The sequence below is a fragment of the Mesorhizobium sp. RCC_202 genome (genome assembly GCF_041355295.1).
In the GTDB taxonomy this organism is placed as follows: domain Bacteria; phylum Pseudomonadota; class Alphaproteobacteria; order Rhizobiales; family Rhizobiaceae; genus Mesorhizobium.
Genome location: NZ_JBFUPO010000001.1, coordinates 1 through 57,671 on the forward strand (window position 1 = coordinate 1; position 57,671 = coordinate 57,671).

General features: G+C 63.3%; 49 protein-coding genes, 1 tRNA gene and 1 riboswitch (1 of these 51 running past the window's edge). Of the genes, 21 read left to right on the forward strand and 29 right to left on the reverse strand.

Annotation, left to right across the window (positions count from 1 at the left end):
- Positions 1–75: 75 nt before the first annotated feature.
- The 3 genes from AB6802_RS00005 to AB6802_RS00015 all read right to left on the reverse strand — a co-directional run bounded on the left by AB6802_RS00005 (position 76) and on the right by AB6802_RS00015 (position 2,197).
- Positions 76–345, reverse strand: coding sequence for a DUF6460 domain-containing protein (locus AB6802_RS00005; protein WP_371007942.1), 270 nt, complete (start codon positions 343–345; stop codon positions 76–78).
- Positions 346–449: 104 nt separating this feature from the next.
- Positions 450–1,247, reverse strand: coding sequence for a hypothetical protein (locus tag AB6802_RS00010; protein WP_371007943.1), 798 nt, complete (start codon positions 1,245–1,247; stop codon positions 450–452).
- Complete coding sequence (locus tag AB6802_RS00015; RefSeq protein WP_371007944.1) at positions 1,244–2,197, reverse strand: hypothetical protein; 954 nt, start codon at positions 2,195–2,197, stop codon at positions 1,244–1,246. The genes AB6802_RS00010 and AB6802_RS00015 overlap by 4 nt, the downstream gene beginning before the upstream one ends.
- Positions 2,198–2,666: 469 nt before the next feature.
- Between AB6802_RS00015 and AB6802_RS00020 the strand changes: the two genes are divergently transcribed.
- From AB6802_RS00020 to AB6802_RS00030, 3 genes are all read left to right on the forward strand, one after another.
- On the forward strand, positions 2,667–3,278 hold the full coding sequence (locus tag AB6802_RS00020) for an outer membrane protein (RefSeq protein WP_371007945.1): 612 nt from the start codon (positions 2,667–2,669) through the stop codon (positions 3,276–3,278).
- 215 nt (positions 3,279–3,493) lie between these two features.
- On the forward strand, positions 3,494–4,171 hold the full coding sequence (locus tag AB6802_RS00025) for a sensor histidine kinase (protein WP_371007946.1): 678 nt from the start codon (positions 3,494–3,496) through the stop codon (positions 4,169–4,171).
- Between the two features lie 58 nt (positions 4,172–4,229).
- A tRNA-Gly gene (locus tag AB6802_RS00030) sits at positions 4,230–4,303 on the forward strand.
- 130 nt (positions 4,304–4,433) lie between these two features.
- Here the strand turns inward: AB6802_RS00030 and AB6802_RS00035 are convergent.
- Positions 4,434–4,760: a protamine-2 (modular protein) gene (locus AB6802_RS00035; protein ID WP_371007947.1), complete on the reverse strand. Its 327-nt coding sequence runs from the start codon at positions 4,758–4,760 to the stop codon at positions 4,434–4,436.
- A 103-nt stretch (positions 4,761–4,863) separates the two neighbouring features.
- Positions 4,864–5,853 (reverse strand): LysR family transcriptional regulator, encoded by a 990-nt coding sequence (locus AB6802_RS00040; protein ID WP_371007948.1) that lies wholly within the window; start codon positions 5,851–5,853, stop codon positions 4,864–4,866.
- A 292-nt stretch (positions 5,854–6,145) separates the two neighbouring features.
- On the opposite strand from AB6802_RS00040, the gene chvE reads away from it, so the two are divergent.
- The 4 genes from chvE to araD1 all read left to right on the forward strand — a co-directional run bounded on the left by chvE (position 6,146) and on the right by araD1 (position 11,473).
- The gene (chvE, locus tag AB6802_RS00045) at positions 6,146–7,216 is read left to right on the forward strand and encodes a multiple monosaccharide ABC transporter substrate-binding protein (protein WP_371007949.1); all 1,071 of its coding nucleotides are present in this window, start codon (positions 6,146–6,148) and stop codon (positions 7,214–7,216) included.
- 186 nt (positions 7,217–7,402) lie between these two features.
- The gene (gene mmsA, locus AB6802_RS00050) at positions 7,403–8,935 is read left to right on the forward strand and encodes a multiple monosaccharide ABC transporter ATP-binding protein (protein ID WP_371008753.1); all 1,533 of its coding nucleotides are present in this window, start codon (positions 7,403–7,405) and stop codon (positions 8,933–8,935) included.
- Positions 8,932–10,218: a multiple monosaccharide ABC transporter permease gene (mmsB, locus tag AB6802_RS00055; RefSeq protein ID WP_371007950.1), complete on the forward strand. Its 1,287-nt coding sequence runs from the start codon at positions 8,932–8,934 to the stop codon at positions 10,216–10,218. The genes mmsA and mmsB overlap by 4 nt, the downstream gene beginning before the upstream one ends.
- A gap of 259 nt (positions 10,219–10,477) precedes the next feature.
- The gene (gene araD1, locus AB6802_RS00060) at positions 10,478–11,473 is read left to right on the forward strand and encodes an AraD1 family protein (RefSeq protein ID WP_371007951.1); all 996 of its coding nucleotides are present in this window, start codon (positions 10,478–10,480) and stop codon (positions 11,471–11,473) included.
- 196 nt (positions 11,474–11,669) lie between these two features.
- Here araD1 and AB6802_RS00065 read toward each other — a convergent pair whose 3' ends face one another.
- Positions 11,670–12,764, reverse strand: coding sequence for a 2'-deoxycytidine 5'-triphosphate deaminase (locus AB6802_RS00065; RefSeq protein ID WP_371007952.1), 1,095 nt, complete (start codon positions 12,762–12,764; stop codon positions 11,670–11,672).
- A 137-nt stretch (positions 12,765–12,901) separates the two neighbouring features.
- Positions 12,902–12,979, forward strand: a riboswitch (SAM riboswitch).
- A 56-nt stretch (positions 12,980–13,035) separates the two neighbouring features.
- Between AB6802_RS00065 and AB6802_RS00070 the strand changes: the two genes are divergently transcribed.
- Positions 13,036–14,226 (forward strand): O-succinylhomoserine sulfhydrylase, encoded by a 1,191-nt coding sequence (locus AB6802_RS00070; protein ID WP_371007953.1) that lies wholly within the window; start codon positions 13,036–13,038, stop codon positions 14,224–14,226.
- Positions 14,227–14,262: 36 nt separating this feature from the next.
- Here the strand turns inward: AB6802_RS00070 and AB6802_RS00075 are convergent, their stop codons facing one another.
- A complete protein-coding gene (locus tag AB6802_RS00075; RefSeq protein ID WP_371007954.1) occupies positions 14,263–15,408 on the reverse strand; it encodes a ceramide glucosyltransferase in 1,146 nt (381 codons plus the stop codon).
- Between the two features lie 213 nt (positions 15,409–15,621).
- Here AB6802_RS00075 and apaG point away from each other — a divergent pair, with 213 nt between their 5' ends.
- Positions 15,622–16,014: a Co2+/Mg2+ efflux protein ApaG gene (gene apaG / locus AB6802_RS00080; protein ID WP_371007955.1), complete on the forward strand. Its 393-nt coding sequence runs from the start codon at positions 15,622–15,624 to the stop codon at positions 16,012–16,014.
- 188 nt (positions 16,015–16,202) lie between these two features.
- Here apaG and AB6802_RS00085 read toward each other — a convergent pair whose 3' ends face one another.
- The 3 genes from AB6802_RS00085 to AB6802_RS00095 form a co-directional block, all read right to left on the reverse strand.
- A complete protein-coding gene (locus AB6802_RS00085) occupies positions 16,203–17,210 on the reverse strand; it encodes an Hsp33 family molecular chaperone (RefSeq protein ID WP_371007956.1) in 1,008 nt (335 codons plus the stop codon).
- A 240-nt stretch (positions 17,211–17,450) separates the two neighbouring features.
- Complete coding sequence (gene argF / locus AB6802_RS00090) at positions 17,451–18,362, reverse strand: ornithine carbamoyltransferase (RefSeq protein WP_371007957.1); 912 nt, start codon at positions 18,360–18,362, stop codon at positions 17,451–17,453.
- Positions 18,363–18,380: 18 nt separating this feature from the next.
- Positions 18,381–19,580, reverse strand: a complete 1,200-nt coding sequence (locus AB6802_RS00095; protein ID WP_371007958.1) for an aspartate aminotransferase family protein — start codon at positions 19,578–19,580, stop codon at positions 18,381–18,383.
- 356 nt (positions 19,581–19,936) lie between these two features.
- Here AB6802_RS00095 and AB6802_RS00100 point away from each other — a divergent pair, with 356 nt between their 5' ends.
- Positions 19,937–20,461 (forward strand): GcrA family cell cycle regulator, encoded by a 525-nt coding sequence (locus tag AB6802_RS00100; RefSeq protein ID WP_371007959.1) that lies wholly within the window; start codon positions 19,937–19,939, stop codon positions 20,459–20,461.
- Between the two features lie 137 nt (positions 20,462–20,598).
- On the opposite strand, the gene AB6802_RS00105 is transcribed toward AB6802_RS00100, so the two are convergent.
- From AB6802_RS00105 to AB6802_RS00115, 3 genes are all read right to left on the reverse strand, one after another.
- Complete coding sequence (locus AB6802_RS00105; protein WP_371007960.1) at positions 20,599–21,609, reverse strand: magnesium and cobalt transport protein CorA; 1,011 nt, start codon at positions 21,607–21,609, stop codon at positions 20,599–20,601.
- Between the two features lie 138 nt (positions 21,610–21,747).
- Complete coding sequence (gene phoU, locus AB6802_RS00110) at positions 21,748–22,473, reverse strand: phosphate signaling complex protein PhoU (protein ID WP_371007961.1); 726 nt, start codon at positions 22,471–22,473, stop codon at positions 21,748–21,750.
- A gap of 210 nt (positions 22,474–22,683) precedes the next feature.
- Complete coding sequence (locus AB6802_RS00115; protein ID WP_371007962.1) at positions 22,684–23,940, reverse strand: ATP-binding protein; 1,257 nt, start codon at positions 23,938–23,940, stop codon at positions 22,684–22,686.
- 198 nt (positions 23,941–24,138) lie between these two features.
- On the opposite strand from AB6802_RS00115, the gene ppk2 reads away from it, so the two are divergent.
- The gene (ppk2, locus tag AB6802_RS00120; protein ID WP_371007963.1) at positions 24,139–25,044 is read left to right on the forward strand and encodes a polyphosphate kinase 2; all 906 of its coding nucleotides are present in this window, start codon (positions 24,139–24,141) and stop codon (positions 25,042–25,044) included.
- 56 nt (positions 25,045–25,100) lie between these two features.
- Here the strand turns inward: ppk2 and AB6802_RS00125 are convergent, their stop codons facing one another.
- The 3 genes from AB6802_RS00125 to AB6802_RS00135 form a co-directional block, all read right to left on the reverse strand.
- On the reverse strand, positions 25,101–25,850 hold the full coding sequence (locus AB6802_RS00125) for an enoyl-CoA hydratase-related protein (RefSeq protein WP_371007964.1): 750 nt from the start codon (positions 25,848–25,850) through the stop codon (positions 25,101–25,103).
- A 14-nt stretch (positions 25,851–25,864) separates the two neighbouring features.
- Entirely contained in the window at positions 25,865–26,503 is a 639-nt protein-coding gene (locus tag AB6802_RS00130) for an acyl-homoserine-lactone synthase (RefSeq protein ID WP_371007965.1), read from the reverse strand.
- A 98-nt stretch (positions 26,504–26,601) separates the two neighbouring features.
- Positions 26,602–27,333 (reverse strand): LuxR family transcriptional regulator, encoded by a 732-nt coding sequence (locus AB6802_RS00135; RefSeq protein WP_371007967.1) that lies wholly within the window; start codon positions 27,331–27,333, stop codon positions 26,602–26,604.
- A 274-nt stretch (positions 27,334–27,607) separates the two neighbouring features.
- On the opposite strand from AB6802_RS00135, the gene AB6802_RS00140 reads away from it, so the two are divergent.
- Complete coding sequence (locus tag AB6802_RS00140; RefSeq protein WP_371007968.1) at positions 27,608–28,432, forward strand: transporter substrate-binding domain-containing protein; 825 nt, start codon at positions 27,608–27,610, stop codon at positions 28,430–28,432.
- A 51-nt stretch (positions 28,433–28,483) separates the two neighbouring features.
- Here AB6802_RS00140 and AB6802_RS00145 read toward each other — a convergent pair whose 3' ends face one another.
- Positions 28,484–28,897: a tellurite resistance TerB family protein gene (locus tag AB6802_RS00145; protein ID WP_371007969.1), complete on the reverse strand. Its 414-nt coding sequence runs from the start codon at positions 28,895–28,897 to the stop codon at positions 28,484–28,486.
- Positions 28,898–29,109: 212 nt separating this feature from the next.
- On the opposite strand from AB6802_RS00145, the gene AB6802_RS00150 reads away from it, so the two are divergent.
- Positions 29,110–30,759, forward strand: coding sequence for a lysine--tRNA ligase (locus AB6802_RS00150; protein WP_371007970.1), 1,650 nt, complete (start codon positions 29,110–29,112; stop codon positions 30,757–30,759).
- Here the strand turns inward: AB6802_RS00150 and AB6802_RS00155 are convergent.
- The 9 genes from AB6802_RS00155 to AB6802_RS00195 form a co-directional block, all read right to left on the reverse strand.
- A complete protein-coding gene (locus tag AB6802_RS00155; RefSeq protein ID WP_371007971.1) occupies positions 30,722–31,621 on the reverse strand; it encodes a thermonuclease family protein in 900 nt (299 codons plus the stop codon). The genes AB6802_RS00150 and AB6802_RS00155 overlap by 38 nt on opposite strands.
- A 10-nt stretch (positions 31,622–31,631) precedes the next feature.
- Entirely contained in the window at positions 31,632–32,273 is a 642-nt protein-coding gene (locus tag AB6802_RS00160) for a helix-turn-helix transcriptional regulator (protein ID WP_371007972.1), read from the reverse strand.
- Positions 32,274–32,397: 124 nt separating this feature from the next.
- Positions 32,398–32,700: a hypothetical protein gene (locus AB6802_RS00165; RefSeq protein ID WP_371007973.1), complete on the reverse strand. Its 303-nt coding sequence runs from the start codon at positions 32,698–32,700 to the stop codon at positions 32,398–32,400.
- A gap of 289 nt (positions 32,701–32,989) precedes the next feature.
- Entirely contained in the window at positions 32,990–33,532 is a 543-nt protein-coding gene (locus AB6802_RS00170; RefSeq protein WP_371007974.1) for a thioesterase family protein, read from the reverse strand.
- A 10-nt stretch (positions 33,533–33,542) separates the two neighbouring features.
- Entirely contained in the window at positions 33,543–35,762 is a 2,220-nt protein-coding gene (locus AB6802_RS00175) for a 3-hydroxyacyl-CoA dehydrogenase NAD-binding domain-containing protein (RefSeq protein ID WP_371007975.1), read from the reverse strand.
- Between the two features lie 22 nt (positions 35,763–35,784).
- A complete protein-coding gene (locus AB6802_RS00180) occupies positions 35,785–36,993 on the reverse strand; it encodes an acetyl-CoA C-acetyltransferase (protein WP_371007976.1) in 1,209 nt (402 codons plus the stop codon).
- A 32-nt stretch (positions 36,994–37,025) separates the two neighbouring features.
- Entirely contained in the window at positions 37,026–38,198 is a 1,173-nt protein-coding gene (locus tag AB6802_RS00185; RefSeq protein WP_371007977.1) for an acyl-CoA dehydrogenase family protein, read from the reverse strand.
- Positions 38,199–38,247: 49 nt separating this feature from the next.
- The gene (locus tag AB6802_RS00190; RefSeq protein WP_371007978.1) at positions 38,248–40,044 is read right to left on the reverse strand and encodes an acyl-CoA dehydrogenase; all 1,797 of its coding nucleotides are present in this window, start codon (positions 40,042–40,044) and stop codon (positions 38,248–38,250) included.
- Positions 40,045–40,280: 236 nt separating this feature from the next.
- Positions 40,281–40,745, reverse strand: a complete 465-nt coding sequence (locus tag AB6802_RS00195; RefSeq protein WP_371008754.1) for a MerR family DNA-binding transcriptional regulator — start codon at positions 40,743–40,745, stop codon at positions 40,281–40,283.
- A gap of 453 nt (positions 40,746–41,198) precedes the next feature.
- Between AB6802_RS00195 and AB6802_RS00200 the strand changes: the two genes are divergently transcribed.
- The 4 genes from AB6802_RS00200 (at position 41,199) to AB6802_RS00215 (ending at position 48,613) form a co-directional block, all read left to right on the forward strand.
- A complete protein-coding gene (locus tag AB6802_RS00200; RefSeq protein WP_371007979.1) occupies positions 41,199–45,266 on the forward strand; it encodes a peptidoglycan-binding protein in 4,068 nt (1,355 codons plus the stop codon).
- Positions 45,267–45,455: 189 nt separating this feature from the next.
- Complete coding sequence (locus tag AB6802_RS00205; protein ID WP_371007980.1) at positions 45,456–46,379, forward strand: sulfite exporter TauE/SafE family protein; 924 nt, start codon at positions 45,456–45,458, stop codon at positions 46,377–46,379.
- Positions 46,379–47,170, forward strand: a complete 792-nt coding sequence (locus tag AB6802_RS00210; protein WP_371007981.1) for a TIGR02186 family protein — start codon at positions 46,379–46,381, stop codon at positions 47,168–47,170. Before AB6802_RS00205 ends, AB6802_RS00210 begins: the two co-directional genes overlap by 1 nt.
- 186 nt (positions 47,171–47,356) lie before the next feature.
- Positions 47,357–48,613, forward strand: coding sequence for an Hsp70 family protein (locus tag AB6802_RS00215; RefSeq protein WP_371007982.1), 1,257 nt, complete (start codon positions 47,357–47,359; stop codon positions 48,611–48,613).
- A gap of 346 nt (positions 48,614–48,959) precedes the next feature.
- Here the strand turns inward: AB6802_RS00215 and AB6802_RS00220 are convergent, their stop codons facing one another.
- Positions 48,960–49,847, reverse strand: coding sequence for a LysR substrate-binding domain-containing protein (locus AB6802_RS00220; protein WP_371007983.1), 888 nt, complete (start codon positions 49,845–49,847; stop codon positions 48,960–48,962).
- Between AB6802_RS00220 and AB6802_RS00225 the strand changes: the two genes are divergently transcribed.
- Genes AB6802_RS00225 through AB6802_RS00240 form a run of 4 tightly spaced genes read left to right on the forward strand, consistent with a single transcriptional unit; the run spans position 49,797 to position 54,728 of the window.
- Positions 49,797–50,129, forward strand: coding sequence for a hypothetical protein (locus AB6802_RS00225; RefSeq protein ID WP_371008786.1), 333 nt, complete (start codon positions 49,797–49,799; stop codon positions 50,127–50,129). The genes AB6802_RS00220 and AB6802_RS00225 overlap by 51 nt on opposite strands.
- Positions 50,126–53,056, forward strand: coding sequence for a molybdopterin oxidoreductase family protein (locus tag AB6802_RS00230; protein ID WP_371007984.1), 2,931 nt, complete (start codon positions 50,126–50,128; stop codon positions 53,054–53,056). Before AB6802_RS00225 ends, AB6802_RS00230 begins: the two co-directional genes overlap by 4 nt.
- Positions 53,053–53,787: a 4Fe-4S dicluster domain-containing protein gene (locus AB6802_RS00235; protein WP_371007985.1), complete on the forward strand. Its 735-nt coding sequence runs from the start codon at positions 53,053–53,055 to the stop codon at positions 53,785–53,787. The genes AB6802_RS00230 and AB6802_RS00235 overlap by 4 nt, the downstream gene beginning before the upstream one ends.
- A 5-nt stretch (positions 53,788–53,792) precedes the next feature.
- Complete coding sequence (locus tag AB6802_RS00240; RefSeq protein WP_371007986.1) at positions 53,793–54,728, forward strand: dimethyl sulfoxide reductase anchor subunit family protein; 936 nt, start codon at positions 53,793–53,795, stop codon at positions 54,726–54,728.
- Between the two features lie 7 nt (positions 54,729–54,735).
- Here AB6802_RS00240 and pdeM read toward each other — a convergent pair whose 3' ends face one another.
- Both pdeM and AB6802_RS00250 read right to left on the reverse strand, forming a co-directional pair.
- Positions 54,736–55,452 carry a ligase-associated DNA damage response endonuclease PdeM gene (pdeM, locus tag AB6802_RS00245; protein WP_371007987.1) on the reverse strand — a complete coding sequence of 239 codons (717 nt, stop codon included), beginning with the start codon at positions 55,450–55,452 and terminating at the stop codon, positions 54,736–54,738.
- Positions 55,449–57,671 carry the 3' portion of a ligase-associated DNA damage response DEXH box helicase gene (locus tag AB6802_RS00250; RefSeq protein ID WP_371008755.1) on the reverse strand. The gene runs 312 nt beyond the window's last position, so 2,223 of the gene's 2,535 nt are visible here — the last part of the coding sequence; the start codon falls outside the window, past its right edge; it ends in the stop codon at positions 55,449–55,451. The genes pdeM and AB6802_RS00250 overlap by 4 nt, the downstream gene beginning before the upstream one ends.

Sequence of the window (57,671 nt, forward strand, 5' to 3'; positions counted from 1 at the left end):
GCCTACTGCCTACTGCCTACTGCCTACTGCCTACTGCCTACTGCCTACTGCCTACTGCCTACTGCCTACTGCCTACTACTTCCTGTAGCTGGCGACCCGGAGCAAGACGAACACCGGCACCACGATCGCCGCACCGAGCAGGATATAGCCCAGGAAACGGTCGACGGCGTGGAAGCCGAGATTCCACAGGTCGAGGAAGAACTGGCGGATGCCATCGAAGATATCCATCGGCGTCCAGCCGAAGGCATGCATGACGAGGCCGACAAGGAAGGAGACCACCAGCAGCTTCAGGAACACCCTGAGCGGCGAGTCGCCGAGAAAACGCGTCAGTGCGGACAAGTCCATTCTCCCGTGCAAGCGGCCCGATTCGGGCGCAGGCCCAGAAATATGCGCTCAACTGCCCAGCATCAAGCGCCGCCGCAACCCGCGTCCGTCGAGGCGCCGGTGGTTCAGGACCTGACAGGCAATCCGCAACGCTCCAGCATCTGGCCAAGCGGAGACCCGGCCGGGATCGCGCGACCTTTCATCTGCTGCTTCAGCATCTTGTCGAACAGATGGATGCAGAGCGTGCGAGGCGTCACGATATCGTCCAGTGACAGGCCAGGATCGAGCAACATCGAGACTTGCTCATGATGGACGGGATAGAAGACATCGATCGGCGCCGCATGATGCATGACGTTGGCCTTGCCGGCGAAGTAAGTAATGGCCTCCGGCCCGAGCTTGCCCCAGGCATAGTGCGAAATATGGACCGGCAGTCCGATCGCCTTGCGCAGCCGGTACCGTCGCAGCTTCTTCTCGCCGAGCCAGGGAGCGATGTAAAAAGGATCCTCGGTCATCGCCAGCGCCTCGCGCAGCACACTGCTGTCGGCGGGCAGCTTCAGCACCGCATTGTTGAGCACCGTGTCGGTCTGGTATCCGAAAATGTAATCTGCTTGCGGAATCGGCTTCAGGCAGAAGACATCGCAATCGACATAAACGCCCAGGCCCGCCTCCAGTATCTTCAGCCGATAGAGGTTGGCGAATAGGGAAGGGCTGCCGTTCTCCTTGTAATAGACGATCCGATCCTTCGGCATCAGCGCCGATGCGTCGAAGACCTCAACATCCGACGGTACATTGCGCGGAGCGCCGTAGCAGTGAAGGAGCACACGGTGACCCGCCAGCGCAAAGGAGCGCAGGCAGGCGGCGTTGGTGTCGTCAAGCGCATCACCGATCCAAAGCGCGTTGACGACAGACTCTATGGCCGTCATGCGGCTGGCCTCCCGCCGGTGCCGATCGCGTTGGCCTGCGTGATGAAATCATTGGTTATCCTGGCTGGAGACCGCAATTCGCGCATGGCAGTGCGATAGGCCGCAGCCCGTTCCGCAAGCTTGCCAATCGGTTGGCGAAGATCGCCGATGAGATCGAATGTGCGCGCCGTATAAGGGCGAAAGCATTTCTTCGCAGCAATGCTGAGCGAATTCGCCGGCACGCCGACGGGCACGGAGCCGGCATAAGCACACTCGACATACTTCATCAGCTCGACATTGAAACGGGCGCCGCACAGGAAGAAATGCGTGAAGCGCGCCGCAAGGGCGACGAAACGGTCATGAGTGATGTCGTGCCTCGGCGCCTCGCCGTGCTCGGGATAGCCGGGATGCTTCAGATTATGGACAAGGTATCTCAGCAACGGCGACCAGCGCCGCTTGCGGCGCAAGCCGTGGCGGGCCGGATAGAGGGTTCTGGAATTGCTGCCCGACAGGAAGAGCCGGCGGCTGCGGCCTGACAAGGGGAAGTCGACCTCTCGCGAAGAATCGTAAGCATATGGAAGGCGGATGATGCGGGATGCCTTAAGCCGCCTGGTGAATGCCAGGAACGCGCCTTCCGGATCGTAGGTCGTGGCGTAATGGACGCCGCCAACATCCGCGCAGTCGAAGATGAACCTCGTGTTGGGGTTGGTCGAGTCCGGCATGTCGGGGTCGCTGACCCGAAAGAAGATCGCCGACCGGCCCTCCGCGGGAAGGGCGAGATAACGCTTGAGGCGGGTTAAATCTCCATCCTCCAAGCGGTTGTCGACGACGCCGGCGTCGAAATTGCCGTCATCGAGGCCGCTGATTGGCCTGGTTTCCCAGCCGAGCGGCCTCGCGAAAGCCGGGCCGACGCCCGGATAGATCGCTTTTTCGTAAGGATGCGTATCGGAATAGAAGTAGACAATCCGCAAAGCAGTACCCCAATGCGGCGACTGCTGCCGGGCGCCCATGCCTTGGCATACAGTATGCTTCGCCGCGCCATTAAGCCCGGCATTTTGTAATCCATCTCAGGCGATTGCAGCAATGCCGATCATGCCGTCGGGAACAAAGCGTCGGTTTCGAGGAGAAACGCGTGAGTGAGGCCGGCCCTCGATCGGCTTAATTTTGGGTAAACAGAAAAGCTACAAACTGCTGAAAATAAATAGAAAAATCCTCATTTTCTTGCTGCGCGCAATGTGCCTGCAATTTTCGCCTGACAGATAGGGCTGGTCTTTCGAGCAGTGTCGCAACGGAAGTTCGGACCGCAAGGCAGCCGCCTTTCGGCACGCAATTCCTTTGCCGTGAAAGGCGATCGAACCGGAGCGGCCATTCCAGGGCCGGCTCCACGGGTCAATCCGCGCATGGTCCAGCCCTGCGCCTTGTGTGTTTGGAGTATTGAGCGTGTTTTCAGGAACCAAGATTGCCCTGGCCGTGGCCTTTGCCTTTCTCAACGGCGCGGCGATGGCCGCGGACCTCGCGCCCGCCTACAACGATCCGCCGGCTTTCCAGTGGAGCGGCGCCTATGTCGGCCTTCACGGTGGAACGGCCTTCACCAAAATGCCCAATCCGTTTGCCGGCAGGAACGGCTGGAGCGGCGGCGCGCAGGCCGGCTACAACTTCCAGACCGGCCCGGCCGTGTTCGGCGCCGAGCTCGAAGGCTCCTATCTCGGCGGCGCCGAGCACAATGTCCAAGGCGGCAAGATCAAGGAGAAGTGGCGCGCCGCCGCCAAGGCCAAGGCGGGCCTCGCTTTCGACCAGACGCTGGTCTTCGGCACCGCTGGCGTTGCCATGACCACGTTCGACAAGGGTTCCGGCGTGCGCGACACCGATAGCCGCAAGCTCGGCTATCTCGTCGGCGGCGGCGTCGAGCAGGCTTTCGCCGGCGGTCTCTCGGCCAAGATCGAATACGACTATATCCGCACGCCTAACGTGGAGACGAGATCGGCCTTCGGCAAAGCGAAGACCGGTATAGGCAGCCAGGAACTGAAGGCCGGTATCAACTACCGGTTCTAATGCATGATCCCGAAAAGTGGGAACCGGTTTTCGGAAAAGATCATGCTCCAACTTACCTGATGCATGCCACCCGGAAGTGCGCAGCGGTTCCGGGATAACGACACGCATCAGGAAAAATCCTGGTCGTCGGAGAGCAGTTTTCCGCGGCGGCCCAACCCCGCCGATCTCCACCGCGAGAAACTGCCTTTCTCCACCTCTCCATACCGGCCCGCGTAATGTCGAGGCAATTTTCGTGGCCGCTGACGCGCCTCGCCCATGGCTACGACCAGCACAACCGCTTCCTGACCGACGCCGCGCATGAATTGCGCACGCCGATCGCCATCCTGCGCACCCGGGCGGAACTGCTGACGAAAGAGCCGGAAAGCGAACGCCTGCTGTTGGACATCGAGCGCCTGTCGCATCTTGCCCAGCAATTGCTCGACCATCAGATGCTGGAGCGGCCGGGCGACGAGCGGCGCAGCGTCGACCTGAACGAGCTTGGCCGCCGGGTGACCGCCGACTTCGCGCCGCTGGCGGTCGAAGCCGGCTACGATCTCGCCTTCGAGCCGCCGTGGGGCAAGGTCGAAATCCTGGCGAACGGCTCGCAGATCGAACGCGCGCTGGCGAACCTGGTGCGCAACGCCATCGATCACGGCGGCGGCGCCGGCACGATCACGGTCGCCGTCGACGAGAGCGGTGGCCTCGAGGTGCGCGACGAAGGCCCCGGCATTCCGCCGCCGGAGCGCGAGAACGTCTTCCAGCCCTTCTACCGCCTGCAGCCGCAATCGCGCGGCGCCGGCCTCGGCCTCAACCTTGCCCGGCAGATCGCCGAACTGCATGGCGGCACTGTCAGGATTCTGGATGGCTCATGGCGGGGCGCGCATGTGCGCATGGAGCTGCCGGTCGCGCGATGATGAAGGGCTTGCTTTGGCGATTGCTTGAGCCGGCGCCCTCATGGTAACGAGGGCTCGCGCGGGTATGATGTAATGGTAGCCTGTCAGCTTCCCAAGCTGAACGCGCGGGTTCGATTCCCGCTACCCGCTCCAGCTCCTCAATTCGCCCAGGCCGAAGAACAAGCACATCGATATGTGCAGGCAGGTCGTCCAAAGACAGATTGGGTCCTGCACAGCCGTGCAGGACCCAATCCTTTGTCTCAATTTTTAAACGGCGCTTAGCTTACAGCCAGATCCAGAACCGTTCGCGCCAGCAGCGGCGGTGCCAGCGGCCATGACGCCAGACGCGGCGGCACACGCGCCTCCAGCCGTGACGACGGCCACGCCGGCGGCGCCAGCGCCAATGACCATGGTGGCGGCGATGCGAGACCAGCTCGACTTCAGGCTGATCGCCGTCTTCGAAGACTGCATTGTCCGGCTTGTCGAGCTCGTCGAGAATTCCGTTGCCGGCGGGAATTCCGGCAATGGCCTTGCTAGGTCCGGCCAAGCTTGCAAGTGCGGCTGCCCCCGCAACGCCCAGCATTCCAGTCAGAAATAACCGACGTTCCATCAAAACCTCCGAGCTGTTTAGCATCGGCAGATCTTCCCTCGCCCGCAACAGGCTCCAGCGAGCTGCCGATCGGTTTGAACGTACGAGGGCTATTCTCGTTCCACTACCCCACTTCGCGCAAGATGAAATCGTGCAGCATCTTGGCGGCGGGCGAGAGCACGCGATTCTTGACCGTTATCAGACTGTAAGGCCGGACCTCGATGTCGAACTCGGTCTGCACCACATCGATGGCGCCGGCCAACCCGTCGGGACCTTGGATGAACTTCGCCACCTGGATCGATACCGGCGCGATGGCGTCCGACTGTGCCACCATCACCAGGGTCAAGAGCAGCGACGAGGTGTTGAGGATACGGTCCGGCAGCGGGATGTTGCGGTTCAAGAAGTTGCTTTCCATGGCCTGGCGCAGCGGCGAGCCGCCGGACTGGAAGACCCAGTCGTAGGCCGCGGTATCTTCCAGCCGTACCCCGTCGCCTTTTGTCAGGGGATGGCCGCGGCGCACGATGAGGCAGGCCTTCTCGACGCCGATGACGCGCGATTCAAACAGGCGCGGATTGAGGTCGTCCGGGATGCGGGCGATGATGAAATCGTGCCGCGACGCGATCAATTCGCGGGCCAGCACATTCGAGGTCTCGACCTGCATAGTGATCTCGATGCGTGGATAGATGCGGCGGATCTCGCGGATCGCCGGCACCGCCAGCTCGATCGCGGGCGCCGTCACCGCGCCGAGGAACACCGAGCCGCCCTTGCCGGATTTGAGTTCGGAAATCTCGCGATCGGCCTCGCGCATCTCGAGCAGGATGGAACGCGCGCGCCTGGCGAGCGCCTGGCCGTAAGGGGTCAATGTGACGCCGCGCGCCAGCCGCTCGCACAACTTCACGTCGAGCACCGCTTCCATCTCCGCGATCATGCGCGAGGCGGCCGGCTGCGAGATGTTCATGACCTGCGCGGCGGCACTCACCCGCCCGTGATCGTCAAGTGCCGCGATCATGCGCATGTGGCGAAGGCTCAAGCCGCTGCGCAGGAGCATTTCACTGTTGCCCGGCAGTTTTTCGTAACTGCCTGAAATTCCTTGAGGATCGCGCAATGCCGCCATGATTTCGAACCCGCTCCGTCAGTTTGTCAATTTTCCGCAAGCTATAACAGTTTCGGTATAGCAACCAGCAAAGATCGCATTTGACAGTTATGTCAAAGGGACACAACCTCCGCCGGTCCTGAGCCGTGCCAGTCGACGACGAGAAAAATCGTATCGATTGAAATCAGCGGTTCAGGGCCGATTGGGAGGATACCGGAGATCGATAGGCTGACAGTGGCGCGCCAGCGCTCCTGTTCGACTGCGCGGCCCGCGAAGCCCCGAGGTGTCGCGTCCATCAACCAGGGAGAGTTACGTGAAAATCATCAAGACACTGGCCGCGGTAGCGGCCCTTGGCGTCGCTGCCATGACCTATTCGGCGCATGCCGCAGACAAGGGCCTTGTCGGCGTGCTGATGCCGACCAAGACCTCGCAGCGCTGGATCAATGACGGCGACGCCGTCAAGTCGCAGCTCGAAGCGCTCGGCTATACGGTCGACCTGCAATATGCGCAGGACGACATCCCGAACCAGCTCAGCCAGCTGGAAAACGAAATCACCAAGGGCCCGAAAGCGCTGATCATCGCCTCGATCGACGGCACCACCTTGTCGGACGCGCTGCAGAAGGCGGCTGACGCAGGCGTGGTCGTCGTCGCCTATGACCGCTTGATCAAGAAGACCAAGAATGTCGACTATTACACCACCTTCGACAATTTCGGCGTCGGCGTGATCCAGGCGAACTCGCTGGTCAAGGGCCTCAAGGAGCGCTTTCCGAATACCAAGCCGTGGAACGTCGAACTGTTCGGCGGCTCGCCCGACGACAACAACGCCTTCTTCTTCTACAATGGCGCAATCTCCGTCCTGCAGCCGCTGATCGACGACGGCTCGATCAAGATCAAGTCCGGCCAGACAGGCATGGACAAGGTCGGCACGCTGCGCTGGCTCGCTGCCACCGCCCAGGCGCGCATGGACAATCTGCTCTCGGCCAACTACTCGGACGGCAGCCGCGTCGATGGCGTTCTGTCGCCCTATGACGGCCTGTCGCGCGGCATCACCGCCTCGCTGCGCGCCGTTGGTTACGGCACGGACGCACAGCCATGGCCGATCGTGACCGGTCAGGATGCCGAGACTGCCTCGGTCAAGCTGATCATCACGGGCGAACAGTACTCGACCGTGTTCAAGGACACCCGCGACCTGGCCAAGGCCACCGTCGAACTGGTCGACAAGGTGCTCTCCGGCGGCAAGCCTGACGGCCTCGACGAAAAGACCTACAACAACGACGTCAAGGTCGTTCCCTCGATCCTGCTGACGCCGCATGAGGTCGACAAGTCGAACTACCAGAAGCTGGTCGTCGACTCCGGCTACATCAAGGCCGAAGACCTGAAGTAATCCCGGTTACAAAATCAGGGGTCCTGCGCAACGCAGGACCCCTTTCCGTTCACAAGCGACCCCGGTATTGTTTTGCCGGCCTGGAGCAATTCCAGGAAAAGCGCGTTGCGGTTAAGTTCGGCGTCTCCGCCGTAACCATCCGTCCGGAATTGCGTAAAAAACAAAAAATTCTGGGAGGAGCTTGCCCTGATGACGACGATTTTGGAGATGCGCGACATCACCAAGACGTTCCCCGGCGTGAAGGCGCTGTCGAACGTCAACCTCAGCGTCGAGGAAGGCGAGATCCATGCCGTGGTCGGTGAGAACGGCGCCGGTAAATCGACGCTGATGAAGGTGCTGTCGGGCGTCTATCCCTCCGGCACCTATGACGGCCAGATCATTTTTCAGGGCCAGGAAAGCCAGTTCAAGGGCATCCAGGACAGCGAACACAAGGGCATCGTCATCATCCACCAGGAACTCGCGCTGGTGCCGATGCTGTCGATCGCCGAAAACATCTTCCTCGGCAACGAGCACGCCACATATGGCGTCATCGACTGGAACGCCAATGAGGTGCGCACCAGCGCCCTGTTGAAGAAAGTGGGCCTCAACGAGGACCCCAAGACGCTGATCACCAATATCGGCGTCGGCAAGCAGCAGTTGGTGGAGATCGCCAAGGCGCTGAGCAAGGATGTCAAGCTTTTGATCCTCGACGAGCCGACGGCGTCGCTCAGCGAGAAGGACAGCCAGGCGCTGCTCGACCTTTTGCTCGAATTCAAGCGCCAGGGCATGACCTCGATCCTGATCTCGCACAAGCTCAACGAGATCAACCGGGTCGCCGACAAGGTGACGGTCATCCGTGACGGGCGCACCATCGAGACGCTGGCCAAAAAGGACATTTCGGAAGACCGCATCATCACCTCGATGGTCGGCCGCTCGCTCGACGACCGCTATCCGCCGCGCGAGCCGAAGATCGGCGAGGTCGTGTTCGAGGTGAAGAACTGGTCGGTCTATCATCCGATCCATGCCGAGCGGCAGGTGATCAAGGGCATCGATATCAACGTGCGCAAGGGCGAGGTGGTCGGCATTGCCGGGCTGATGGGCGCCGGCCGCACCGAATTCGCCATGAGCCTGTTTGGCCGCTCCTATGGCCGCCGCATCACCGGCGAAGTGCTGCTCAAGGGCAAGCCGATCGATGTCTCGTCGGTGAGCAAGGCGGTTCAACATGGCATCGCCTACGTGACCGAGGACCGCAAGACCTACGGTCTCAACCTCATCGACCATATCAAGCACAACATCACGCTGGCCAATCTCGGCGGCGTCTCGCGCCACAGCGTCATCGACGATTTGCGTGAGCTCGCTGTTGCCAACGACTATCGCAAGAAGACCAATATCCGTGCTTCGAGCGTCTACCAGTTGACCGGCAATCTTTCGGGTGGCAACCAGCAGAAGGTGGTGTTGTCGAAATGGCTGTTCGCGGACCCGGACGTGCTGATCCTCGACGAGCCGACGCGCGGCATCGATGTCGGCGCCAAGTATGAAATCTACACGATCATCGCGCGGCTTGCCGCCGAAGGTAAGGCGATCGTGGTCATCTCGTCGGAAATGCCGGAATTGCTCGGCATCACCGACCGCATCTACGTCATGAACGAAGGGCGCATCGTCGGCGAAATGCCGGCCGCGGACGCAAGCCAGGAAAAAATAATGCGCGCCATCGTTCGGGGAGAAGGAAAAGCAGCATGAGCACCGAAACCGCCCCCGCCCCGCAAGGCGACGCCGCACTGGAACAGCGCCCGCGCATCGCCGTCTCGGCGCTGACGACGAATTTGCGCGAATACGGCCTGATCATCGCGCTGATCATCATCATGCTGTTCTTCCAGTTCACCACGTCGGGCACACTTTTCAAGCCGGTCAACCTCAGCAATCTGGTTCAGCAGAACTCGTTCATCATCGTGATGGCGCTGGGCATGCTCCTGGTCATCGTCTCCGGCTATATCGACCTCAGCGTCGGATCGGTCGCCGGTTTCATCGGCGCGCTGGCGGCAAACATGATGGTCATCTGGCAGCTCGGACCGCTCAGCAATCCGCTGGTGGTTTCGATCTTCTGCCTTGTCATCGGCGGCTTGATCGGCGCGGCGCAGGGCTACTGGATCGCCTATCACCGGATACCGAGCTTCATCGTCACGCTGGCCGGCATGCTGATCTTCCGCGGCATCTGCCAGGCGCTGCTCGGCGGCGGATCCTCGGTCGGCCCGCTTCCGGACGACTTCAAGGCGCTGAGCTCCGGCTTCATCCCCGATGTGATCGGCCCGCTGACGCTGATCCCGCCGACGGTCAATGCCGCTGGTAAGACCATTATCGGCAGCGGCCTGACGCTGCATATGACAACGATCGTGCTCGGCTTGATCGCCGTTGTGGCCTATGCCTATTTCGGGCTCCGCACCCGGCGCAAGCGCGAGCGCCATGGCTATGAGGCCGAACCCTTCCCGCTGTTCGTCATCAAGACGCTGGTCGCCAGCGCGCTGGCGCTGTTCCTGGTTTATGAATTCGCCAGCTACAGGGGCCTGCCGGTGGTGCTGCTGGTCATGGGCGTTCTGATCTCGCTGTTCGTCTTCGTCACCAAACGCATGACCATCGGCCGCCGCATCTACGCCATGGGCGGCAATCCCAAGGCCGCACAACTGTCGGGCATCAACACCGAACGGCTGACGCTGTTCGTCTTCATCAATATGGGCGTGCTGTCGGCGCTTGGCGGCCTGATCATCGCGGCGCGTCTCGGCCAGGCCGTGCCGGCGGCGGGTCTTGGCTCGGAGCTCGACGTCATCGCGGCCGTCTTCATCGGCGGCGCCTCGGCCATGGGCGGCGTCGGCCAGGTGATCGGCGCCGTGGTCGGCGGCTTCATCATGGGCGTGATGAATAACGGCATGTCGATCATGGGCGTCAATGTCGACTGGCAGCAGGTGGTGAAAGGCCTGGTGCTGCTCGGCGCCGTCATCTTCGACGTCTACAACAAGAACAAGGCCTAGTGCGTGATCCCGAAAAGTGGATGCCGGTTTTCGGAAAAGATCATGCTCCATCTAAAACGCCTGGTGCGAATTTAAGGAGGCATACGGGTTCCAGATCGCGAAGCTGCCGGGCGGCGGCAATAACTCCCGACAGGAACAGGTTCGCGAGCGCAATCCGGACGACGAATTTCAACCGTGGCGTGGATTTCTCCATGCCGCGCCGGTCAGGGTTTGCCCGCAAGGCAGCCGGCCACACGCACGATGAGAGAGGATTGAAAACATGCTGATCTCCCAGATCCTCGACGACGCCGAGACGATCCGCGTCGTTGCCCGCAATGGCGGCGGCAAAACCAGGATCATCAACGGCGCGCGCAGCGTCTATTCGCTGGCGATGGAGGCCGCGCGCACCGGTGTCGGCCTGGAGGCGCTGATCGAGCGCAAGGGCTTCGGTGAACCCTTTGACCTCGACGCCGCCTACAAGAAGGGCCGGCTGGTGTCGCCGATCAACCATCCGGACCCCGCGCATCTGCATCTGACCGGGACCGGCCTAACGCATCTCGGTTCGGCTGCGGCGCGCGATTCCATGCACAAGAAGCTCAGCGAGGGTGGTGACGAACAGCTCACCGATTCGATGAAGATGTTCCGCATGGGGATCGAAGGCGGCAAGGCCGCCAAGGGCCAGGTCGGCGTCCAGCCGGAATGGTTCTACAAGGGCAACGGCACCATGGCTGTGGCGCCAGGCGCGCCGCTGATGTCGCCGGCCTTTGCGCAGGATGCCGGCGAGGAGCCGGAGATCGCCGGCATCTACGTCATCGGCGACGACGGCGCGCCGTTCCGCGTCGGCTTCACGCTGTCGAACGAATTTTCCGACCATGTGACGGAGCGGGTGAACTACCTTTTCCTCGCCCACTCCAAGCTGCGCAACGCCTCGTTCGGCCCAGAAATCCTGATCGGCGAGCTGCCGGCCGACATTCGCGGCGCATCGCGCATCTGGCGCGACGGCAATTTGCTGTGGGAAAAGCCGTTCCTTTCGGGCGAAGCGAACATGTCGCACACCATCGCCAATCTCGAGCACCATCACTTCAAATATTCGGCGTTCCGGCAGCCGGGCGACGTGCATGTGCACATGTTCGGCACCGCGACGCTGTCCTTCGCCGATGGCGTCCGGACCGAGGCTGGCGATACGTTCGAGATCGAGGCGCAGGATTTCGGCCTACCGCTGCGCAACCCGCTCGAGATCGAGAAGCCGGTGAAGGTGGCGGTGAAGGCGTTGTGAGCTTGGTGATCTCTCCCCTCGTGGGGGAGATGGCCGGCAGGCCAGAGGGGGGCGCTGTGCCGTCGATCTGTCAATCCAAAAATGGCTTGCTTTCGGACTCTTCGCTGCTGGGTATCGAGATAGGCCGTGATCCTTCGCGCCCCCCTCTGCCCTGCCGGGCATCTCCCCCACAAGGGGGGAGATTGGCTGTTTCGACTCAGCGCGCTGCGCGGAAATGCTTGGAAAGCTTCAAGCCTTGCGCCTGGTAGTTCGAGCCAAGATCGGTACCGTAAAGCGCCTGCGGCCGCTTCAGCATGTGCTCGTAGACCAGGCGGCCGACGATCTGGCCGTGGTCGAGGATAAACGGCACCTCGTGGCTGCGCACTTCGAGCACCGCGCGGCTGCCGCTGCCGCCGGCGGCGGAATGACCGAAGCCGGGGTCGAAGAAGCCGGCATAGTGGACGCGGAACTCGCCGACCAGCGGATCGAAGGGCGTCATCTCGGCGGCGTAGAGCGGCGGCACGTGCACCGCCTCGCGGCTGACCAGGATGTAGAATTCGTCCGGGTCGAGCACCAGCTCGCCGGCGCCGCTCTTATAGATCGGCTCCCAGAAATCGACGACGTCCTGGGCGGCGCGCTTGTCGACATCGACGAGGCCGGTGTGGTGCTTGCCGCGATAGCCGACAAGGCCATCCTTGTCGCCGTCGAGATCGATCGACAGCGCTATGCCGCCGCCGGAGATGTTGGGCGGCTCGGTGGCGACCAGCATCTCGGCGCGGTGGAGATCGCGCAACTCATTTTCCGACAGCACCGCATGTCCGGTACGAAAGCGGATCTGCGACAGGCGCGAGCCGGCGCGCGCGATGATTGGAAAAGTGCGCGGGCTGACTTCGAGATAAAGCGGCCCGTGATAGCCGGCCGCGATCTTGTCGAACTCGTGGCCACGGTCGGTCATGACGCGGGTGAAGATGTCGAGCCGTCCGGTCGAGCTCTTCGGATTGGCCGAAGCCGAAACATGCGCCGGTAGCGCCAGGCTTTCGAGCAGCGGCACGATGTAGACGCAGCCCGTCTCCAGCACCGCGCCCTCGGCAAGATCGATCTCGTGCAGTTTCAGCCGGTTGAGCTTGTCGACCACAAGATGATCGGGACCCGGCAGGAAGGAGGCGCGAACGCGAAAGGCTTTTTCGCCGAGCCTGAGGTCAAGGCTGGCCGGCTGGATCTGGTCGGCGTCGAGCGCGCGCGGCGACTTCAGCGCGCCTGCCTCAAACAGCGCCGCGATGTCCTGATCGGGAAGAATGCCTGTCTGCCGCAATGGCGGGCTCCGTTAAGGCGGGTCTCTTTGTGGCAGGTTCTTGCCGCAAAACCGCTGGACACTTTTGCGGAACCTGCCTGGTACAACCCTCTTAATGAAGCCGGCAATTGACGCAAGCGCGGCGCTCATTTAAAGGGTTGTTATCCCGTGGTGATTTGGCCGGTCGGCTTGCAGCCACGTTAAACAAGTCGCTAAAGGACCGTTGGCCGCAAGGCCGTATGGACCGGTTGCGACTTTCGCGGCCGGTTTTTTTGTGTCTGGAAGCAGGGCTATGAGCACCAACAAGCGTAACTGGAAGCCTCAGACGTCACTCGTGCATGGCGGAACGCTGCGTTCCCAATTCGGCGAGACGTCCGAGGCGATGTATCTCACCCAGGGCTATGTCTATGAGACAGCCCAGGCGGCGGAAGCCCGCTTCAAGGGCGAGGAGCCCGGCTTCATTTATTCGCGCTACGCCAACCCGACCGTCGACATGTTCGAAAAGCGCATGTGCGCTCTGGAAGGTGCCGAGGATGCGCGCGCAACCGCTTCCGGCATGGCGGCGGTGACGGCGGCACTTCTGTGCAGCGCCAAGGCCGGCGACCATATCGTGGCGGCGCGGGCGCTGTTCGGCTCCTGCCGCTGGGTGGTCGAAACGTTGGCGCCCCGCTACGGCATCGAGGCGACGCTGGTCGACGGCACCGACATCGCCAACTGGGAAAAGGCCGTCAAGAAGAACACCAAGCTGTTCTTCCTGGAGAGCCCGACCAATCCGACATTGGAAGTGGTCGACATCGCCGCTGTCGCTTCGCTTGCCAACTCGATCGGCGCCAGGCTGATCGTCGACAATGTCTTTGCCACACCCTTGCAGCAGAAGCCGCTGCAGCTTGGCGCGCATATCGTTGTCTATTCGGCGACCAAGCACATCGACGGCCAGGGGCGCTGTCTCGGCGGCGTCATCCTGTCGGACAAGAAGTGGATCGACGAGAATTTGCACGACTATTTCCGCCATACCGGCCCGAGCCTGTCGCCCTTCAACGCCTGGACGCTGCTGAAAGGGTTGGAGACGCTGCCGGTCAGGGTGCGCCAACAGACGGAAAGCGCCGGCAAAATCGCGGATTTCCTGGCCGGGCAGCCGCAGATCGCCCGCGTCATCTATCCGGGCCGCGCCGATCACCCGCAGGCCGATATCGTCAAGAAGCAGATGACGGGCGGCTCGACGCTGATCTGCCTCGACGTCAAGGGCGGCAAGCAGGCCGCGTTCGCCTTCCAGAACGCGCTCGACATTGTGCTGATCTCCAACAACCTCGGCGACGCCAAGAGCCTGATCACCCATCCGGCGACGACGACGCACAAGAACCTCAGCGACGAGGCGCGCGCCGAGCTCGGCATCGGGCCGGGCACGCTCAGGCTTTCGGTTGGCCTGGAAGATACGGACGACCTGCTCGAAGACGTCGCGCAGGCGCTGAAGGCGGCAAAGTAAGCTTCACAACTGTCGCTGGAGATTGCCTGAGGTGGTTCAGGCGATCTCCTCGAGCTCCGTCATTTCCCCGGTGCGGATGGTCATGGCGTTGCCACGCCATTCAACGGCGCCACCCAGCCAACCACGCACCCAGATCGCCGGGAGCATCGCGTCGCGCACGATCATTGCGGTGACGCTGCGCGGCGACAGGTACCAGCCCTTGGACCAGGCCAGCAGGCATTCCGGCAGATAGGCAATCACCAGGACGCACAGCGCCGTGGTCGGCAGGCTGACGCCGGCGCTGGCAGCCGCGACCAGCGCAAAAAGCAACGGTATCGCGGCGCCGGTGAATATCTCGGGCGCGAAGAACAGTGGGAAGGTGACCCGGCGCAGCCGCGCCCAACGCGTCTGGCGCGACCAGATTTCGGCAAGCGTGCGCAGGCCAAGCGGTTGCTCGAAAGGCGATGCGACAAGGTTGACCCTGAGGCCGAGCCCGTTGACCAGCTTTGTGGCGGCGGCGTCCTCAGCGATCTCGGCGGCCAAAGCGTGGATGCCGCCGCTGGCATCGAGCATCGGCTTGTTCCACAGCATGCTCTTGCCCTGAGCAAAGCCGAGGCCGAGCGCCTCGCCGGCATATTGCCAGCGCGCCTGCAGCGTGTTGAGGAACGCGCATTCGACTTCGGCCCAGAAGCCGTCCGGCCGCGAACCGACCGGCGTCGAGCAGACAAGGCCGGTGTCCGGGCGCCATGCCGCCATCAGATGCTGGACATAGTCCTTCGGCATCAGCACGTTGGAATCGGCGAGAATGACCCAATTGTGCCGTGCCGCCTGCCAACCCTTGACGCAATTGTTGAGCTTGGGATTGGCGCTGATCCTGTCGTCGCCGACCAGGAGCCGCGCCGGAACGTCGGGGTAGCGCTCGATCGCCGCATCGACGAGCCTGACCACCGGGTCTTCGGCATGGGCGACGCAGAAGATCAGCTCGTAGCGCGGCCAATCGAGCGAGAAGGCGCGAGCCAAGGTTTCCTCGGTGAACGGCTCGACGCCGCGCGACGGCACGACGATCGACACAGGCGGTCGCGCGCCGACCGGCGGCGGAATGACACGCCGCGGTTTCAGCCGCGACGATGCAAGCACGATGCTGGCGATGTTGGACAGAAGAAGGGCTGACGAAGCTAGGGCGGCTGCGATAGTGAGTTCCATCGAGATCCGGTCACTCCCGAAGGCCCCGCGAGGCCGTTTCATCAGTCGACAGAGCGCGCGAGTCGCCCAACAAAGTTTGTGCACACCAACATTGTCATGTGTCACTTAAATGACATTGTTTTTCGGCACCTGCGCTTAAGAAGCTGGCAGGGTGATTTCGCGTAACAATCGCGAAGTGCGGCAAATATCCCGCGGCGGTAACCGGAGTAGCCCATGTATCGCGCTGTCACGCGCAACATCGAAGTGCTGGTCAGGCCGTTCTACCTGGAGGATCGCTCCGATCCGTCCGAGAACCGCTATGTCTGGGGCTATCAGGTGACGATCGACAACCGCTCCGACGATTTCGTGCAGCTTCTGTCGCGCTACTGGCATATCACCGATGGCCGAGGTCGCGTCGAGGAAGTGCGCGGCGCCGGTGTCGTCGGCGACCAGCCGGAGCTCAATCCCGGCGACAGCTATCAGTACACCTCAGGCTGCCCGCTCTCGACGCCGTCCGGCATCATGGTCGGCCATTACACGATGCGCAACGGCCGCGGCGAGGTGTTCGACATCGCCATTCCGGCTTTCTCGCTCGACCTGCCCGGGACAAGGCGAACGGTGAATTAGGCAAGAGCGTTTTTTCTCCCCGTTTCACGGGGAGAAATGTCCGGCAGGACAATGAGGGGCGGCGCTAGCGTTGGGAGACTATCTTCCAGACAAAGCGACAATGCGCCTTTAGATCGCTGAAGGCCGCATTACCCCTCATCCGCCCTTCGGGCACCTTCTCCCCGTAAACGGGGAGAAGGAAAGGCTTCTCACTTCGCGAATTCCGCCGGATCGAAATCGTACTGCGTCGAGCAGAATTCACAGGCGACGTGGATGCCGCCATCCTCGGTCGAGTCCTTGATCTCCTCAGCCGAAAATCCTGCGAGGATGCTGCTGATTTTCTCGCGCGAGCAGGAGCACTGGTCGGCGACCGGCACGCTACGGAAGACGCGCACGCCGTGCTCATGGAACAGACGATAGAGCAGCCGTTCGGCGCCCACCGTCGGGTCGATCAGCTCGGTCGGCTCGATGGTGCCGAGCAGCGCCAGCAATTCCTGCCAGGAATTGTCGGCCGGCTGATCGGTAACGTCGCGCGGATCGCCGTCGCCGCCCGAAATATCCGGCACCCGCATACGCTCCGGCGCCTGCGGCAGGAACTGCGCCAGGATACCGCCGGCGCGCCACTGCTCGCTCGCGCCGCCGGGACCAGGCGTCACCAGCTTGGCGACCGACATCCTGAGCTCGGTCGGGATCTGTTCCGACTGGCGGAAATAGGTGCGCGCCGCGTCTTCCAGCGTCTCGCCGTCGAGCTGAACGATGCCCTGATAGCGCTGCGTGTGTTCGCCCTGATCGATGGTCAGCGCCAGCACGCCGGTACCGAGCAGCGCCTGCTGGGAGGTCTCTCCCGCGGCAATCAGCGCCTGCAGGCGGTCGGCATCGAAGCGTGCATAGGCGCGCAGCGCATGCGGCGTGGAGAAATCCGCCACCAGCATGTCGACCGGCCCGTCGGTGCGGGTCTGCAGGATGAACTTGCCCTCGAACTTCAGCGAGGTGCCAAGCAGAACCGTCAGCACACAGGCCTCGGCCAGAAGCCGGGCGACCGGTTCGGGGTAATCGTGGCGGCTCAAAATAGCGTCGAGCATCGGCCCGAGCTGCACGGTGCGACCGCGCACGTCGAGCGGCGCGACCTCGTAAGGCACGACATGATCGTCGCCGGCGAAGCCGAATTCACCGAGTTGAGGTTGATGGTGCTCAGCCAAGGTATGGGTTTCCAACATGACAATACTCCGGGGCGCAACCATGCCGGCCCGCGGGCCGCATGCGTCGAAGCGCGTTCAATTTACGTGATGGCCCGCAAATAGGCATCACATATCCCCGGATCAAGTCGGGATATCCCCTGTATCGGTCGCGCTGGAGGGGTTCACTGCTTAACGAAAGCAGCGGACCCCTCCAGCTATTTGTCTTTGCGCAATCCCGGACGGAAAACCGTTTCACACTTTTCCTGGAATTGCGCCAGATCAAGCGCCCAGGCACCAGGCCAGTACCGCTTTCTGGGCGTGCAGCCTGTTCTCGGCCTCGTCGAAGACCACCGAATGCGGCCCATCGATCACCTCGTCGGTGACCTCCTCGCCGCGATGCGCCGGCAGGCAGTGCATGAACAAAGCGTCGGGCTTGGCCTTGGCCATCAGTGCCGCATTGACTTGATAGGGCAGGAAGACGTTGTGGCCGCGGGCGCGATGCTCCTGGCCCATCGACACCCAGCTGTCGGTGACGACGCAATCCGCCTGATCGACGGCTTCTTCGGCCGAGCGGGAGAATCTGACCTTGCCGCCATTGGCCTTCGACCAGTCGACATATTTCTCGAACGGCTCGCTGCCTTCCGGCACCGCCACATTGACGTCGAACCGAAACCGCGCCGACGCCTCCAGCAGCGAATGCAGCACGTTGTTGCCGTCGCCGGTCCAGGCGAAGGTCTTGCCTGCCACCGGACCGCGATGTTCTTCGAAGGTCATGATGTCGGCCATCAGCTGGCACGGATGGGTGTCGTCGGTCAGCCCGTTGATGACCGGCACGGTGGCGTTGTCTGTCAGCTCCAGCAGCCGCTCATGCGAGGTGGTGCGGATCATGATCGCATCGACATAGCGCGACAGCACCTTGGCGGTGTCGGCGATGGTTTCGGAGCGGCCGAGCTGCATCTCGGTGCCGGTCAGCATGATCGTCTCGCCGCCGAGCTGGCGCATGCCGACATCGAAGGACACGCGCGTGCGCGTCGAGGGCTTGTCGAAGATCATGGCCAGCACCTTGCCTTCGAGCGGTTTCGAGCGCTCGCCGGCTTTGAGCCTGGTCTTTCGCGCCACCGCGTCGTCGAGCATGACACGCAGGTCGCCCGCGGAAACAGCGGATAGATCAGTGAAGTGGCGAACACTCATCGGCGGGGTTTCCAGAAATTACTTGGCGGCTTCGGCCGCGATCGCGTCGGTCAGGCCCTTGGCGCCACCTCGGATGCGCTTCAGCGCCTCGCCGATTTCTTCGTCGGTGACGGTGAGCGGCGGCAGCAGGCGGATGACATTGTCGCCGGCAGGCACCGCCAACAGGTGCTGGTCGCGCAGCGCCATGTTCACCTTGGTGTTGGGCATGGCGCATTTCAGGCCGAGCATCAGGCCAATCCCCCTGATGTCCTCGATGACATCGGGAAATTCGTCGGCAACCCCGGCCAGGCCCTGCTTCAAAAGCAGCGCCTTGCGCTGCACGTCCTCGAGAAAGCCTTCGGCCAGCACCACATCGAGCACCGCGTTGCCGACCGCCATAGCCAGCGGGTTGCCGCCGAAGGTGGTGCCGTGCACGCCAGCGGTCATACCGATCACGGCCTCGTCGGTGGCCAGGCAAGCGCCCATCGGGAAGCCGCCGCCAATGCCCTTGGCGATCGCCATGATGTCGGGCGTCACGCCGGTCCATTCATGCGCGAACAGCTTGCCGGTACGGCCGATGCCGCACTGGACCTCGTCGAAGATCAAAAGCAGACCGTGCTGGTCGCAGAGTTGGCGCAGCCGCTTCAACGACTGCGTCGGCACCGGACGGATGCCACCCTCGCCCTGCACCGGCTCGATCAGGATCGCCGCGGTCTCCGGCGTGATCGCCTTCTCGGCGGCGTCGATGTCGTCATAGGCCACCTGATCGAAACCCTCGACCTTCGGGCCGAAGCCTTCGAGATATTTGTACTGTCCGCCGGCGGCGATCGTCGCCAACGTGCGGCCGTGGAACGCGCCCTCGAAGGTGATGATGCGGAAGCGCTCGGGCTCGCCCTTGACGAAATGATAGCGCCTGGCCGTCTTGATGGCGCATTCCAGCGCCTCGGCGCCGGAATTGGTGAAGAACACCTTGTCGGCGAAGGTGGCATTGACCAGCCGCTCGCCCAGACGACGCTGCTCGGGAATCTCGTAGAGATTGGAGACATGCCAGAGCTTGGCGGCCTGCTCGGTCAATGCGGCGACCAGATGCGGATGGCTGTGGCCCAGCGAATTGACCGCGATGCCGCCGGCAAAGTCGAGATATCGCTCGCCCTTGTCGGTGACCAGCCAGGTCCCCTCCCCATGGTCGAAGGCCAGGGGTGCGCGAGCAAAGGTCTCGTAAAGCGCCGAACCGCTCATTATATGCGTCTCCGGAACCGGAAATCAAAAAAGCCGCCAATGCGGCGGCCTTTGCGGCTTATGATGTTTTTCGGCCATGAAGTCAACGAAAACGTCGCGCAGAAGCGCGCGGCAAAGCCCCCCGACGGCGCGCCGGCTCATCAGCGGCCCGCAAGTTGGGGAAAACCGAAAAAACCGATTCGTGTTGCCCTGGGGACTCTTGTCACCGAGTCAGCGCATAAGGTAATTGTAGTCGAGAAATAACTAGATTTCGTGCGGCGGACCTAATCACCCGGTACATGTGGTGTCGTTTGCCCGGCGAGAGCCGGGGCGGGAAAGGATTCTGACTGCCGTACGCCTCACAGGAGCGCGGTCTCATGAACTGGACTGACGAGCGGGTCGAACTTCTCAGGAAATTGTGGTCGGAAGGTCTGAGCGCCAGCCAGATTGCCGCTCAGCTGGGCGGAGTGAGCCGCAATGCCGTCATCGGCAAGGTCCATCGCCTGAAGCTGTCGGGCCGCGGTCGCGCGACAGCCGCCCCGGCGCGGCAGAAGAAGACGGTGCAGGGCGCCTCGATGCAGAAATCGGTAGCCCGCGCGGCCAGCACCTCGCGCCATGGCCATGTGACCGCTTCCGTCGGCGCAACGGCGCTGCAGATACAATTCGACGCCGAGCCCGTGGCGCGCCATTACATCCGCCCGGTCGAGAACGTCGTCGTGCCGATTTCGCGGAATCTGCAGCTCGTCGAACTGAGCGAGCGCACCTGCAAATGGCCGAACGGCGATCCGCTGTCGGAGGATTTCAGCTTCTGCGGCAATGAGTCAGCCGAAACCGGCCCCTACTGCAAGTACCACTCCCGCGTGGCGTTCCAGCCGGCGGGGGATCGCAGGCGCAATCGCTGAGTGGGTAGTGAGTAGTGAGTAGTGAGTAGTGAGTAGTGAGTAGTGAGTAGTGAGTAGTGAGTAGTGAGTAGTGAGTAGTGAGTAGTAAATGCGGCGCAGAGCGCGGTTTCACCACTCACTAATTTCTACCGACTCACTTACAGCCACCCATTCTTCTTGAAGCGCCAGTACAAGAAGGCGCAGATCAGCGCGATGGTGCTCAGGACCATCGGGTAGCCATATTGCATCTTCAGTTCCGGCATGTCGGTGAAGTTCATGCCGTAGATGCCTGCGAAGGCTGTTGGCACCGCCAGGATTGCCGCCCAGGATGCGAGCTTCTTGGAGATCGCCGTCTCCTGGCTCTGGCCGACCAGCAGGCTGGCTTCGAAAGCGAAAGCCAGCACCTCGCGCAGGCTGTCGATCTTCTCCTGCACGGTGCGGATGTGATCGGTCACGTCGCGGAACAGCGGATGCATGGCGGCATGGATTTGCAGCAGCTCGGCGCTGGTCAGCCGGCGGCAGACCTCGACCAGGGGCAAGGCCGCGTTGCGCAGCCTTAGAAGATCGCGGCGCAACATGTAGAGCCGCTCGATATCCGGGCCGGTCATCGGTTTCAGCAGGACCTTGTCCTCGATCGCCTCGACCTCGTCCTCGATCTGCTCCAGCACCGGCATGTAGTTGTCGACGATGAAATCCAGGATGGCGTAGAGGACGAAATCCTCACCCTTGGCCAGCGAGTGCGGGCAGCTTTCCCAGTGCTGGCGCACGGCGGCGTATGAGGTCGACGGACCGTGCCTGACCGAGACGATATAGCCGGTGCCGACGAACAGATGCGTTTCGCCGAAGGTGACGCGGCCCTCGATAAGCTGCGCGGTGCGCGCGACGATGAACAGGGCGTCGCCGTATTGCTCGATCTTCGGGCGGGCATGCGGATGCTCGGCATCCTCGATCGCCAGGTCATGCAGGTGAAATTGCGCCTGGACCCTGAGAAGGAGGTTGCGGTCCGGCTCGAGCAAACCGATCCAGACGACGTGGCCCGGCTTTCGCGCCCATTCGCCCGCGTCCTCGATCGCGATGTCGGCAACGCGCTTGCCGCCGGTATAGACGCTTGAGGCAATGATCCCGGACGTCGACTGCGGGGCCGGGGTCAGGTTCCGAACTTGTTCCATCGCAACCTCCCGCGCTAGCGCCTGGCGGATCGCCGCGCCTGGAGCGTTTCACCGTTCCAGGAACGGCAAACCCGCCCTATCTCCCTGTTCTGCCGGGGAGCTTAGCCTAAATTAGACAATCGTTCGAGAGGCAGGCGTTCAATTGGCCGGGACTGCCGCCGCCGAAACCACGACCTTGTCGGTCTTGTCGCTTTTGGGCCGGTCGACCGGCATCTGGTCGCCGGTGACGATGTAGTAGATGGTTTCGGCGATATTGGTCGCGTGATCGCCGATGCGCTCGATGTTCTTGGCGCAGAACAAGAGATGCGTGCAGGGCGCGATGTTGCGGGGGTCTTCCATCATATAGGTCAGGAGCTCGCGAAACAGCGAGGTGTACATGGCGTCGATCTGGTCATCGCGGTCGCGCACGAAGCCGATCCGCTCGACCGAGCGCGAGGCGTAGACGTCGAGCACTTCCTTGAGCTGCGTCAGCGCCAGATTGGCGAGGGCCTCAAGACCGCGGAAAAGGCTGGTCGGCTGGCGGCCGTCGACCGAGGCCACGCGCTTGGCGACGTTCTTGCCGAGGTCGCCGACGCGTTCGATGTCGGCCGAGATGCGGATTGCGCCGACGATTTCGCGCAGATCCGTCGCCATCGGCTGGCGCTTGGCGATGATGATGATCGCCTTGTCGTCGATCTCGCGCTGTCCTTCGTCGAGGACGAGATCGTCCTGGATGACCTTCTGCGCGAGGCCATGGTCGGCATTCACCAGCGCCGTTACCGCCTGCTCGACCATGCGTTCGGCATGGCCGCCCATCGCCGCGATGCGCTTCGACAGAAATTTCAACTCTTCATCATAGGCACTGACGATATGGACGGACTGCATCTATATGCCTTCCCGGTTTGTGCCGGCTAGAGCGGTTCACCGTTTCGCGGAAACGGCGATCCGCTCTATCTTTTGTTTTTGACGCAATTCCGAACGGAAAACCGTGTCACACTTTTCCTGGAATTGCTCCAGTTCGTTTCCTCAATCCGTCGCTGATACGCGAACCGCATGACAGAAAGAAGAAAATACCGGTTGGCAACCTGTAGCCGATCAGCGAGCCGGCAAATGAACCGTGAACGCCGCGCCCTTGCCAACTTCCGACTTGATCGACAACCTTGCGTTATGTCGTGTCAATATATGCTTGACGATCGAAAGGCCAAGTCCGGTGCCTTTCTGGGTGCGGCTCGATTCGACATCGACGCGATAAAAGCGCTCGGTGATGCGCGGAATATGCTCTTCGGCAATGCCCGGGCCATAGTCCCTTATGGAGACGTCGACGCCCTGGCCGTCCTCGCCGTCGGCAATCGATACGGTGACGTGTCCGCCTGACTGGCCATATTTGCAGGCGTTCTCAAGAAGGTTTTCGAAGACCTGGAAGAGCTCGTCGCGATCGCCGGGAACGACCAGCGGTCCGGCGGCGAAATCGCGTTCGATGACGACACCGTTCTCGCTGGCCAGCGGCGCGAGCGAGTCGATGACACTGTCGATGGTCTGGCGAAGATCGACCTCGGTGCCCGGCTTCAGATAGGGCTTCATCTCCAGCCGCGACAGCGAAAGCAGGTCGTCGATCAGGCGTGCCATGCGGCCGGTCTGGTTCTGCATGATCTGCAGGAATTGATCGCGCGCGGTCGCGTCATTGCGGGCCGGACCGCGCAACGTCTCGATGAAGCCAGCGATCGAAGCAAGCGGCGTGCGCAGCTCATGGCTGGCATTGGCGATGAAGTCGGCCCGCATGCGATCGATGCGGCGCGTCTCGCTCTGATCCTTGAAGACAAGCACATAGAGGCCGGTGGCGTGGCCAACCGTGGAGGCGCTGACCCGGTAAGTCCGCTCCACAGGCAGCTTTTCGGTGTAGTCGACGACGTCGGACGCGATCTCTCCCGCAAGGATGCCGTCCAGCAATGCCTGCATCTCCGGCGCGCGGAACTTGAGCGACAGCGACATGCCCGGCGCCAGCCCGCCAAAGGCGGCGAAGGCGGCGGCATTGGCATGAACGATGGTGGCGGAATGGTCGAAGATGATCAGCGGGTCGGCGACCGCGGCCGCCAGGTATTCGCCGGAAAGCCGCTGCAGTCCGATGGCCTCGATCGCGGCTGCCTCATTGGCCGACTGACGCTCGTCGGCGAGCGGCAGCATCGCCGCGGCGATCAGCGCGACCATGGCCAGCAGCGGCACATAGATGGACGTGCCGGCGAAACCATAGACGACGACGACCGCAACGACGGCAACGGCAAGCAGCCAGCGGCCGCGCCACAATCGCGCCGCCAAGGCTTGTTCCCCGTTGTGCCCCGCGCTTGTCTCCGCCATAGGCCTGCGTTACCCCGCTTGCGATCCGGCCAACTTCTCGCTGGACCGGCCTTGCGCATGGGCCCCTGAAAATCAGGATCGATTTTCGCAAAGGTTCATGCGCAAAATCAAAGTTCTACAGCGATTTTGCGCCCCAAAGGGGGCAGGCGCCGTAGAGGCTCCATAGCACGAGTCCGCAAACTGGAAAGGTTCGTCTGGATGAAAAAAGCCAAGGAAACGGCGCAAGCGGTGCCGGCCACAGGGCCGATCAAGATCAAGATCGGTGGCAAGGAACGCGAGTTCGACATCGACAATCCGGTGCTGCCGGACTGGATCGAGGACAACAAGCTCACCGCCGGCGACTATCCTTATGACAAGAAAATGAAGGGCGAGGACTACGAGAAGGAGCTCGAACAGCTGCAGATCGAGCTGGTCAAGGCGCAGGCCTGGCTGCAAAAGACCGGCAAGCGGGTGATGGCCTTGTTCGAAGGCCGCGACGCCGCCGGCAAAGGCGGCACGATCTTCGTGCTGCGGCAATATATGAACCCGCGCACGGCGCGCAACGTGGCGCTGACCAAGCCGACGGCGACCGAGACGGGGCAATGGTATTACCAGCGCTATGTCGATCACTTCCCGACGTCGGGCGAGTTCGTCACCTTCGACCGCTCCTGGTACAACCGCGCCGGCGTCGAACCGGTCATGGGCTTCTGCACCCCGGAGCAGCACGAGAAATTCCTCGACGAGACCCCGCATTTCGAGCGCATGATCTCGAACGAGGGCATCCATTTCTTCAAATTCTGGCTCAACATCGGACGCGAGACACAGCTCGAGCGGTTCCACGACCGCCGCTGGTCGCCGCTGAAGAACTGGAAATTCTCACCGATCGATATCGCCGGCGTCAGCAAGTGGGACGACTACACTAAGGTGCGCGACACGATGTTCGAGCGCACGCATAAGGAGTTTGCGCCCTGGATCATCGTGCGCGCCAACGACAAGCGCCGTTCTCGGCTTGCCGTTCTGCAACACATTCTGTCATCGCTGCCTTATGACGGCCGCGACGGCGATATCATCGGCAAGCCGGATAAGAAGATCATCGGCGAAGGACCGTCGTTCCTGAAAGATTAGATTACAGCGCCGCGGACCTTTCGGTTACGCGGCGCTGAGACTTTCATGCCTGGCGCTCAGGCCGCCATGCGGGCGATACGCTGCAGACGCTTCAAGGTGACGTCGTCCTGAAGCGCCTGCTGGAACAGCGTGATCTCATGGTCGATGCGGTCGCACAGCACGTCCGTATCGCCCTTGAGCAGGCTACGCGTCTGCAGCAATGCGGCGACCGGCTTCTTGGCGAGCTGTCTTGCTCTCGCCATGGTTGCCTCCTCCGCACTGCCTTCCGTTACGATCTCGCCCACCAGTCCGAGCGCCCTGGCGTCTTCGACGCCGAGTGTGTCGCCCAGGCAGAAGAAGCGGAAGGCGCCGGCATAGCCGAGCTTCTGGGGCGCCAGGATCGAGGTCGCCGCGTCCGGCACGAGGCCGAAATCGACGAAGGGCACCCTGAAGGTGCTGCCCTTCGAAGCGATCACCATGTCGCAGTGGAACAGAATAGTGCAGCCGACGCCGACGGCGTCGCCGTCGACACAGGCAAGCACCGGCTTGGGAAAGGTCGCCAACATGCGGAACATGTCGGTGACGGCGGCGATCAGTTGCTGGTGCTTGGTGGCGTCGAGGAACTCCGAGAAGTCGCCGCCAAGGCAGAAGCAGCCGGCAAGGCCACGCAGCATGACGACGCGGACTTCGTCATTGGCGGCCGCGTCGTGCAGGGTTTTGGCGAGGCTCGCATAGGCGTGCCTGTCCAGCACCGGACGGCCGTCATGCGAGGACACCGTGACGACCAGCGTATGGCCGCGCAGGTCTGGTTCGGGATGAAAGCTCATGACCGTCTCCAAACCTACGAGGCCTGCTTCAGGCCGAGCTGGCCGGGATAACCCCGGTTCAACACCGGCAGGTGGTGGTTGCGACGCTGACGCACGACATCGAGCGTATGCTCGGTGAAGGTCAGCAGCGTCGCCACGACCTGCTGGTTGCCGTAGGTACGCTGGTAGCCGAGGGGCTTCGCCAGAAAGTGCAACTGCAGCGCCCGCAGGACCCACATCGGCTCGAACTCGATGATCACCTGGTTGACGCCGCGCTTGAGGCCCCATTCGACGAAACCGGCGATCAGCTCCGTGCCGACCGTCGAGACGCCGCGTTTGCCGTCGCGAAAGCCCTGGGCCACTGCATAGCGGGTCAGTTCCCAGACATTCGGTCCGCGGGGCGACGCGCCCTCGCAGAGATCCTGCAAAACGTCCGTCAGAAGATGCGGCCGTGTCGTCGGCAGCATGCGCTGGTAGCCAGCAAGTTCGCCATTGCGGATGACGAGGTGGTGTTCGGCCTCGTCATGGTCGAACTGATCGATCTCGAAATGGTCCGGGCGATCGAGATCGGTCCATCCCATCTCCTCGACGAAGATCTTGTAGCGTAGCCGATGGACGGCCTCCCAGAGGTCGGGACGTTCCATCAATTCCTGTGTGGTAAGGGCAAAAAGCATCAGCCGTCTCCTAGGCATAAGAGGAAGATACGGCCGTGATGTCCCTTAGAATATTGCGCGAACGCGCAGGCAAGAATTTCCAGGCCGGCACGGCCGACCTAGCTAATATAGCCGCGCCTAATCGCCTCTGCGACTGCCTGCACCCGGTTGGCGGCGCCGAGTTTGCTCTTGGCGTTAAGAAGGTGTTTCTCGGATGTATGTTCCGAGATACCGAGTATCTGAGAAATCTCCCATTCGGACTTGCCGACGGCGGCCCACTTCAGGCATTCGCGCTCGCGAGCCGTCAACTCTATGTGATCGATGACCTTGGTCGGCTTCGTATGCAATTGCATGGCGCGGCCGATCGCATAGGTCGACGCCAGCGACACCATTCCGAATTCTTCGCCCGACAATTCCACGGCTTCGCCACCCAGCGAGACCATGACGATCTGACCGTCGAGCGTGACCAGCGGAAAGGCAAGGCCGTCGCGCAGCTTGAACTCGCGCGCATCGCCCATCACTTCGTCGCTGCCCTTGTCGACGGCGATGCTGCGAGAGGCGTCCCGCCATTGGAACGGAGCTTGCAGCTGCTTCATGTGGCTGACGACCGGATCGTGGTCGACATAGTTGCGCGCCACGTAGCGCTCCAGCCACTCGCCGGGCCAATCGCAGAGCAGCACGTGGTCCTTCTGCTGACCGCGCGGCGTGCCCGGCTGCGGCACGGTACCCGCCATCAGCGCTGTCAGGCCGAAATTGGAGGTAATACCTAGCAGCCGCTCGCATACCGCGGCTGCGGTGCCGGCGTGCTGCAACTGGTCGATATATTCCAGAGTTCTGTCGAACATGCCCATCGCAACATCTACCCCATGTTGCTTCTATCTTTCTCGTGACCGATGGTAGATGCTCGAACCGCCCTTCGCCATCAACCCCGGATTGCAAGCTGCTTGTACGCCGGTAGCTTCCCCCTTCCGGCGCACGCGAAATCACCTGCAAACGCTCTAAAGCATACGCCTAATTCGCCCACTTGAAATCAAAAACCGTTGTGCCTGCGCCATTTTCATACGAAAAGCCGTGCAGCAGAAACGCGCGGAGCCTTGGGTGACATTCCGGTGGATAGTTCTGACTATGCTGTCGTTTCTGGCCGGCATGCTGCCGTTTGCCGGCCCGAGTCAGGCCGCGGAGCCGCAGGTGCCGGTGCTGTGGGACGCCAAGGAGCGGCTGCCCAAGCCCGACCTCTCCGCGCTGCCGCGATTGAGATTCCTCACCACCACCGATTTCCCGCCCTTCAATTTCCTTGACGGTTCGGGCCGGCTGTCGGGTTTCCATATCGATCTCGCGCGCGCGATCTGCGCCGAACTCGACATCGTCGACAAATGCCAGATCCAGGCGCTGCCCTGGAATGAACTGGACGATGCGCTGCAGAAGGGCGAGGGCGAGGCGATCATCGCGGGCATCGCCGCGACGCCGGAAAGCCGCGAGAAATATGCCTTCTCGCGCTCCTACCTGCAGTTCCCCGCCCGTTTCATCATGCCAAAGGCCAAGGCCTTGGCCGAGCCGATCCTCGACAAGCTGCGCAGCAAGCGCGTCGGCGTCGTCACCGGCTCGGCGCATGAAAAGATGCTGCGTGACTATTTCAGCACCGTCCAGGTCGTAACCTTCGACAAGCCGGAAGACCTCTATGCCGACCTCAAGGCGGGCAAGATCGATGCTGCCTTCGGCGACGGCATGCGCTTTGCTTTCTGGCTGGGGGGCTCGGATGCCGCCGGCTGCTGCCGCTTTGCCGGCGGCCCCTATCTGGCGCCGGAATATCTCGGCTCCGGCATGGCGATCGCTACCCGCAAAGGCGACACGGCGCTGGCGGCGGCCTTCGACTACGCGCTGCAGGAAATCTCGATCAAGGGCACATTCGCCGAGTTCTACCTGCGCTATTTCCCGGTCAGCTTTTTCTAGCCTGCGCAATTGCGTACGGAAAACCGCTGCACACTTTTCCTGGAATTGCTTTTAGGTGAGCGTGCGCAGCCGCGCTTTGGCCGCACGGGCGATCGCCGCGACGGTCAGCGTGTCGAGATCGAGCTTGAGGCGGATGAGCTGCAGCACCCTCACCTCCTCCATGCGCATTTCCAGATCGACGGCGGCGACTTCGAAGGCAGCGGCATAGGCCGTGTCGCGCAGCCGCTCCGGCAGCGCCTCGGCGACGCCGGCGAGAACGCCTTCCAGTCCGTCCTTGCCGTGCAGCGCCTTCTGGCAGGCCTGCGCCACCGCAACCAGGCGGTCCTGGTTGAAATCGATGAACACCGGCCATGAGCGGACGACGTCGCCGATCCGCGCCAGCTCGACATCGGTCATGTCGCGGTCGGAAGCCGACGTGATCACCATCAGATGGATCAGGGCTTCGTGCGGGGTCAGCAAAGGCATTCAAAACTCCTAGAAGCGTGCATGTCGCAATCCCAAAACCGGCAGGCACTTTCGGGCGACATGCACAGGATAACAGCGCTCGAACGTAGGGACGCGATTGTGGCGCCGCAAGGAAAAGCGCCGCAAATCGTTGACGCTCCGGCTTGTCACGCCTAGAGACCGGTTGAAAACATATCGCCGTGACGACGGCGCCTGACCTGGAAGATATTTACATGACGGGATCAAACATCATCGATCTCAATCCCGAGATGCTTGCCGCGGCTGCCGAGAGCAAGGCCTGGCCGTTCGAGGAAGCCAAGAAGATCGTCGCGCGCTACAAAGGCAAAGACTTCCCCGAGACCGTCCTGTTCGAGACCGGCTACGGCCCGTCCGGTTTGCCGCATATCGGCACCTTTGGCGAGGTGGCGCGCACGACCATGGTGCGGCACGCCTTCCGCGTGCTGACCGAAGACAAGGTCAAGACCAAGCTTTTGTGCTTCTCCGACGACATGGACGGCATGCGCAAGATCCCGGAAAACGTGCCCGATCGCGCAGCGCTCGAACCCTATCTGCATATGCCGCTTACGGCGGTGCCCAATCCGTTCGGCGGCGACTATACGAGCTTCGCCGACCACAACAACGCGATGCTGTGCCGCTTCCTCGACACGTTCGGCTTCGACTACGAGTTCGCCAGCGCGACCCAGTACTACAAGTCCGGCCGCTTCGACGAAGTGCTGCTGCGGGCCGCCGCGCGTTATGACGAGATCATGGCGGTGATGCTGCCGACGCTCGGACCGGAGCGTCAGGCGACCTATAGCCCGTTCCTGCCGATCTCGCCGAAGAGCGGCCGTGTGCTCTACGTGCCGATGATAAATGTCGATGCCAAGGCCGGCACCGTGACCTTCGACGATGAGGGCACCGAAACCACCCTGCCGGTGACCGGCGGTCATGTGAAGCTGCAGTGGAAGCCGGATTTCGGCATGCGCTGGGCAGCGCTCGGGGTCGATTTCGAGATGTTCGGCAAGGACCACCAGACCAATGCCGGGATCTACGACCGCATCTGCAACATCCTCGGCGGCCGCGCGCCGGAGCATTTCGTCTACGAGCTGTTCCTCGACGAGGAAGGCCAGAAGATCTCGAAATCGAAGGGCAATGGCCTGACCATCGACGAATGGCTGACCTATGCGCCGACTGAGAGTCTCGGGCTCTATATGTACCAGCGGCCGCGGCAGGCGAAGAAGCTCTATTTCGACGTCATCCCGAAGGCGGTGGACGAGTATTACTCTTTCCTCGGCGCCTATCCCCGGCAGGAGTGGAAGGAGCGTCTCGGCAATCCGGTCTGGCACATGCATGACGGCAATCCGCCGCCCATCGACCTGCCGGTGCCGTTCGCGCTGCTGCTCAATCTGGTGAGCGCATCCAACGCGCATGACAAGGCGGTGCTGTGGGGCTTCATCTCGCGGCATGCGCCGGGCGTGACGCCGAAGACGCACCCCGAACTCGACCGGCTGACCGGCTACGCCATCCGTTATTTCGACGACTTCGTGAAGCCGACCAAGGTTTTCCGCGCCGCCGACGAGGTGGAGCGCGAGGCGCTGGCTAGGCTGTCGGACGCGCTTGGGGCACTGCCGCAAGGCGCCGACGGCGAAGCGATCCAGAACGCAGCGCTCAATGTCGCGCGCCGGATCGAGCGCTACCAGGACCATTCCAAGCAGAGTCCGGAAGGCGGACCCGGCGTGTCGGTCGCCTTCTTCCAGATGATCTACCAGGTGCTGATCGGCCAGGAACGCGGACCGCGCTTCGGCTCCTTCGCGGCACTCTACGGCATCGCCGAGACGCGCGCGCTCATTGAGCGGGCGCTGGCTGGTCAGCTGGCGGCGTAACGGCGCCGTCTGCCGCGGGCAGGATAGAATCCGGCGCGACCGGCGCCGGTTCCGATACGGCTGGCACCGCCGGCAAGCCGCCGAGGTTCGGCGCCGGCCCGAAAATGCCCTTCTTTGCCGTGCGTGCCTTGTTCTCGGCCTCGACATAAGGGCCGCCCCGCGCGGCGCGCGCCCAGCCGTTTTCGATCAGCCACTGACCGATGTCCAGGTTGCCAATATGGCATTCGGCGGAAATGGTGTCGCGTCCACCCTCCGGCGGCACCGTGCAGGCGACAGCCCGGCCGCGCAGCAAAGCGCGAAACGCCGTCCTGGCACGAACCCCGCATGCCCAGCTCTTGCCCTCGTCGCTGCAGGTCTCTTCGGCCTTGACAACGTCGACGCCGGCGATGGCGACGGCGTAGCCCTTCGCCTCGATCAATCCGGCGGCGGTGGCGACGGGCTGGAACAGCTTGGTGCCGTTCCAGTCGCCCGGCTTCTTCCATTTGGGTGGCTTTGGCGGACCGGCCAGCGCCAGGTCGCTCAGCGGGGCACGCGGCTCGACGCGTTGGAGTTCCTCATCCGGAAGAGCGGGTGGCGCGACGATCTCGGGATCGATCGCTCTCGAATGGATGACCGGCTTGGGCGGCTCGGAATTGGCAGGCGCGGCAATGGCCGATGTCGCCGGCTCCTGCGTCGGCGTATCGGCGCCGGCAGCGGGCGACGGATCGCTGCTGCCGGGCACGGAGGGCGTGTCGGCAACCGGATCGATCTGATCGACGGTGATGGCGCTTTCATGGCCTTTCAGCGTGCGTCCGCCGGCGACGACAAGCGCCGCCATGACCGGAATTGCCAGGACCGCCAGGATGATCTGAAGAAGCCGCACCAGACCGGACCTACTGGCTTGCCCAGACGATGCGCGCCACCCATTCGATCTCGCGCGTCGGTATATCGCGGTCCGGATGGGTCGGATTGAGCGACACCAGCACGATCGATTTCACCGTCTGGCGGTCCAGAACCTTGGCCATGACCTCGCCGGCGGTTGTCTTGACGACGACGCGGTCGCCCTTGCGGGTCGGGGCGCCCGGCTCGACGATCAACACGTCACCGTTGCGATAGAGCGGCAGCATGGAATCGCCCTGCACCTGCAGCGCATAGGACGTCTCGGTTGCCCGCGCCGGCAGCTCGACCAGGTCCCAACCCTGCCCCGCCGGGTAGCCGGCATCGTCGAAGAAGCCGCCCGCGCCAGCCTGGGCGAAGCCGAGCAGCGGCACGGCGCTGCGCGGCTGAGCGAGGAAAGAGCCGGCGCGCCCCTCAACAAGGCCGGTGAATTCTTCCAGGGAGGCGCCGGTGGCCTCGATGATCTTGGCCAGCGATTCCGTTGAAGGCCAGCGCGGGCGGCCGTCGGACGACAGGCGCTTCGACTTGTTGAAGGCGGTCGAATCGAGGCCCGCGCGCCGGGCAAGGCCGGAAGCCGACAGCGAATAGCGCTCGGCAAGGGCATCGATCGCGGCCCAGACGCGGTCGTGTGAGAGCAATGCCGCGCTCCTTTAGAACAGGAAAAAATACCTCTCCTGTCTAGCGCGCAGCCGCCTCGATGTCCACCGTCGAAGCCGGCGGATCGTGAAAGAAAGCTTATGGCTGTCGCTTCCCGGTGTCGGCTTATCCGATTCCGGCCAGAGCCTTCGGCAGGCCCCGCTTGAGTTCCTCTGCATTCATCACAGGCACGAAATCGACGGCGGCATTGAAAGCCAGGAAGAACCGCTCGCCAAAATAAGGCATCTCGGAACTGTCTTTCACGTCGACGAACAAATAGGCCGTCCGCTGACCCTTCTCGGCGGTGAAATACGCCGCCTCCGGCTTCAACTCGGACAGGCTGTGTTCGATGAATTTCCCCATGCTGCCGTCCTTGAGCGCCTTGTTGCCTTCCACGGTCGGAACGGTGACTTTCAGCATCATACGCATGATATTCGCTCCCTAGTTTTCGTTAGCGATGTCTAATGTATCACCTCGACCTTTTGCAAAAAAGCCGGCGGCGGCGCGCCTGCCTGGTCACGTCGGTCTGTGGACGCCCCCCTGCGCAACGCATCGTTCGACCGGGGCCGAAACGTTACCGTGCTTAGGCTTGGGATCGCCCTGCCGGGTCGCGCAATGGAATCCGCTGTTTTACGTGTTCCGCCACTATTTCGGCGACGCGGTCAATCTCGGCGAGACCTTCCGGGCCGAGCACTGAAGACTGAAGCAGCCGGCCTCGTCAGGCCGCCTTGGCCTGTTCGCGCAGATTCCTGTGCGAGAGCATGAATGTCCGCTCGGTCTCTGTCGGCGGGCGCGGCCTGGCGGCGTGGCCAAGCGCTGTCACGACCTCGTCGATGTCGAGGAAGCGGCGGCTGCCACGGTCATAGACGCCGCCCGTGGTCATGATAAGTGCTGCCGTCTCGCCATTGTCTAGGACGAAGCGGTGCCTGCCGATGACCGAGGTGCCTTCCCAGGTCTCGATCGACGACGCCACCTCGAAGCGCCGCCACAGCCTTATTTCACGTACATAGGCGACCTGCAGCCCGCCGATCATCGGCGCCCAGCCCTTCTTGCGCGCCAGCGCAATGAGCCCGATGCGCAGGAAGATGTCGATGCGGCCGAGATCGGCCAGCATCATGTAGCGCGCATTGTTGAGATGCAGGTTGAAGTCGATGTCGATCGGCAGGCAGCGGAAGGCCAGCCGGCTTTCGTCGCCCACCCAATAAGGGCCACGGCTGGATGCCGTGGCCATCGTGCGCGCCATGCGCCCCCAGACATACATTTCGGTTTCGTCAGGCGGCTTCCCTGACCTCACCCTTCTGATGCGGATCGAAGCGCTGGTAGAAGCTCTCGCCCTTCTCGGCCATGTCGAGCAGAAGCTTGGGCGCCTTGAACTCGGCGCCGTACTTCTTCTGCAGACCCTTGGCGATCTTGACGAAACGCTTGGCGCCGATGCCGTCGATGTAGGAGAGCGCGCCGCCGGTGAACGGCGCGAAGCCGAAGGCGAGGATCGAGCCGACATCGGCCTCGCGCGGATCGGTGACGATGCCCTCTTCCATGACGCGCACCGCTTCCAGCGCGATGGTGACCAGCAGGCGCTCTTTCAGCTCCTCATAGTCGACCTTCTCGGGCGCGAGCTGCGGATAGAGATCCTTCAAGCCCGGCCACAGCTTCTTCTTCGCGGGCTTGGCCGGATAATCGTAGAAGCCCTTGCCGTTCTTGCGGCCGAAGCGGCCATGGGTGTCGACCATGGTGTTGATCAGCGCCATCTGCTTGGCATCGACGGCCTTCTCGCCGAGATCCCGGATGGTCTGCTTCATGATCTTCTGGGCAAGGTCGACCGCCGTCTCGTCGGTCAGCGCCAGCGGCCCGACCGGCATGCCGGCAGCCTTGGCGGCGTTCTCGATCATCGGCGCCGGAACGCCTTCGATCAGCATCTTGTAGGCTTCCGACATGTAGCGCAGCACGCAGCGGTTGACGTAGAAGCCCCGCGTGTCGTTGACGACGATCGGCGTCTTCTTGATGGCGCGTACGAAGTCGAAGGCGACAGCCAAAGCCTTGTCGCCGGTCTTCTTGCCGAGGATGATCTCGACCACCATCATCTTGTCGACAGGCGAGAAGAAATGGATGCCGATGAAATTCTTCGGACGCGACGAATTCTTCGCCAGCCCTGTGATCGGGATCGTCGAGGTGTTGGAAGCGAAGATCGCCGCAGACTTCAGCACCGCTTCGGCCTTCTCGGTGGCTTCCTTCTTGACGGCTGAATCCTCGAACACCGCCTCGACGACGAGGTCACAGCCGGCAAGGTCGGCATAATCGGCCGTCGGCGTGATCAGCGACAGAAGCTTGTCCTTGTCTTCAGGCTTGGCGCGACCCTTCTTGACCTGATCCGAGACAAGGCTGTCGGAATGCGCCTTGCCTTTCTGCGCTGACTCCAGATCCCGATCGAGCAGAACGACCGGAATCCCGGCTTTCGCCGTGACATAGGCGATGCCGGCGCCCATGAAGCCGGCGCCGAGGATGCCGATCTTCTTGAACTTGGTGTCCGGCACGCCGGCTGGACGGCGGGCGCCTTTGTTGAGTTCCTGCAGCGACACGAACAGCGAGCGGATCATCGCCGCCGCTTCCTTGGACTGCATGACCTCGGTGAAATAGCGCTGCTCGATCCTGAGACCGGTGTCGAACGGCACCAGCAGGCCCTCATAGACGCATTTCAGGATCGCGGCGGCGGCGGGGTAATTGCCATAGGTCTCGCGGCGCAGGATGGCGATGGCCGGCGGCCACAGATTGAAGCCGGCGGGCGAATAGATCTGGCCACCAGGCAGCTTGAAGCCCTTCTCGTCCCAAGGCTGGACTGCCTTGAGGCCGTTTTTGATCATCGCCTTAGCGGTCTCGATCAGTTTCTTCGGCTCGGCGATCTCATGGATCAGGCCCATGGCCTTCGCCTTCTGCGGCGACAGGTTCTGGCCGCTGGTCAGCATCTGCAACGCCTGCTGCTGGTCGGTCAGGCGCGGCACGCGCTGGGTGCCGCCGGCGCCGGGGAAGATGCCGACCTTGACTTCCGGCAGGGCCATCTTGACCTTGTCGGAGTCCGCGGCGACGCGGCCGTGACAGGCGAGCGACAGTTCGAAGGCGCCGCCCATGCAGGTGCCGTTGATCGCCGACACCCAGGGCTTGCCCGACGTTTCGAGCTTGCGCCACAGGGCGCCCATGCGACCGGCATTGTCGAACAGAAGCTTTGCCGCTTTCTCTGGATCCTTGGCCTTCTCCCCGACGAACACGGCAAGCATCTTCTGCAGCATGGTGAGATCGGCACCGCCGGAGAAGCTGTCCTTGCCCGAAGTGATGACCGCGCCCTTGATGCCGGCGTCGGCCACAACCTGGTCGATAATCCGGTCGAGCTCGTTCATCACCTCTTCGGTGAAGACGTTCATCGAGCGTTCGGGCATGTTCCAGGTGACCAGCGCGATGCCATCGGCGTCGGTGTCGACCGTGAAGTTGGTATAAGTCATATCTGTCTCCTTCCGGCCGAAATCAGACGCGTTCGATGATCGTGGCGGTGCCCATGCCGGCGCCGATGCAGAGCGTGACCAGCGCCGTGTTCAGGTCGCGGCGCTCGAGTTCGTCCAACACCGTGCCCAGGATCATGGCGCCGGTGGCGCCGAGCGGGTGGCCCATGGCGATCGCGCCGCCATTGACGTTGATCTTGTCATGCGGGATGTCGAAAGCCTGCATGTAGCGCAGCACGACCGAAGCGAAAGCCTCGTTGAGCTCGAACAGGTCGATGTCCGACAGCTTCATCTTGGCGCGCTTCAACAGCTTCTCGGTGACGTCGACCGGGCCGGTCAGCATCAGCACCGGCTCGGAGCCGATGTTGGCGAAGGCGCGGATACGGGCGCGGGGCTTGATACCCATCGCCTTGCCTGCCTTCTTGGAACCGAGCAGCACGGCGGCGGCGCCATCGACGATGCCCGACGAATTGCCGGCATGGTGGACGTGATTGACCTCCTCGACTTCCGGATGCTTCTGCACGGCTACCGCGTCGAACCCCCCCATTTCGCCCGGCATGACGAAGGACGGATTGAGCGAGGCGAGCGACTGCATATCGGTCGAAGGCCGCATGTGCTCGTCATGGTCGAGGATGGTGAGACCGTTCTGGTCCTTGATCGGGATGACCGAATTCTTGAAAAGGCCATCCGCCCAGGATTTTGCAGCGCGCTTCTGGCTCTCGACCGCATAGGCGTCGACGTCGTCGCGGGAAAAACCGTATTTGGTGGCGATCAGGTCGGCCGAGATGCCCTGCGGCACGAACCAGCCAGGCAGGCCGACGGACGGATCCATGAACCAGGCGCCGCCCGAGGCGCCCATGCCGACACGCGACATGGATTCGACACCGCCGGCAATGACGATCTCATCGGCGCCCTGCGCGATCTTGGCGGCGCCGAAATTGATGGCGTCGAGACCGGAAGCGCAGAAGCGCGAAATCTGCATACCCGGAGCTTTGTTGTCGTAACCGGCTTCGAAGGCGGCGGCGCGCGGAATGACCGAGCCCGCCTCGCCGACCGGGTCGACGCAGCCGAAGATGATGTCGTCGACATTACCGGTGTCGAGGCCGTTGCGGTCGCGCAGCGCTTCCAGCGTGCGGGCGGCAAGCCGCACCGCCGGTACCTCATGCAGCGAGCCATCCTTCTTGCCCTTGCCACGCGGCGTGCGCACGGCGTCATAGACGTAAGCCTCAGTCATTTCGTGCTCCTTGGCTTTGCCGATCGTGTCGCTCAGAGAGAGCGCCCGATCAGCAATTTCATGATCTCGTTGGTGCCGCCGTAGATGCGCTGGACGCGGGCGTCGCGGTACATGCGGGCGATCGGGTATTCATTCATGTAGCCATAGCCGCCGTGCAATTGAAGGCATTCGTCCACGACTTTGCCCTGCAGGTCGGACAGCCAGTATTTGGCCATGGAGGCGGTGACCGGATCGAGGCCGCCAGCGATGTGGCGGGCGACGCAGTCATTGTAGAAGACACGGCCGACGGTCGCTTCAGTCTTCAGTTCAGCGAGTTTGAACTGGGTGTTCTGGAAATCGATGACCGCCTTGCCGAAGGCCTTGCGTTCCTTGACGTATTCGATGGTCAGCGCCAGCGCGCGCTCGATCATGGCGATGGCGCCGGTGCCGATCTGCAGCCGCTCTTGCGGCAGTTGCTGCATCAACTGGACAAAACCCTTGCCTTCCTCGTGGCCGAGCAAATTGGCGGTCGGCACGCGGACATCGTTGAAGAACAACTCGGAGGTGTCGTTGGCCTTGAGCCCTATCTTGTCGAGGTTGCGGCCGCGCTGAAAACCTTCGACCTGGTCGGTCTCGACGACGATCAGCGAGGTGCCCTTGGCGCCCTGCTCGGGATCGGTCTTGGTGACGACAATAATCAGGTTGGCGAGCTGACCGTTGGTGATGAAGGTCTTGGAGCCGTTGATCTTGTAGTGGTTGCCGTCCTTCTCGGCGCGGGTCTTGACGCCTTGCAGGTCGGAACCGGCGCCGGGCTCGGTCATGGCGATGGCGCCGATCAGTTCGCCCGAGGCGAGCTTCGGCAGCCACTTCTGTTTCTGCTCCTCGGAGCCATAATGAAGGATGTATGGAGCAACGATCGCATTGTGCAGGCCGATGCCGAAGCCGTCGACGCCGACATGGCCGATCGCCTCGATGATAGCGCTCTCATGCGCGAAGGTCCCGCCGGAGCCGCCGTATTTCTCCGGCATCGAGGCGCAGAGCAGGCCGGCAGCGCCAGCCTTCAGCCAGCTTTCGCGGTCGACCATCTCGTTCTTCTCGAACTCGTCGTAGCGCGGCGCGATCTCTTCCGACATGAAGCGGGTCGCCATGTCGTAGAGCATGCCGACCTCATCCGCCGCCCAGGCGGGTTTGGGAAGGCCAAGAATGTCGGCCGGGTTGGTCGCCACGTTTATCCTCCACGTGTTGTGTGCCGACGAAGTCGGCCTTCGGCGAAGCTTAGAACGCTTCCGCCGGCAGTGCCATCAGCGCGTCCGCGCCACTGGAGATGCGGGCGAGACGACTCGTCGTCTCCGGCATGATCCGCTCCATGAAGAAGCGCGCCGTCACCAACTTGTTGTCGTAGAAAGCGGACGCGCCGTTGGCGCCTTCCGTGAGCTTTGCCTGGGCGGATCGCGCCATCTGCGCCCACATGTAGCCGAGCGCGACCAGGCCGAAGAGATGCATGTAGTCGGTCGAGGCGGCACCGGCATTATCGGGCTTGGCCATGCCGTTCTGCAGCAGCCACATCGTCGCCGCCTGCAGATCGTTGAGACCTTTCTTCAGCGCCTTGGTGAACGGCGCCAGCTTCTCGTCGGCGCGGTTTTCCTCGCAGAACTCGCCGACCTCCTTGAAGAAGGCCTGCACGGCGCGGCCGCCATTGAGGCCGAGCTTGCGGCCGACGAGGTCGAGCGCCTGGATGCCGTTGGCGCCTTCATAGATCATGGCGATGCGGGCATCGCGCACGAACTGGCTCATGCCGTGCTCTTCGATATAGCCATGGCCGCCAAACACCTGCTGCGCCATCACCGCGTGGTCGAAACCCTTGTCGGTGAGCACGCCCTTGACCACCGGCGTCATCAGGCCGGTGTAGTCGTCGGCGGTCTGGCGATCCTTGTCGTCCCCGGAACGATGCGCGACGTCGGACTTGATCGCCGTCCACAGCGCCAACGCGCGGCCAGCCTCGTTGAAGGCCTTCATGGTCATCAGCGAACGGCGGATGTCGGGATGGACGATGATCGGGTCGGCTTTCTTCTCCGGCGCCTTGGCGCCCGACAGCGAGCGGCCCTGGAGCCGATCCTTGGCGTAGGAAACGGCGTTCTGGTAAGCGATCTCTGAGACCGAAAGGCCCTGCAGGCCGACGCCGAGGCGGGCCTCGTTCATCATCGTGAACATGGCCTTGAGGCCGCCATTCAGCTCGCCGAGCAGCGTGCCCTCGGCCTCGTCATAATTCATGACGCAGGTCGAGTTGCCGTGGATGCCCATCTTCTCCTCGATGGAGCCGCAGGAGAGCGTGTTGCGCTCGCCCGGATTGCCGGCGGCATCGAGCTTGAACTTCGGCACGATGAACAGGGAAATGCCCTTGACGCCTTCCGGCGCGCCCTCGGCGCGGGCCAGCACCAGATGGACGATGTTGTCCGACATGTCGTGCTCGCCGGCGGAGATGAATATCTTCTGGCCCGAAATCCTGTAGGTGCCGTCGCCATTGGGCACGGCCTTGCTGCGCAGGAGACCGAGGTCCGTGCCGCAGTGCGGCTCGGTCAGGTTCATGGTGCCGGTCCAGCTGCCCTCGATCAGCCGGGGCAGCCAGGTGGTCTTCTGCTCGTCCGTGCCGTGGGTGACGATGGCCGCGATCGCGCCTTGGGTCAGGCCGGGATACATCATCAACGCCATGTTGGCGGAGATCATATATTCGGAAACCGCGGTGTGGACCGCGTAAGGCAAGCCCTGGCCGCCGAATTCGGCTGGCGCCGCCAGCCCCATCCAGCCACCCTCGCGGTACTGGTCGTAGGCGTCCTTGAAACCCTTGGGCGTGGTGACCGAGCCGTCGTCGTGGCGCACGCAGCCTTCCAAGTCGCCGACGCGGTTCAGCGGATGCATGACGTTCTCGGCAAGTTTTGCGCCTTCGGCGAGGATCGCCTCGAGCACGTCCGGCGTGGCGTCCGAGAAGCCCGGAAGATTGGCATAGCGCTGGTAGCCCAGCACATCGTTGAGGACGAAAAGCGTGTCCTGAACCGGCGCCCTGTAGATCGTCATGCCTTCCTCCACCCTTGCAGTACTGGCCAGCCGGCAAGTTCGCGTCCACGTTGCGGACGAGAGGCCAGACCAATGTCGATGCTCCGATAACAAATATTGACGTTTGCGTAAACGTCAACAAGGTCGCAGTCAGAAAAAATTTGGCGAGCGGCGCGATAGTCGCAACAAAAAAGCCGCACGGCTACAGCCGCGCGGCTCTTGATTTCTGTATCAAGCGCAGTTGACGTCGGCCGCGATCAGCCGGCTACGCTTGCCTGCGACGGCGCGGCGCGCTCGGTGAGCATCTGGCGCACCGCCGTCATCGAGCCGGAGAGCTCGTTGATGGCGTCGTCGATCAGCGCGCGCTGCTTCTGCAGGCGGGCGAGCTGCTTTTCCGACTTGTCGAGCGCCAGCCGCAATTGCTTGGTGTTGGAGCCACTCGGATCATAGAGATCCATCATCTGCTTGACGTCGCGCAGCGAGAAGCCGACCTTGCGGCCAAGCAGGATCAGCTTCAGCCGGGCCTTGTCGCGGCGCGTGTAGAGACGGGTCGAACCGTCGCGCTGCGGATTGAGCAAACCCTTGTCCTCATAGAACCGAAGCGTGCGAAGGGTCACACCATATTTCTTGGCCATCTCGCCGATACGGGCGAGGTCTTCGCCGGTCTCGAGCGGTACGTTATTGGTATTGGCCACGGCCTCGCCGGGCGAAACAAGTTTCATGGTCACTAGCTTTCCCCTGATGGCGTCGCGGTCGCGGACCAAGCGTCGCCGGAATGGAAGCGGGGGCGTGCTTCCAATCGTGGTTGCAACAAGTCAATCGCAAGAGGCACGCTTTGCACCTTTTACGTTTACGTCAATCCTATATCGAGAGCCGCAGGGTGACGCAAGGGCGTTGTCGAAACGAACCTTTATGCCGCACCAAGGACAGGCGGCTTACGATTATGCGCGACTTCTTAAGCTTGGTTAACGCGTTGTTTACCACGTTAGGCGAATTGTGCGCATGTCGGTCACCCGTGGTTATCCTGTAGCGAATTTTTTCACGGTTTTTCGAAGCGCGGGTGAGAACCCGGGAAGCTCGTCTTCCTCCGCGGCAAAACCGCTCGGTCCGCTTCGTTCCCGGCAAGATACTGGGAAACCGGCCACTGGCCGGCCATTCTGAATACGGGCGCATCGATGAACAGCAAGCGGTCCTATCTCGATACACTCAACGCCGGCAGGCAGCGTCGGCCGCACACCTCGCTCGAAGACTTGAACCGCTCGCTCGAGACGCTGGAACAGCGCCTGGACCGCACGCGCGCCGAGATGCCCGAGCAGCGCCCCGATCCGCGGCGGCCAGCCGTCGAGCCGCGCTATGCCAGCGCCCAGCCTTATGGCCAGCCGCGCTGGTATGAGGACCCCTACGCCGCGCAACGGCCTCCGGAACGCGGATCGCAAAATCCCGCACCGCAGTCACCGAATGCGCCAAATCGCGCGCCGCAGAACCCGGCTCCCGCGGCTTCCGCCTTCGGCCAGAACTATCAGGCGATCGCCCGCGACATCGACCGTGTACGCGGCCAGGAAGACAGCGTCGCCATGGTCGGCAAGATCGCCGTCGAATTGCGCGGGCTGCGTGAGGAGCTGCGCCACCAGATGACCGCCGGCCTGCAGCGCGAATTCGAAACGCTGCGCCAGGACATCGACCGTGCCTTGCAAGTGAACAGCCATCCGAATGGCCTGCCGGACAAGAGCAGCGCCGAGCTCGGCCTCGAATTCGAGCGCCTTTCGGGCGCCATCCAGACGCTTGCTGAAAAGAGCGATGACCGCAGCGTCAATCTGCTGCGGCTTGAGCTGGAACAGGTCAAGGCGGCCCTCGACACGCTGGCGCGCGAAGAAAGCGTGCAGAAGGTCGACCGCCGCTGGGATGATTTCGACCGCCGCTGGAGCGCTTTTGAAGATCGCGTCGACGCCGACCAGCGCAACCGCGCCGACGGACCGAACCTGTCGGCGCTGACCGATCGGCTCGAGCAGATCGGCAGCGCCGTCAACAATCTGCCGGAATCGCTGTCGGTGCGCTCGCTGGAAGAAAAAGTGCGCATGCTTGCCGGCGCTGTCGACCGTTTCGCCAGCCAGCAGACGACGCGCGGCGGCGAGACGCTGGCCATGATCGACGAGCGGCTGGACGAGATTTCGCGCGCCATCGTCGCCTCGACGGTGGCGGCACAGGCCAATGCCTTCGACCCGGAAACGTTCGGCCGGATCGAAAAACGCATCGCCTCGTTGGCGCAGCAGATCGAGGAGGTCGCGCAATCGCGACCGGGCGCTGAGGTCATCGACCGGCTCAACCTTCTCTCCAGCCGGGTAGACCAGCTCGCCGACCGTGGCGATCTGCCGGAACAGGCCATGGAGCGCCTCGGCAAGCAGATCGCCCTGATCACCGACAAGATGGACCGGGCGCCGGCCATGCCGGACGCCGACCACATCTTCCAGGGCCTGGAGCAGCGCTTCGACGCGCTGTCGATGCTGTTCGAGCGCCGCCAGGGCGATGCGATCGAACAGGGCAACATCTTGTTTCGCGATCTCGAGCGGCGGCTGGACGAAGTTGCCGACAGGCTCGACCAGCGCATGCGGCAGGACGACAGCGCCGGCATCATGGAAGCGATCGACGCCCGCTTCACGGCGCTGGCCAAGCGCATCGAGACGCGCGCACCCGATCCCGCCAACGACATGGCGATCCGTGGCCTGGAAACCCGGCTCGATGACATTTCCAGCCGGCTTGAGTCCTCGGCACAGCAGGTCGCCGGTATCGATCCGGCGCTGATCCGCAGCCTCGAAGCGCAGGTGGCGGGACTGTCGGCGCATCTTTCCAGGCCGGGCGTGCCGCTGCCCGAGTTCGAGGACATCAGCCCGCGCCTCAACGAGATCGAGAGGTCGCTGGCCGGCACGCACGATTCCATCCTCAGCGTGGCGCGCGAAGCGGCCGAAAGCGCCGTCCGGTCAATCGCCGAGTCGAGCTCCAGCACGGCCGCGACCAACGCGACTGCCGTCGCCGGCCTCGCCCAGGATTTGAAGACGCTCGAGGCGCTCACCCGCCGCTCGGACGAGCGCAACTCACGGACATTCGAGGCGATCCACGACACGCTGCTCAAGATCGTCGACCGGCTCGGGTCGCTGGAGACGACGGAGCCGAGCGAAGCTGTCAGCGAACTGGTCGACCCGGCCGGCATGCGCGGCGGCCGTAGCGGCAAGATCGCGGTGCAGGACGCGCCTTCCATGGATATCGATCAGCCGCTGCCGCTGAGCGGCGACATGGCCGATCTCGAGGGCCGCGCAGCCGCTATCCTGCGCAATGACCCAGGTCCCCAGCGCACGCCCGCCGAGGCAGCCGCGGCAGCCGCCATGGCCGCGCTCGGACCGGATGCTATCGCCGAGAAAGGCGAGAAGGCCGGCGGCAAGAAGTCGATGTTCAGCGGGCTGGCCCGCGCCTTCAAAGGCAAGAAGGACGCCGAGACCTTGCCGCTCGCCGGCTCGGCGCCAATGGCCGACATTCCAAGCGTCGACATCGACGAACCGCTCGACCCCAAGGCCGCCAACAGGCCGCTGGAGCCCGGTTCCGGCGCGCCGGATCTCAATGCCATCATGAAGCGCGTGCGCGATGAGCGCGGCCAGCCGGTCAAACGCACCGAGACCGATGCCGCCAAGTCCGATTTCATCGCGGCGGCGCGCCGAGCGGCGCAGGCCGCCGCCGCGGAAGCCGACGCGCTGAAGCGCCAGTCGACGATGACCGGTCCGGTGAAGGCGCTGAGGATAGGCGATCTGCTCAAGGCGCGCCGCAAGCCGATCCTGATGGCCGCCGCCGCCATCATGATGGCGCTGGCCGGCCTGCAGCTCGGCAAGGCATTCCTGTCCGATCCCGCGCCGGTGGCCAGCAATGACGTGGCTCCGGTCATCTCCGCCCCGGCGGTCGAAACCGCCTCGCTCAACGCCAACAGCGCGCCGAAGACTGACACGGATGCCGCGCAGCCCGAGAGCGCTCCGGCGCGTCCCGTCCGGCAGGCCGAGGCGGTGAAGGACGATCCGCCAGCGCAAGCCGCGGCGCAGCCATCCAGCCCTGACGCCTCTGCCACAGCTGTGCCGACGATTGCGGCGCCGGTCACACCGGCGCCGATGCCGATGGCGCTTGCCGCACCTTCGGAGCCTGCACCGGCTCCGATGGCCGCGGCACCGTCCGAGCCTGCCGCAGCCGCTGCGATCGATACGGACGGTGACGCGCAGCCGGCGGCCAAGGAGCCGGCAGCGGTCAATCCGGCAGCCAACAGCTCGGCGGCCAGCGCACAGGCTGCCACTTCCGCCGACACGACCGGCGCCGTGCCGCCGGCCGACAGCCAGGCCGCAACGGCCGCGGCCAAGATCGACATTCCTTCCGAGATCGGCCCGATCGCGCTGCGCGATGCAGCGGGCGGCGGCGACGCCAAGGCGCTGTTCGAGATCGGCTCGCGTTACGCCGAATCGCGCGGCGTCAAGGAAAACATGGCGACGGCGGCCAAGTGGTACGAGAAGTCGGCCGAGCTCGGTTTTGCGCCCGGCGAATACCGCATCGGCAATTTCTACGAGAAGGGCATCGGCGTCGCGCGCGACCTCAAGAAGGCCAAGAGCTACTACCAGCTCGCCGCCGAACAGGGCAACGCCAGCGCCATGCACAATCTGGCGGTGCTGTTTGCAATGGCGGCGGACGGGGTGACCGACAATGAGTCCGCCGCGCGGTGGTTCCAGGAAGCGGCCGACCTCGGCGTCAAGGACAGCCAATTCAACCTCGGCATCCTGGCGGCCAAGGGCGTCGGCATGAAGCAGAACCTGGAAGAGTCCTACAAGTGGTTCGCGCTGGTCGCCAAGACCGGCGACAAGGACGCCGCCGCCAAGCGCGACGAGATCGCCAACGCGCTGCGGCCCGAGCAGCTCGAAAAGGCGCGCGCCGCCACCGAACTGTGGAAGGCAAAGCCGCTCAACGCCGCCGCCAACTCGGCCGACGTTCCCGAATCCTGGCAGGACAGCACCCCGCAGACGACCGCCGGCATCGACATGAAAAAGGCGGTCAAGAACATCCAGCTGATCCTCAACAAGAACGGCTACGATGCCGGCGGCGCCGACGGCGTGATGGGCGGCAAGACCAAGACCGCCATCATGGCGTTCCAGACCGACAACAAGATGAAGCCTACCGGCGAGGTCGACGCACCGCTGGTCAAGGCGTTGCTGGCGCACAAATAGCGGCAGACGCGTCGCATACGCGACGCCTTGCCACACATTTGCCTGTTAACTGATTGAGATGGTTTTTGTTTCGACGCGGCGGCGGGCTTTGGCCGGCCGCCGCGTCGGCGCAAGAAAAAATTGGCTTTTCGGTGCGATACTGCCCACACGGCAGCATAGGCCGACAAGCAAACGGATCGAGACAGCCGGGTGGGCATCTATCTCCCGATCGCGGAAATTTCCGTCAACGTCTTCGTGCTGCTGGCGATGGGCGCGGCGGTGGGCTTCCTGTCGGGTATGTTCGGGGTCGGCGGCGGCTTCCTGATCACGCCGCTCTTGATCTTCTACAACATCCCGCCGGCGATCGCGGTGGCCACCGGCGCCAACCAGGTCATCGCCTCCTCCTTCTCGGGGGCGCTCTCGCACTTCAAGCGCGGCACGCTCGACTTCAAGCTGGGCGGCGTGCTTCTGGCCGGCGGCATCGTCGGCTCGACCGCCGGTATCTTCGTGTTTGCGCTGCTGCGCCGGCTCGGTCAGTTGGACCTGTTCATCTCGCTGCTTTACGTCGTGCTGCTCGGCACCGTCGGCGGGCTGATGCTGGTCGAGAGCGTCAACGCGCTGCGCGCCAGCCGCAGCGGCGCCGCACCCGTGCTGAAGAAGTCCGGCCAGCACAACTGGATCCACCGGCTGCCGTTCAAGATGCGCTTCCGCGCCTCGAAACTGTTTGTCAGCGTCATTCCGGTGCTCGGGCTCGGCGCCGGAATCGGCTTCCTGTCGTCGATCATGGGCGTCGGCGGCGGCTTCATCATGGTGCCGGCGCTGATCTATCTGCTCAAGGTGCCGACCAATGTCGTTATCGGCACCTCGCTGTTCCAGATCATCTTCACCTCCGCCTACACGACGCTGGTGCATGCCACGACCAACCAGACGGTCGACGTGATCCTCGCTTTCCTTTTGATGGCCGGCGGCGTCGCCGGCGCGCAATATGGCGCCAAGGCCGGCCAACGATTGCGCGGCGAACAGTTGCGCGCACTCCTGGCCATGCTGGTGCTGGCCGTCGCCATCCGTCTTGCCATCGACCTGTTCGTGACGCCGCCCAACCTTTATTCGCTTTCCGCCGCAGGCCTGAACTGATGGCAGGGTTGCGAGTATTGTCGGCCACGATGCTGCTTTCGCTGTTCTTTGCCCTGACACCGGCAACGGCGCAGGCGCCGATTCCCGAAGGTATCCAGATCGGCCTGTCGACCGACGCCGTTTCGATCACGGCCGGGTTTTCCGGCGCCGACCTCACCATCTTCGGATCGCTGGAGAATCCTGACCCGCTGGTCGCGCGTCAGGGACGCTATGACGTCATCGTCGTGCTCGAGGGCCCGCCGCGCCCTGTCGTTGTCCGGCGCAAGGACAGGGTGCTCGGCGTCTGGGTGAACCTGGAGTCCGAAACCTTCGAGAACGTGCCGATGTCTTATTCGGTCGCCACGACGCGGCCGCTGCAGGACATCGCCGAGCCGAGCAAATACAAGCAGCTCTCGCTCGGGTCGCAAAATCTCTACATGATGCCCGCCGACGAAAACGACAGCCCGGCGACCATTGAGGAATTCACCGCGGCACTTCGCGAGCGCAAGACGGCGACCGGGCTCTACAGCGAGAATATCGGCGGCGTGCAGTTCCTGTCGCAGAACCTGTTTCGCGCCACCGTGCGGCTGGCGCCCAACGTGCCGGTTGGCACCCATAAAGCCCGCGCGTTCCTTTTCAAGAGCGGCTTGTTCATCAAGGAAAGCTCGGCCCAGCTCGAAATTCGCAAATCCGGCTTCGAGCAGTCGGTCTTCCGCGTCGCGCATGAGTATTCCTTTCTCTACGGCGTGTTCGCCGTGTCGCTCGCGATGATCACCGGCTGGCTCGGACGGCTGGTCTTCCGCAAGGACTGAAGGCACGGGAAAATGGAAACCCATTTTCCCGCAAAGGGTTTCCCTTCAGGCGATCATGCGATAAACCGCCGCCTCCCGGCTCAAGGGTAAACACGCACAATCAATTCGGCAGAACGGTCCGGCTATCCGGATGACGGCGCGCTTCGCGTCGCCACGATCCTGCCAAGGCAACGACAGGAGGCTGCGATGCAATCTGCATTCGGCGGCATTGATTTCGGCACGTCCAACTCCACCGTTGGCGTGATCCGCAACGGGCAGGCACGGCTGGTTGCGCTGGAGGGCGAGCAACCCACTCTGCCAAGCGCGGTCTTCTTCAACTTCGAGGATGGCCACACCTATTTCGGCCGCCGCGCGATCGCCGACTACACCGACGCCATCGAAGGCCGGCTGATGCGGTCCCTGAAGAGCGTGCTCGGCAGTTCGCTCGCCAATGAGAAGACGCGCATCAAGACACGCCAGATAGGCTTCATCGACATTGTCGGCATGTTTGTCGGCCATTTGAAGAAACGGCTCGAGGAGGACGCCCGCGCGCCGGTGGAGAGCGTCGTTCTCGGCCGCCCCGTGCAGTTCGTCGACGACGACACGGCCGCGGACGCGAAGGCGCAAAGCCAGCTGGAAAAGGCCGCCCACGCGCAAGGCTTCAAGCACATCGCCTTCCAGTTCGAGCCGATCGCGGCGGCGCTCGATTACGAGCAGAACGTCGCCCGCGAGGAACTGGCGCTGATCGTCGACATGGGCGGCGGCACGTCCGACTTCTCGATCGTGCGCGTCTCGCCGGAGCGCGCGCGTTCGACCGACCGCAAGGACGACATCCTGGCCAATCGCGGCGTTCATATCGGCGGCACCGACTTCGACCGACTGCTCAGCATTGCCCATGTCATGCCCGAGCTCGGCTATCTGACGCGGACCAAGGACCACAAGCGCAACCTGCCCGCGGCCTATTTCGTCGACCTGGCGACCTGGCAGCGCATCAACCTCGTCTACACCGCCAAGGCGATGACGGACCTCCGGCAGGTCCGCTACGAGGCCGAGCGGGCCGACCTTGTCGATCGTTTCATCCACGTCGTCGAGCATCGCTATGGCCATGCGCTGGCCGGACTGGTCGAAAAAGCCAAGATCGCGCTCACCGACCAGCCCTCGGCGGAGGTCAAGGTGTCGCTGCCCGGCGCGCGCTTCGCGGCCGAGATCACGCGCGCCGGCCTCGAGGGCACGATTGGCGGCGACATCGAACGGGTGACCGCGACGGTCGAGCAGACGATCGCCGACGCGGGCGTTCCCGCCTCCGCCGTCACCGCCGTGTTCCTGACCGGCGGCTCGACGGCGATCCCGCTGGCGAAGCGGCGGATCCTTGCGCTGGTGCCGCAGGCCTCCGTCATCGAAGGCGATATGTTTGGCTCCGTCGGCCTCGGCCTGGCGCTCGATGCGCGGCGAAAGTTCGCCTGACCTTTTTGCCGGTAGCGGTCGGCATGCCTAGAAGATTGGCCGAAACATCCATCTGTTCGTCATCCACTGCTGAGCAAGGAGCGAAGCGACGCGCGTAGACCCGAGGACCCATGCCGGAACTTCGAAGCGACGCAACGGTGCAGGCTTTGGCACTATAACGTCAGCTATATGCACCTGTTTTCTGAACCGAGGCATTCTTTGGCAGGCGTAACGGCATGGATTCTAGGGTCTCCGCGACGTCGCTTCGCGACTGCTTCGCCCTAGAATGACGAAGTTCGGAGGCATCAGCCAGCCGCGAACGCTGCGACGAGCATTCCAACAACGCGACCCCGGCGTCGCCGTGGGATCAGCCCACCTTTTCCGTGAGATGCGCCTTGAGCGCCATCTGGGCGAGGCTCGCCTGCCGGTCGCGGTGGGTGATCATCGCGAAGTCGCGCTTCGGCAAATCGACCGCCACTGCCCTGAGGCTACCCTCGGCCAGGGAGCGCGCGACAACGAGCTCCGAGATGATCGTGGCCCCGGCGCCGGCTTCCACGGCCTGACGCACGGCTTCGTTGCTGGGCAGAACGAGGAATATCTGCAATTCCGTCGGCGGGACACCTTCGCCATGCGCGAAATCCTCCAGCGCCTCGCGCGTGCCGGACCCGCCCTCCCTGATGATCCAGCGCAAGGCCCTGATGTCGAGCTTTCCCGCCCGCGTCATCGGAATTTCAGGATACGAGTTCGCCACCACCAGCATCATGCGATCCTCGTTCACCGTGGCGCGGCGCAGGACATCGGATTCCGTACGGCCCTCGACCAGTCCGAAATCGGCGCGGCCGTCCAGCACATTGGTCTCGACCTGCCTGGTGTTGCCGATCGTGACGCTCAGCTTCACCGCCGGGTAAGCCTCATGGAAGGACGCTAGGCGGCGCGGCAGCCAGTAGCTGGCGATGGTCTGGCTGGCGGCGATCGACAGGCTGCCGGTGACGGTCTGCGCGACATCCTCCAGCATGCCGCGAGCTGCCGCGGCCCGATCCAGAACCGCTTTCGCCTCCGGCAGGAAACGATGGCCGGTCTGCGCAAGCTCGATGTTGCGGCCGACGCGGTTGAACAGCCGCACGCCGTGCTGGTTTTCGAGCGCGCGGATGGCGGCCGAAGCGGCGGATTGCGAAATGCCCAGACGCTCGGCGGCCTTGGTCATATGGCCAAGTTCGGCGACCGCCACGAAGATGCGCAATTGATCGAGGGTCATGCGATAACTAAGAAGCAAAATCGATCGGAATTACAAGAGCTGCTTGTTAGACGCATCAATTGCTTTGTTCTAAGTTTTTGCCGGAAGTTGGAAAAAATTGGCCGTTCCACGGCCAGGCTGGAAATGATCGGGCGCTTCAAATCCGTTTTCGCGCACTGGACCCGTCGCCTGCGGCGGCAACTGGCTGGCGAGCGCTATCATCCCGAACTGCACTATATGCGCGGTCCAGGGCCGAAGACGAAGGCCAAGACGGCGAGCGGCCAGAGCGCTCGCGGTTCATGAGGCACGATACGCCGCGCGGCGCCAATTCCGCTCCCTCCCAACGGCCGCTGACCGACAGCCGAGCGCCGGCCGAAGGCGACGGCGTCGACACGTCGCCGACCGTCTCCGACCGTATCGCCAAGACCACCTGCTATATGTGCGCCTGCCGCTGCGGCATCGACGTCCACATCAAGGACGGCAAGGTCCGCTACATCAACGGCAACAAGGACCATCCGGTGAACCGGGGCGTGATCTGCGGCAAGGGCAGCTCCGGCATCATGCAGCATTACAGCCCGGCGCGGCTCAGGAAGCCGTTATTGCGCACCGGTCCGCGCGGCTCGGGTGAATTCCGCGAGATCGAGTGGGAGGAAGCCTTCTCGATAGCCACCGAGCGGTTGTCGGCGATCCGCCGAACCGATCCGAAGAAACTCGCCTTCTTTACCGGGCGCGATCAGTCGCAATCGCTGACTGGCTGGTGGGCCTCGAAATTCGGCACGCCCAATTTCGCCGCACATGGCGGCTTCTGCTCGGTCAACATGGCGGCCGGCGGGCTCCATACGATCGGCGGCTCGTTCTGGGAGTTCGGCGAGCCCGACTGGGACAACACCAAATACTTCATGCTGTTCGGCGTCGCCGAGGACCATGATTCCAACCCGATCAAGATCGGCCTTGGCAAGCTCAAGGCGCGCGGCGCCAAGGTGGTCTCGATCAATCCCTGCCGCACCGGCTACAATGCGATCGCCGACGACTGGATCGGCATCAGGCCGGGCACGGACGGCCTGTTCGTGCTGGCACTGATCCACGAACTGCTCAAGGCCGGGCGCGTCGATCTCGACTATCTGCTGCGCTACACCAATGCGCCGGTGCTTGTCGTGCAGGAGCCGGGCGCGGCCGATGACGGACTGTTCATGCGCGACGCCGACGGCAATCCGCTGGCCTGGGACAGGGTGGCGAAACAATCGGTCAAGGCCGCCGATCCCGTGGCGAAGCTGGCGCTGATCGGCAGCTATATGGTCAGCGATCGACGCTGCGTGCCGGTCTTCCAGCTGATGGCCGAACGCTATCTCGACGAGACCCACTCGCCGGACGCCGTCGCCGAGCGCTGCGGCGTCGATGCCGAAACGATCCGCCGCATCGCGGCGGAACTGGCGCATGTCGCCTTCGAGCAGACGATCGAGCTGCCTGTCGCTTGGACCGACTGGGCCGGCCGCCGCCACGAGACCATCAAGGGTCGGCCGGTGTCGATGCATGCCATGCGCGGCATCTCGGCCCACTCCAACGGTTTTCACACCTGCCGCGCCATCCATCTCCTGCAGGTGCTGCTCGGCACCGTGGATGTTCCCGGCGGCTTTCGCTTCAAACCGCCCTACCCGCGCCAGGCGCCGCCCGGGCCGAAGCCCGCCGGCAAGAACGTTCAGCCGATGACGCCGCTGGATGGCGTGCCGCTCGGTTTCGTCTGCGGGCCGGACGATCTGCTGGTCGATGACGCTGGGCGACCTACCCGCATCGACAAGGCCTATTCCTGGGACGCACCTTTGGCCGCGCATGGGCTGATGCACACGGTCATCCGCAATGCCTGGGCCGGCGATCCTTATCCGATCGACACGCTATTAATGTACATGTCGAACATGGCGTGGAACTCCTCGATGAACACCGTCGAGACCATTGCCATGCTCACCGACAAGGATGACGCCGGCGACTACAAGATCCCCTTCATCATCTATTCCGATGCCTATTATTCCGAGACGGTGCCGTTTGCCGACCTGGTGCTGCCCGACACCACCTATCTCGAACGGCATGATTGCATCAGCCTGCTCGACCGGCCGATCAGCCACGCCGACGGGCCGGGCGACGCCATCCGCCATCCGGTCGTCGAGCCGGACCGCGATGTGCGGCCGTTCCAGTCGGTGCTGATCGAGCTCGGCGCGCGGCTTGGCCTGCCCTGCTTCGTAAACGAAGATGGTTCGGCGAAGTACCGCGACTATGCCGACTACATCGTCAACCATGAGCGCACGCCAGGCATCGGCCCACTCGCCGGCTGGCGCGGCAAAGATGGTGCTTCCGTCGGCAAGGGCGACGTCAATCCGGACCAGTTGCAGCGCTACATCGACAATGGCGGCTTCTGGCATCACGATTTTTCCGCCGACCAGCGCTACTACAAGATGGGCAACCGCTCCTATCTCGACTTCGCGGTCGAGATGGGTTTCGTGCCGAACGCCGAGCCGATCGTCTTCCAACTTTATTCCGAGCCGATGCAGCGCTTCCGCCTCGCCGCGCGCGGCCATGGCAAGGTGCAACCGCCAAAGGCTGAGCGAGGCCGCATCGAAGCCTATATGGACCCGCTGCCGTTCTGGTATGCGCCCTTCGAGGAGGCCACCGTCGACCTCGAAAAGTATCCGCTGCACGCGCTAACACAGCGGCCAATGCACATGTATCACTCCTGGGGTTCGCAAAATGCGTGGCTGCGGCAGATAACCAGCCAGAACCGGCTGTTCGTGCACCACGGGACCGCCGCCAAGCTTGGCCTTGTCGATGACGACTGGGTCTGGATCGAAAGCATCAACGGCCGCGTGAAGGGCCAGATCAAGCTGATCGACGGCGTCAATGCAGATACGGTCTGGACCTGGAACGCTATCGGCAAGCGACGCGGCAGCTGGGGGCTGAAGGACGACGCGGCCGAAAGCAATCGCGGCTTTCTGCTCAACCACATCATCGGCGACCAGACATCCGCGAATGCCGACGGCCGGCGCTACTCCAATTCCGACCCCGTCACCGGCCAGGCGGCGTGGTTCGACCTCAGGGTCCGCATCGTAAAATGCGCGGTCGAGGAGGCCGGCTTCACCGAGCCGCAGTTCGAGCGTTTTCACCAGCCGCCGCATATGGAGCCTTCACCGGATATGCTGCGCTTCGGCGCCGATTTTCGCATGAAAAGGGAAGCCGCCGAATGACTTGCCTTCCCGCTCATACCGACAAGAAGCTCGGCCTCGTCATCGACCTCGACACCTGCGTCGGCTGCCAGGCCTGCGTCACCGCCTGCAAGGAGTGGAACACCGGCGGCCACATGGCGCCGCTCACCGACATCGATCCCTATGGTGGACATGTCGACGGCGTCTGGTTCAACCGCGTGCATGCTTACGAGCACACGACCGAGGCTGGCGGCCGCACCGTCAACTTCCCACGCTCCTGCCTGCATTGCGAGACGCCGGCCTGCGTCACCGTCTGTCCGACAGGCGCCTCCTACAAGCGCGCGTCGGACGGCATCGTGCTGATCGACGAGGATAAATGCATCGGCTGCAAGCTGTGCAGCTGGGCCTGCCCCTACGGCGCGCGAGAGTTCGACACCGATGTCGGCGTGATGAAGAAATGCACGCTCTGCGTCGACCGCATCTACAACGACAATCTGGCGCAAGAAGATCGCGTGCCGGCCTGCGTTGCCGCCTGCCCGACCAGCGCCCGGCATTTCGGCGACCTCGGCGATCCGGCCTCGGCGATTTCGCTGCTTGTCGAGGAGCGCGGTGGCGTCGCCCTGATGCCGGAACTCGGCTACAAGCCGACCAACAGATATCTGCCGCCGCGCGCACGCAGCGACCGGGCGGCCAAAATAGACGCGCCGGCACTGCAGCCGATCAAGGCGGATGGTGGCTTTCTCGGCTGGATCGACCGCATGCTTTCGAACTAGCGCTCATGCATCCAGCCTTTTCCGTCGTCTTCTTCACCACAGCGACCGGCGCCGGCTACGGCCTGCTGGCGTTGCTTGGCCTGCTCGGCGGACTGGGCGTCATTCCCGTTGATTTCTGGCTGGGCTTTATCGGCATGGGGTTGGCGCTCGGCCTGATTGCCGCCGGGCTGTTGTCTTCCACCGGTCATCTCGGCCGACCCGAACGCGCCTGGCGCGCCTTCTCGCAATGGCGCAGCTCCTGGCTGTCGCGCGAAGGCGTGGCTTCAGTGGCAACCTTCATTCCGGCCGGCCTCTTCGGCATCGGCTGGGTGCTTTTCGGCCGAAGCGGCGGCTGGGTGGCAGTCGCCGGGTTGCTGGCAGCTGCCGGCGCGGTCGTGACGGTCTGCACGACCGGCATGATCTACGCCTCGCTGAAACCGATCGCGCAATGGCACAGCCGCTATACTTTGCCGGCTTATCTGATCTTTGCTGGCATGACCGGAACCGTGCTCGCCAACGCCCTGCTTCAAGGCTTCAATTTCGGCTCGGGCGCGGTGCTGGCCTGCGCACTGTTTGCCACGGTTATCGGTTGGGGCTGGAAGCTCGCAACATGGCGGCACAATGATCGGCTGGAAATCCCAACAACTGCCAACACGGCGACCGGTCTGGCCGGCGGCACGGTGCGGTCGATCGAATGGCCGCATACGGAAGAAAACTATCTGCTCAAGGAAATGGGCTTTCGCATTGCCCGGAAACACAGCGCCGTGCTGCGCCTGATCACGCAGGCATTGGCTTTCGTGATACCCGTTGTCCTGCTCGCCATCGCCTTCGTCTTGCCATGGCCCTTAGCGGCACTGGTATCGGTGCTGGCCACCATCTCGCAATTCGCCGGCATGCTGGTCGAGCGGTGGCTGTTCTTCGCCGAAGCGAAGCATACGGTCATGCTGTATTACGGCAGGTAGAGTGGCTTCAGCCCGGCCGCAGCATCGAGCCGGAGATTGCGAAGATGCGCTCGGCGCCGAGCATATAGGCCATCAGTGTTTCCAGCCGGAACAGGCCGGAATAGGCACGATCGAGCACATTGAGCGAGCCGGTGTAGGCGCCGAAGGCGGGCATGATCATGCGGCCGCCGTCGCCGGCAAAGCAGCGTCGCCGTACCGAACGTCCGCGCTGGACGATCCGCGCGCAGGGATGGAGATGGCCCGATATCTCGCCTTCCACCCGTGCTTTTGACGGCTCGTGGCGGAAGAGCAGCGAGCCGACGGCGAGCTCCCTCACCGTGTCGCCTGGCAGGTCGGCAGGTGCCTCCGGGTCATGGTTGCCCGCCACCCAGAACCAGTCGCGCCCGGCCATCATCGCTTCCAGCCGCTCGCGGAAGGATTGATGCATACGCTCGGCGCCGCCGCCGTCATGGAAGGAATCGCCCAGGCTGACGACGATCCGTGGTTGGTAATCGGCGATGACCGACTGCAGCCGCAGCAAGGTCGCGCCGGTGTCGTAGGGCGGGATCAGCGCGCCGCGCCTGGCGAAAGACGAGCCTTTTTCAAGATGCAAGTCGGAGACGGCGAGAAGGCGCAGATCGGGGAAATAAAGAACCCCGCGCCGATCGCAGACCGCACGCTCGCCGGCGATGCCGACAAGGTCGGCCTCGGCGATCAGCGTTGCGCGCGACAGTGAAAAATTCATTCCTCAACCATCTCCGGGCCCATGGCTTCCTCGACCAGCGTCGCGGCGTCCATCAGCAGCGTTTCGTCGGCCTCGCCATTCACCGGCATCTTGCCGATCTCGAGCATGATCGGCACTGCAAGCGGCGATATCTGCTCCAGATTCTTATGCACGATTCGACCCTGAATACGCGAGAGCATGTCGGCAAGTCTGCTGACATCGAGCAGGCCGGTCGCCGCATCGGCGCGCGTCGCCTGCAGCAGGATGTGGTCGGGCTCATGGCTGCGCAGCACATCGTAGACGAGGTCGGTCGAGACCGTGACCTGACGGCCGCTTTTCTCCTGGCCGGGATTGCGTTTTTCGATCAGGCCCGAAATCAGCGCGCAATTGCGGAAGGTGCGTTTGAGAAGCCAGCTGTCGGCCAGCCAGGCTTCGAGGTCGTCGCCCAGCATGTCCTGGTCGAACAGCGCGCCGAGCGAAGGTTTTCGCGCCTTGAACATCGCGCCCATGTCGCCCAGCGACCAAATGGCCAACGCGTAGTCGGTGGCGACGAAGCCGAGCGGCCTGGCGCCTGCCCTGTCGAGCCGGCGGGTGAGCAGCATGCCGAGCGTCTGGTGGGCAAGCCGGCCTTCGAAGGGATAGGCGACCAGATAGTGGCGGTTGCCGCGCGGAAAAGTTTCGATCAGGAGATCGTCGCGTTTGGGCAGCACCGATTTGTCGGCCTGGAAGCGCAGCCAGTCCGACACCTGCTCAGGCAGTTTCTTCCAGCGCTGCGGATCGTCCAGCATGGCCCGGACCTGTTCGGCGAGATAGGTCGAAAGCGGAAACTTGCCGCCGCCGTAATAGGGCACCTTCGCGTCGCTGCCGGGGGCATTCGAGACGAAGCATTCGTTCTCGCGAATGCCTTCGAAACGCAGCACCTTGCCGGCGAACATGAAGGTGTCGCCATGCGTCAGCGTCTCCAGGAATGCTTCCTCGATCTTGCCCAGCACCGCGCCACCGCGCGAAGCCGAGCCTCTGCTGCCTGCCTTGACGTAACGGACATTGAGCGCTGGCACTTCGATGATGGTGCCGACATTCAGCCTATATTGCTGGGCGACGCGCGGGTTGGATACCCGCCACATGCCGTCCTTGTTCAGGCGGATGCGGGCGTAGCGCTCGTAATTCCTCAGCGCATAGCCGCCGGTGGCGACGAAATCGACGACACGGTCGAATGTCAGCCGGTCGAGACTGGTATAGGGCGCGGCGGTTCGCACTTCTTCGAACAGATCGTCCGCACGGAACGGTGCGCCGCAGGCGCAGCCCAGCACATGCTGCGCCAGCACGTCGAGACCGCCATTGACCAGCGGCGGTGTGTCCTGGGCGCCGAGATAGTTGGCGTCGAGGGCCGCGCGGCATTCCAGCACCTCGAAGCGGTTCGCCGGAATGAGGATCGCTTTCGACGGCTCGTCCATGCGGTGGTTGGCGCGGCCGATGCGCTGCGCCAACCGGCTGGCGCCCTTGGGCGCGCCGACATGCACGACCAGGTCGACGTCGCCCCAGTCGATGCCGAGGTCCAGCGTCGAGGTGGCGACGATGGCGCGCAGCGCGTTCTCGCCCATCGCCTTCTCGACACGCCTGCGCTGCGCGACATCGAGTGACCCGTGATGCAAAGCGATCGGCAAGGTGTCCTCGTTGACCCGCCACAATTCCTGGAACAGCAACTCCGCCTGGCTGCGGGTGTTGACGAACAAAAGCGTCGTCTTATGGCGTTTGATCTCGCGATAAATCTCGGGCGTGGCATAGCGCGCCGAATGGCCGGCCCAAGGCACGCGCTCCTCGGAATCGAGGATGGAAATCTCAGGCTTGGCGCCACCGGTGACGACGATCAATTCGGACATGTCGCCGGGCGGATTCTGGCTGACCAGCCAGCGCCGCAACTCGTCGGGCTCGGCCACCGTGGCCGACAGGCCTATGGTTTGCAGGCCAGGCACATAAGTGCGCAGCCGCGCCAGGCCGAGCGCCAGCAGATGCCCGCGTTTCGAGGTGACCAGCGAATGCAACTCGTCGAGCACGACATAGCGCAGATCCTCGAAGAAGCGTCTTGCGTCATTCGAGGCGATCAGCAGGGCAAGCTGCTCGGGCGTGGTGAGCAGTATATCCGGCGGCGCCAGTTTCTGTCGCTGGCGCTTGTGCGACGGGGTGTCGCCGGTGCGCGTCTCGATGGTGACCGGCAGTCCGATTTCCTCGACCGGCTTGCC

Bases quoted from the DNA above. Each gene is read 5' to 3' on its own strand.
- AB6802_RS00215 (WP_371007982.1), top strand. From the start codon at position 47,357: ATGCAATCTGCATTCGGCGGCATTGATTTCGGCACGTCCAACTCCACC.
- AB6802_RS00025 (WP_371007946.1), top strand. From the start codon at position 3,494: ATGTCGAGGCAATTTTCGTGGCCGCTGACGCGCCTCGCCCATGGCTAC.
- AB6802_RS00095 (WP_371007958.1), bottom strand. From the start codon at position 19,580: ATGAGCGGTTCGGCGCTTTACGAGACCTTTGCTCGCGCACCCCTGGCC.
- AB6802_RS00010 (WP_371007943.1), bottom strand. From the start codon at position 1,247: ATGACGGCCATAGAGTCTGTCGTCAACGCGCTTTGGATCGGTGATGCG.
- AB6802_RS00200 (WP_371007979.1), top strand. From the start codon at position 41,199: ATGAACAGCAAGCGGTCCTATCTCGATACACTCAACGCCGGCAGGCAG.
- AB6802_RS00195 (WP_371008754.1), bottom strand. From the start codon at position 40,745: ATGAAACTTGTTTCGCCCGGCGAGGCCGTGGCCAATACCAATAACGTA.
- phoU (WP_371007961.1), bottom strand. From the start codon at position 22,473: ATGCAGTCCGTCCATATCGTCAGTGCCTATGATGAAGAGTTGAAATTT.
- AB6802_RS00170 (WP_371007974.1), bottom strand. From the start codon at position 33,532: ATGTATGTCTGGGGGCGCATGGCGCGCACGATGGCCACGGCATCCAGC.
- AB6802_RS00140 (WP_371007968.1), top strand. From the start codon at position 27,608: ATGCTGTCGTTTCTGGCCGGCATGCTGCCGTTTGCCGGCCCGAGTCAG.
- pdeM (WP_371007987.1), bottom strand. From the start codon at position 55,452: ATGAATTTTTCACTGTCGCGCGCAACGCTGATCGCCGAGGCCGACCTT.
- AB6802_RS00150 (WP_371007970.1), top strand. From the start codon at position 29,110: ATGACGGGATCAAACATCATCGATCTCAATCCCGAGATGCTTGCCGCG.
- AB6802_RS00105 (WP_371007960.1), bottom strand. From the start codon at position 21,609: ATGGAACAAGTTCGGAACCTGACCCCGGCCCCGCAGTCGACGTCCGGG.
- AB6802_RS00130 (WP_371007965.1), bottom strand. From the start codon at position 26,503: ATGCTTTTTGCCCTTACCACACAGGAATTGATGGAACGTCCCGACCTC.
- AB6802_RS00165 (WP_371007973.1), bottom strand. From the start codon at position 32,700: ATGCGTATGATGCTGAAAGTCACCGTTCCGACCGTGGAAGGCAACAAG.
- AB6802_RS00175 (WP_371007975.1), bottom strand. From the start codon at position 35,762: ATGACTTATACCAACTTCACGGTCGACACCGACGCCGATGGCATCGCG.
- argF (WP_371007957.1), bottom strand. From the start codon at position 18,362: ATGAGTGTTCGCCACTTCACTGATCTATCCGCTGTTTCCGCGGGCGAC.
- AB6802_RS00180 (WP_371007976.1), bottom strand. From the start codon at position 36,993: ATGACTGAGGCTTACGTCTATGACGCCGTGCGCACGCCGCGTGGCAAG.
- AB6802_RS00225 (WP_371008786.1), top strand. From the start codon at position 49,797: ATGGCCAAGTTCGGCGACCGCCACGAAGATGCGCAATTGATCGAGGGT.
- AB6802_RS00240 (WP_371007986.1), top strand. From the start codon at position 53,793: ATGCATCCAGCCTTTTCCGTCGTCTTCTTCACCACAGCGACCGGCGCC.
- AB6802_RS00040 (WP_371007948.1), bottom strand. From the start codon at position 5,853: ATGGCGGCATTGCGCGATCCTCAAGGAATTTCAGGCAGTTACGAAAAA.
- AB6802_RS00070 (WP_371007953.1), top strand. From the start codon at position 13,036: ATGAGCACCAACAAGCGTAACTGGAAGCCTCAGACGTCACTCGTGCAT.
- AB6802_RS00210 (WP_371007981.1), top strand. From the start codon at position 46,379: ATGGCAGGGTTGCGAGTATTGTCGGCCACGATGCTGCTTTCGCTGTTC.
- AB6802_RS00100 (WP_371007959.1), top strand. From the start codon at position 19,937: ATGAACTGGACTGACGAGCGGGTCGAACTTCTCAGGAAATTGTGGTCG.
- AB6802_RS00220 (WP_371007983.1), bottom strand. From the start codon at position 49,847: ATGACCCTCGATCAATTGCGCATCTTCGTGGCGGTCGCCGAACTTGGC.
- AB6802_RS00125 (WP_371007964.1), bottom strand. From the start codon at position 25,850: ATGAGCTTTCATCCCGAACCAGACCTGCGCGGCCATACGCTGGTCGTC.
- AB6802_RS00115 (WP_371007962.1), bottom strand. From the start codon at position 23,940: ATGGCGGAGACAAGCGCGGGGCACAACGGGGAACAAGCCTTGGCGGCG.
- AB6802_RS00075 (WP_371007954.1), bottom strand. From the start codon at position 15,408: ATGGAACTCACTATCGCAGCCGCCCTAGCTTCGTCAGCCCTTCTTCTG.
- AB6802_RS00035 (WP_371007947.1), bottom strand. From the start codon at position 4,760: ATGGAACGTCGGTTATTTCTGACTGGAATGCTGGGCGTTGCGGGGGCA.
- araD1 (WP_371007951.1), top strand. From the start codon at position 10,478: ATGCTGATCTCCCAGATCCTCGACGACGCCGAGACGATCCGCGTCGTT.
- mmsB (WP_371007950.1), top strand. From the start codon at position 8,932: ATGAGCACCGAAACCGCCCCCGCCCCGCAAGGCGACGCCGCACTGGAA.
- AB6802_RS00005 (WP_371007942.1), bottom strand. From the start codon at position 345: ATGGACTTGTCCGCACTGACGCGTTTTCTCGGCGACTCGCCGCTCAGG.
- AB6802_RS00190 (WP_371007978.1), bottom strand. From the start codon at position 40,044: ATGACGATCTACAGGGCGCCGGTTCAGGACACGCTTTTCGTCCTCAAC.
- apaG (WP_371007955.1), top strand. From the start codon at position 15,622: ATGTATCGCGCTGTCACGCGCAACATCGAAGTGCTGGTCAGGCCGTTC.
- AB6802_RS00230 (WP_371007984.1), top strand. From the start codon at position 50,126: ATGAGGCACGATACGCCGCGCGGCGCCAATTCCGCTCCCTCCCAACGG.
- ppk2 (WP_371007963.1), top strand. From the start codon at position 24,139: ATGAAAAAAGCCAAGGAAACGGCGCAAGCGGTGCCGGCCACAGGGCCG.
- AB6802_RS00135 (WP_371007967.1), bottom strand. From the start codon at position 27,333: ATGGGCATGTTCGACAGAACTCTGGAATATATCGACCAGTTGCAGCAC.
- AB6802_RS00145 (WP_371007969.1), bottom strand. From the start codon at position 28,897: ATGCCTTTGCTGACCCCGCACGAAGCCCTGATCCATCTGATGGTGATC.
- AB6802_RS00235 (WP_371007985.1), top strand. From the start codon at position 53,053: ATGACTTGCCTTCCCGCTCATACCGACAAGAAGCTCGGCCTCGTCATC.
- AB6802_RS00085 (WP_371007956.1), bottom strand. From the start codon at position 17,210: ATGTTGGAAACCCATACCTTGGCTGAGCACCATCAACCTCAACTCGGT.